The 56,492-nt window shown below is 67.5% G+C and carries 56 protein-coding genes, 1 tRNA gene and 1 pseudogene (1 of these 58 running past the window's edge); 36 read left to right on the plus strand and 22 right to left on the minus strand.

Going from position 1 to position 56,492, the window contains the following annotated elements; genetic code table 11:
- The 3 genes from ON31_RS03430 to ON31_RS03440 all read left to right on the plus strand — a co-directional run.
- On the plus strand, positions 1 to 788 hold a 788-nt coding region (locus ON31_RS03430; RefSeq protein WP_039809183.1), incomplete at its 5' end, for a hypothetical protein.
- A 10-nt stretch (positions 789 to 798) separates the two neighbouring features.
- Positions 799 to 1,317 (plus strand): ImmA/IrrE family metallo-endopeptidase, encoded by a 519-nt coding sequence (locus ON31_RS03435; RefSeq protein WP_039809184.1) that lies wholly within the window; start codon positions 799 to 801, stop codon positions 1,315 to 1,317.
- A gap of 142 nt (positions 1,318 to 1,459) precedes the next feature.
- Positions 1,460 to 2,485: a hypothetical protein gene (locus ON31_RS03440; protein ID WP_039809186.1), complete on the plus strand. Its 1,026-nt coding sequence runs from the start codon at positions 1,460 to 1,462 to the stop codon at positions 2,483 to 2,485.
- Positions 2,486 to 2,970: 485 nt separating this feature from the next.
- On the opposite strand, the pseudogene ON31_RS35395 reads toward ON31_RS03440, so the two are convergent.
- Positions 2,971 to 3,385: pseudogene (locus ON31_RS35395) on the minus strand (helix-turn-helix domain-containing protein).
- 360 nt (positions 3,386 to 3,745) lie between these two features.
- Complete coding sequence (locus ON31_RS03445; RefSeq protein ID WP_039809188.1) at positions 3,746 to 4,912, minus strand: steroid 3-ketoacyl-CoA thiolase; 1,167 nt, start codon at positions 4,910 to 4,912, stop codon at positions 3,746 to 3,748.
- A 149-nt stretch (positions 4,913 to 5,061) separates the two neighbouring features.
- Here ON31_RS03445 and ON31_RS03450 point away from each other — a divergent pair, with 149 nt between their 5' ends.
- Positions 5,062 to 6,303 (plus strand): cytochrome P450, encoded by a 1,242-nt coding sequence (locus ON31_RS03450; RefSeq protein ID WP_039809190.1) that lies wholly within the window; start codon positions 5,062 to 5,064, stop codon positions 6,301 to 6,303.
- An 88-nt stretch (positions 6,304 to 6,391) separates the two neighbouring features.
- Here the strand turns inward: ON31_RS03450 and ON31_RS03455 are convergent, their stop codons facing one another.
- From ON31_RS03455 to ON31_RS03470, 4 genes are read right to left on the minus strand one after another with little or no spacing between them, the layout of a single operon-like run.
- Positions 6,392 to 6,817, minus strand: coding sequence for a nuclear transport factor 2 family protein (locus ON31_RS03455; protein WP_039809192.1), 426 nt, complete (start codon positions 6,815 to 6,817; stop codon positions 6,392 to 6,394).
- Complete coding sequence (locus ON31_RS03460) at positions 6,814 to 7,980, minus strand: thiolase family protein (RefSeq protein ID WP_039809193.1); 1,167 nt, start codon at positions 7,978 to 7,980, stop codon at positions 6,814 to 6,816. The genes ON31_RS03455 and ON31_RS03460 overlap by 4 nt, the downstream gene beginning before the upstream one ends.
- Complete coding sequence (locus tag ON31_RS03465) at positions 7,977 to 9,041, minus strand: thiolase family protein (RefSeq protein WP_039809195.1); 1,065 nt, start codon at positions 9,039 to 9,041, stop codon at positions 7,977 to 7,979. Before ON31_RS03465 ends, ON31_RS03460 begins: the two co-directional genes overlap by 4 nt.
- Positions 9,042 to 9,068: 27 nt before the next feature.
- Positions 9,069 to 10,031: a Zn-ribbon domain-containing OB-fold protein gene (locus tag ON31_RS03470; RefSeq protein ID WP_039809197.1), complete on the minus strand. Its 963-nt coding sequence runs from the start codon at positions 10,029 to 10,031 to the stop codon at positions 9,069 to 9,071.
- A 62-nt stretch (positions 10,032 to 10,093) separates the two neighbouring features.
- Here ON31_RS03470 and ON31_RS03475 point away from each other — a divergent pair, with 62 nt between their 5' ends.
- Entirely contained in the window at positions 10,094 to 11,131 is a 1,038-nt protein-coding gene (locus ON31_RS03475) for an LLM class F420-dependent oxidoreductase (protein WP_039809199.1), read from the plus strand.
- A 22-nt stretch (positions 11,132 to 11,153) separates the two neighbouring features.
- On the opposite strand, the gene ON31_RS03480 is transcribed toward ON31_RS03475, so the two are convergent.
- Positions 11,154 to 11,849, minus strand: a complete 696-nt coding sequence (locus tag ON31_RS03480; protein ID WP_039809201.1) for a maleylpyruvate isomerase family mycothiol-dependent enzyme — start codon at positions 11,847 to 11,849, stop codon at positions 11,154 to 11,156.
- A gap of 130 nt (positions 11,850 to 11,979) precedes the next feature.
- On the opposite strand from ON31_RS03480, the gene ON31_RS03485 reads away from it, so the two are divergent.
- The 3 genes from ON31_RS03485 (at position 11,980) to ON31_RS03495 (ending at position 16,480) form a co-directional block, all read left to right on the plus strand.
- Entirely contained in the window at positions 11,980 to 13,626 is a 1,647-nt protein-coding gene (locus ON31_RS03485; protein WP_039809203.1) for an acyl-CoA synthetase, read from the plus strand.
- Between the two features lie 164 nt (positions 13,627 to 13,790).
- The gene (locus tag ON31_RS03490) at positions 13,791 to 14,807 is read left to right on the plus strand and encodes a sigma-70 family RNA polymerase sigma factor (RefSeq protein ID WP_039809205.1); all 1,017 of its coding nucleotides are present in this window, start codon (positions 13,791 to 13,793) and stop codon (positions 14,805 to 14,807) included.
- A 251-nt stretch (positions 14,808 to 15,058) separates the two neighbouring features.
- On the plus strand, positions 15,059 to 16,480 hold the full coding sequence (locus ON31_RS03495; protein WP_039809308.1) for an MFS transporter: 1,422 nt from the start codon (positions 15,059 to 15,061) through the stop codon (positions 16,478 to 16,480).
- A gap of 120 nt (positions 16,481 to 16,600) precedes the next feature.
- On the opposite strand, the gene ON31_RS03500 is transcribed toward ON31_RS03495, so the two are convergent.
- The 3 genes from ON31_RS03500 to ON31_RS03510 form a co-directional block, all read right to left on the minus strand.
- Complete coding sequence (locus ON31_RS03500) at positions 16,601 to 17,014, minus strand: VOC family protein (protein ID WP_039809207.1); 414 nt, start codon at positions 17,012 to 17,014, stop codon at positions 16,601 to 16,603.
- Between the two features lie 167 nt (positions 17,015 to 17,181).
- Positions 17,182 to 18,303: an acyl-CoA dehydrogenase family protein gene (locus ON31_RS03505; RefSeq protein ID WP_039809209.1), complete on the minus strand. Its 1,122-nt coding sequence runs from the start codon at positions 18,301 to 18,303 to the stop codon at positions 17,182 to 17,184.
- A gap of 23 nt (positions 18,304 to 18,326) precedes the next feature.
- Complete coding sequence (locus ON31_RS03510; RefSeq protein WP_039809211.1) at positions 18,327 to 19,520, minus strand: acyl-CoA dehydrogenase family protein; 1,194 nt, start codon at positions 19,518 to 19,520, stop codon at positions 18,327 to 18,329.
- Between the two features lie 203 nt (positions 19,521 to 19,723).
- Between ON31_RS03510 and ON31_RS03515 the strand changes: the two genes are divergently transcribed.
- The 13 genes from ON31_RS03515 to ON31_RS03575 all read left to right on the plus strand — a co-directional run bounded on the left by ON31_RS03515 (position 19,724) and on the right by ON31_RS03575 (position 32,374).
- Entirely contained in the window at positions 19,724 to 19,912 is a 189-nt protein-coding gene (locus ON31_RS03515; RefSeq protein WP_029925417.1) for a ferredoxin, read from the plus strand.
- 45 nt (positions 19,913 to 19,957) lie between these two features.
- Positions 19,958 to 20,860 carry a 3-oxoacyl-ACP reductase gene (locus tag ON31_RS03520; protein WP_029925418.1) on the plus strand — a complete coding sequence of 301 codons (903 nt, stop codon included), beginning with the start codon at positions 19,958 to 19,960 and terminating at the stop codon, positions 20,858 to 20,860.
- A 291-nt stretch (positions 20,861 to 21,151) separates the two neighbouring features.
- Entirely contained in the window at positions 21,152 to 21,916 is a 765-nt protein-coding gene (locus ON31_RS03525) for an MlaE family ABC transporter permease (protein WP_029925419.1), read from the plus strand.
- Between the two features lie 4 nt (positions 21,917 to 21,920).
- On the plus strand, positions 21,921 to 22,772 hold the full coding sequence (locus ON31_RS03530) for an MlaE family ABC transporter permease (protein ID WP_029925420.1): 852 nt from the start codon (positions 21,921 to 21,923) through the stop codon (positions 22,770 to 22,772).
- A gap of 8 nt (positions 22,773 to 22,780) precedes the next feature.
- Positions 22,781 to 23,980 carry an MCE family protein gene (locus ON31_RS03535; RefSeq protein ID WP_051036776.1) on the plus strand — a complete coding sequence of 400 codons (1,200 nt, stop codon included), beginning with the start codon at positions 22,781 to 22,783 and terminating at the stop codon, positions 23,978 to 23,980.
- Between the two features lie 56 nt (positions 23,981 to 24,036).
- Entirely contained in the window at positions 24,037 to 25,011 is a 975-nt protein-coding gene (locus ON31_RS03540; RefSeq protein WP_051036799.1) for an MCE family protein, read from the plus strand.
- On the plus strand, positions 25,008 to 26,081 hold the full coding sequence (locus tag ON31_RS03545) for an MCE family protein (protein ID WP_039809217.1): 1,074 nt from the start codon (positions 25,008 to 25,010) through the stop codon (positions 26,079 to 26,081). Before ON31_RS03540 ends, ON31_RS03545 begins: the two co-directional genes overlap by 4 nt.
- A complete protein-coding gene (locus tag ON31_RS03550) occupies positions 26,078 to 27,316 on the plus strand; it encodes an MCE family protein (RefSeq protein ID WP_039809219.1) in 1,239 nt (412 codons plus the stop codon). The genes ON31_RS03545 and ON31_RS03550 overlap by 4 nt, the downstream gene beginning before the upstream one ends.
- A complete protein-coding gene (locus tag ON31_RS03555) occupies positions 27,316 to 28,539 on the plus strand; it encodes an MCE family protein (protein ID WP_039809221.1) in 1,224 nt (407 codons plus the stop codon). The genes ON31_RS03550 and ON31_RS03555 overlap by 1 nt, the downstream gene beginning before the upstream one ends.
- On the plus strand, positions 28,536 to 29,981 hold the full coding sequence (locus tag ON31_RS03560) for an MCE family protein (RefSeq protein ID WP_029925426.1): 1,446 nt from the start codon (positions 28,536 to 28,538) through the stop codon (positions 29,979 to 29,981). The genes ON31_RS03555 and ON31_RS03560 overlap by 4 nt, the downstream gene beginning before the upstream one ends.
- Positions 29,978 to 30,859: an Rv1363c family protein gene (locus ON31_RS03565; protein WP_147287032.1), complete on the plus strand. Its 882-nt coding sequence runs from the start codon at positions 29,978 to 29,980 to the stop codon at positions 30,857 to 30,859. The genes ON31_RS03560 and ON31_RS03565 overlap by 4 nt, the downstream gene beginning before the upstream one ends.
- Positions 30,856 to 31,347 carry an Rv1363c family protein gene (locus ON31_RS03570; RefSeq protein WP_039809224.1) on the plus strand — a complete coding sequence of 164 codons (492 nt, stop codon included), beginning with the start codon at positions 30,856 to 30,858 and terminating at the stop codon, positions 31,345 to 31,347. Before ON31_RS03565 ends, ON31_RS03570 begins: the two co-directional genes overlap by 4 nt.
- 43 nt (positions 31,348 to 31,390) lie before the next feature.
- Positions 31,391 to 32,374 (plus strand): oxidoreductase, encoded by a 984-nt coding sequence (locus tag ON31_RS03575; RefSeq protein ID WP_039809226.1) that lies wholly within the window; start codon positions 31,391 to 31,393, stop codon positions 32,372 to 32,374.
- Here the strand turns inward: ON31_RS03575 and ON31_RS03580 are convergent.
- From ON31_RS03580 to ON31_RS03590, 3 genes are read right to left on the minus strand one after another with little or no spacing between them, the layout of a single operon-like run.
- Positions 32,359 to 33,324 carry a glycoside hydrolase family 113 protein gene (locus ON31_RS03580; RefSeq protein WP_218007285.1) on the minus strand — a complete coding sequence of 322 codons (966 nt, stop codon included), beginning with the start codon at positions 33,322 to 33,324 and terminating at the stop codon, positions 32,359 to 32,361. The genes ON31_RS03575 and ON31_RS03580 overlap by 16 nt on opposite strands.
- Before the next feature lie 59 nt (positions 33,325 to 33,383).
- Positions 33,384 to 33,947, minus strand: a complete 564-nt coding sequence (cyaB, locus tag ON31_RS03585; protein ID WP_039809229.1) for a class IV adenylate cyclase — start codon at positions 33,945 to 33,947, stop codon at positions 33,384 to 33,386.
- A 12-nt stretch (positions 33,948 to 33,959) separates the two neighbouring features.
- Positions 33,960 to 34,781, minus strand: a complete 822-nt coding sequence (locus ON31_RS03590; protein ID WP_039809231.1) for a helix-turn-helix domain-containing protein — start codon at positions 34,779 to 34,781, stop codon at positions 33,960 to 33,962.
- Positions 34,782 to 34,944: 163 nt separating this feature from the next.
- On the opposite strand from ON31_RS03590, the gene ON31_RS03595 reads away from it, so the two are divergent.
- The 3 genes from ON31_RS03595 (at position 34,945) to ON31_RS03605 (ending at position 37,204) form a co-directional block, all read left to right on the plus strand.
- Entirely contained in the window at positions 34,945 to 35,412 is a 468-nt protein-coding gene (locus tag ON31_RS03595) for a hypothetical protein (protein WP_147287033.1), read from the plus strand.
- A gap of 139 nt (positions 35,413 to 35,551) precedes the next feature.
- Complete coding sequence (locus ON31_RS03600) at positions 35,552 to 36,700, plus strand: ImmA/IrrE family metallo-endopeptidase (RefSeq protein WP_039809233.1); 1,149 nt, start codon at positions 35,552 to 35,554, stop codon at positions 36,698 to 36,700.
- Entirely contained in the window at positions 36,701 to 37,204 is a 504-nt protein-coding gene (locus tag ON31_RS03605; protein WP_039809235.1) for a DUF4411 family protein, read from the plus strand.
- Between the two features lie 174 nt (positions 37,205 to 37,378).
- On the opposite strand, the gene ON31_RS03610 is transcribed toward ON31_RS03605, so the two are convergent.
- The 3 genes from ON31_RS03610 to ON31_RS03620 all read right to left on the minus strand — a co-directional run bounded on the left by ON31_RS03610 (position 37,379) and on the right by ON31_RS03620 (position 38,880).
- A tRNA-Thr gene (locus ON31_RS03610) sits at positions 37,379 to 37,450 on the minus strand.
- A 213-nt stretch (positions 37,451 to 37,663) separates the two neighbouring features.
- Positions 37,664 to 37,906: an MbtH family protein gene (locus tag ON31_RS03615; RefSeq protein WP_019931522.1), complete on the minus strand. Its 243-nt coding sequence runs from the start codon at positions 37,904 to 37,906 to the stop codon at positions 37,664 to 37,666.
- 140 nt (positions 37,907 to 38,046) lie between these two features.
- Positions 38,047 to 38,880 (minus strand): alpha/beta fold hydrolase, encoded by an 834-nt coding sequence (locus ON31_RS03620; protein ID WP_039809311.1) that lies wholly within the window; start codon positions 38,878 to 38,880, stop codon positions 38,047 to 38,049.
- 199 nt (positions 38,881 to 39,079) lie between these two features.
- On the opposite strand from ON31_RS03620, the gene ON31_RS36460 reads away from it, so the two are divergent.
- Both ON31_RS36460 and ON31_RS03625 read left to right on the plus strand, forming a co-directional pair.
- Positions 39,080 to 39,250 carry a hypothetical protein gene (locus tag ON31_RS36460; protein ID WP_169334996.1) on the plus strand — a complete coding sequence of 57 codons (171 nt, stop codon included), beginning with the start codon at positions 39,080 to 39,082 and terminating at the stop codon, positions 39,248 to 39,250.
- Positions 39,251 to 39,315: 65 nt separating this feature from the next.
- Positions 39,316 to 40,890: an alpha,alpha-trehalose-phosphate synthase (UDP-forming) gene (locus ON31_RS03625; RefSeq protein ID WP_228813233.1), complete on the plus strand. Its 1,575-nt coding sequence runs from the start codon at positions 39,316 to 39,318 to the stop codon at positions 40,888 to 40,890.
- Positions 40,891 to 40,919: 29 nt separating this feature from the next.
- Here the strand turns inward: ON31_RS03625 and ON31_RS03630 are convergent, their stop codons facing one another.
- Positions 40,920 to 41,501: an NADPH-dependent FMN reductase gene (locus ON31_RS03630; protein ID WP_039809238.1), complete on the minus strand. Its 582-nt coding sequence runs from the start codon at positions 41,499 to 41,501 to the stop codon at positions 40,920 to 40,922.
- 149 nt (positions 41,502 to 41,650) lie between these two features.
- On the opposite strand from ON31_RS03630, the gene ON31_RS03635 reads away from it, so the two are divergent.
- Together ON31_RS03635 and ON31_RS03640 are read left to right on the plus strand one after the other, a co-directional pair.
- Entirely contained in the window at positions 41,651 to 42,385 is a 735-nt protein-coding gene (locus ON31_RS03635; protein ID WP_039809240.1) for a response regulator transcription factor, read from the plus strand.
- Positions 42,382 to 43,845, plus strand: coding sequence for a sensor histidine kinase (locus tag ON31_RS03640; protein ID WP_051036783.1), 1,464 nt, complete (start codon positions 42,382 to 42,384; stop codon positions 43,843 to 43,845). The genes ON31_RS03635 and ON31_RS03640 overlap by 4 nt, the downstream gene beginning before the upstream one ends.
- On the opposite strand, the gene ON31_RS03645 is transcribed toward ON31_RS03640, so the two are convergent.
- Positions 43,821 to 44,246, minus strand: coding sequence for an HIT family protein (locus ON31_RS03645; RefSeq protein WP_029926417.1), 426 nt, complete (start codon positions 44,244 to 44,246; stop codon positions 43,821 to 43,823). The two genes, ON31_RS03640 and ON31_RS03645, sit on opposite strands and share 25 nt — an antisense overlap.
- A gap of 92 nt (positions 44,247 to 44,338) precedes the next feature.
- On the opposite strand from ON31_RS03645, the gene ON31_RS03650 reads away from it, so the two are divergent.
- The gene (locus tag ON31_RS03650; protein WP_029926418.1) at positions 44,339 to 44,785 is read left to right on the plus strand and encodes an SRPBCC family protein; all 447 of its coding nucleotides are present in this window, start codon (positions 44,339 to 44,341) and stop codon (positions 44,783 to 44,785) included.
- A gap of 3 nt (positions 44,786 to 44,788) precedes the next feature.
- Here the strand turns inward: ON31_RS03650 and ON31_RS03655 are convergent, their stop codons facing one another.
- Positions 44,789 to 45,166: a PH domain-containing protein gene (locus tag ON31_RS03655; RefSeq protein WP_029926419.1), complete on the minus strand. Its 378-nt coding sequence runs from the start codon at positions 45,164 to 45,166 to the stop codon at positions 44,789 to 44,791.
- Between the two features lie 103 nt (positions 45,167 to 45,269).
- On the opposite strand from ON31_RS03655, the gene purD reads away from it, so the two are divergent.
- Complete coding sequence (gene purD, locus ON31_RS03660; RefSeq protein ID WP_039809243.1) at positions 45,270 to 46,553, plus strand: phosphoribosylamine--glycine ligase; 1,284 nt, start codon at positions 45,270 to 45,272, stop codon at positions 46,551 to 46,553.
- A gap of 22 nt (positions 46,554 to 46,575) precedes the next feature.
- Here the strand turns inward: purD and ON31_RS38495 are convergent, their stop codons facing one another.
- The gene (locus ON31_RS38495) at positions 46,576 to 48,027 is read right to left on the minus strand and encodes a M23 family metallopeptidase (RefSeq protein ID WP_370450385.1); all 1,452 of its coding nucleotides are present in this window, start codon (positions 48,025 to 48,027) and stop codon (positions 46,576 to 46,578) included.
- A gap of 53 nt (positions 48,028 to 48,080) precedes the next feature.
- Here ON31_RS38495 and ON31_RS03675 point away from each other — a divergent pair, with 53 nt between their 5' ends.
- From ON31_RS03675 to ON31_RS03695, 5 genes are all read left to right on the plus strand, one after another.
- Positions 48,081 to 49,238: a pyridoxal phosphate-dependent aminotransferase gene (locus ON31_RS03675; protein ID WP_195144981.1), complete on the plus strand. Its 1,158-nt coding sequence runs from the start codon at positions 48,081 to 48,083 to the stop codon at positions 49,236 to 49,238.
- Between the two features lie 243 nt (positions 49,239 to 49,481).
- Positions 49,482 to 50,093 carry a TetR/AcrR family transcriptional regulator gene (locus ON31_RS03680; RefSeq protein ID WP_039809319.1) on the plus strand — a complete coding sequence of 204 codons (612 nt, stop codon included), beginning with the start codon at positions 49,482 to 49,484 and terminating at the stop codon, positions 50,091 to 50,093.
- 104 nt (positions 50,094 to 50,197) lie between these two features.
- Positions 50,198 to 51,619: an adenylosuccinate lyase gene (gene purB, locus ON31_RS03685; protein WP_039809246.1), complete on the plus strand. Its 1,422-nt coding sequence runs from the start codon at positions 50,198 to 50,200 to the stop codon at positions 51,617 to 51,619.
- A gap of 44 nt (positions 51,620 to 51,663) precedes the next feature.
- Complete coding sequence (locus ON31_RS03690; RefSeq protein ID WP_039809248.1) at positions 51,664 to 52,089, plus strand: HIT family protein; 426 nt, start codon at positions 51,664 to 51,666, stop codon at positions 52,087 to 52,089.
- A 137-nt stretch (positions 52,090 to 52,226) separates the two neighbouring features.
- Positions 52,227 to 53,186 (plus strand): alpha/beta hydrolase, encoded by a 960-nt coding sequence (locus tag ON31_RS03695; protein WP_039809250.1) that lies wholly within the window; start codon positions 52,227 to 52,229, stop codon positions 53,184 to 53,186.
- 12 nt (positions 53,187 to 53,198) lie between these two features.
- Here the strand turns inward: ON31_RS03695 and ON31_RS03700 are convergent, their stop codons facing one another.
- Positions 53,199 to 53,414 carry a DUF397 domain-containing protein gene (locus ON31_RS03700; RefSeq protein ID WP_029926432.1) on the minus strand — a complete coding sequence of 72 codons (216 nt, stop codon included), beginning with the start codon at positions 53,412 to 53,414 and terminating at the stop codon, positions 53,199 to 53,201.
- A 419-nt stretch (positions 53,415 to 53,833) separates the two neighbouring features.
- Between ON31_RS03700 and ON31_RS03705 the strand changes: the two genes are divergently transcribed.
- Entirely contained in the window at positions 53,834 to 55,993 is a 2,160-nt protein-coding gene (locus ON31_RS03705; protein ID WP_051036786.1) for a S9 family peptidase, read from the plus strand.
- A gap of 65 nt (positions 55,994 to 56,058) precedes the next feature.
- Here the strand turns inward: ON31_RS03705 and gad are convergent, their stop codons facing one another.
- A protein-coding gene (gad, locus tag ON31_RS03710) for a glutamate decarboxylase (protein WP_039809252.1) crosses the window boundary here: on the minus strand, positions 56,059 to 56,492 show its 3' end. The gene runs 979 nt beyond the window's last position; the window shows 434 of its 1,413 coding nt (coding positions 980-1,413); its start codon lies beyond the right edge, outside the window; the stop codon is at positions 56,059 to 56,061.

Raw genomic sequence — 56,492 nt, forward strand, 5'->3', positions numbered from 1 at the left:
CCGCGACTCTCGCCACGCTGCTGGGTATCACGGGTTCGGCGGGGCTCGGGACGGGTTCGGCCGCTGTGGGTTCCGCGGCGGTGGGATCGGCCGCTACCGGGTCGGCCGCGCTGGCCGCGCTGTGTACCGGTTCGGCGGCCGTCGGTTCGGCGGGGGTGGGCTCCGCGGGTGCGGGGTCCGCCGCCGGGTCCGCCGCGACGGGTTCGGGTGCCGGGTCGGCCGCGCTCGGCTCGGCCGCGACCGGATCGACCGGGGTCGGTTCGGCGGCCGTCGGTTCCGCCGGGATCGGTTCGGCGGCGGTCGGTTCCGCGGGTGCCGGTTCGGCGGCGACGGGTTCGGGCGCGCTCGGATCGGCCGGGGTCGGCTCGGCCGCCGTCTGCGCCTCCCCGCTGCTGCTTCTGCTGATCCCGCAGCCGACACCCGCACCGGTGCCCCCGCCCGTACCGCTGGAGATTCCGAAACCGCCCGCACCCGCAGCACCCCGGGTACCGCTGCCCGTGGTGGCTCCGCTGGTCGTGCCGCCCGCGGTGGAGGCGGCTCCGGCGCCACCCGCGCCTCCCGCCCCGCCGGCGGCGACCGATCCGGTGCTGGCACAGCCGGATCCGCAGGTGCGGCCCACCTCCGACTCGGGTCTGCTGCCACCGATCAAACTGCTGTCGGTCATCGGCGGACTCATTGCGCTCACGCTCGCGGGCGTGGGTTCCGGTGCGGTGAGCGCGCAGAGCGCGTCCGCGGCGCAGGCGCGGATCGATGCCGCGCGCGCCCAGTTCTTCGGCCCGAGGGCGTGAGGGGGCAGCGATGACCGAGAGTCGAGCGCATAGCAGCGCCAGCAGGTCTTACCGTCGGGTGGCGGCCGCCGTCGACGCGGTGTGCGCGGTCGCCGCCGATTTCGACGCCACCACCCTCGACGAGGTGGTCGACGCCATCTCGCTGGAGCGACGGCGGCCCATCGAGATCGCCAGCGCGCAGTTGGGGCCGGGTGTGTGCGGTCAGCGCCGCAGCTACCCGGACCGCGATGTGATCGTGCTGGCCGCCGCGCTACCCACGCGCGAGCACACGCTCGCGCACGAGCTGGGCCATATCGTGTTCGACCATCCGGGCGAGGCCGCGACCGAGATCACGCTGGAGGCCAGCGAGGACCTCATCGCCTACATGCTCAGCCAGCGCGCGCACCAGCAGATCGTGGATCTCGGCGAGGACGAACTGTGCGAGTGGGAGGCGGAGACCTTCGCGAACATGCTCATGACCCGACTGCGCGTATTCAACAGCCGCGGCGCGGGCGTCTCGGTCCTGCGCTTCGACGAGGCACTCGGATGACCGGGTCAGGGCCGGGAGGAGGCAGCGTGCGTAACCACGGAGGGTCCCCCGGGCATCCGCGCCGGACGCTGCTGACCGGGTCAGGGCCCGGAGGAGGCAGCGTGCGTGATCATGGTCACCCCCTCGAGCGGGAGGACACAGCATGACCTTCTGGTTGACGGCTCTACTGGTCTGGATGGCGGCCGGGGCGCGGGTGGGCCGGGTGCTCGTCAAACCCGCGACGACCGCGCGGGTGGCGATCGTGATCGCGGTGGCGTCCGTCGCGGCGGCCTCCACCGTGGCGATTCCGGATGTGGCGGTCGCGGTCGATCACATCGCGCCGGCCGGGGTGCGCGGAATGTGGTTGTCCGACAGGCTCACTCCCATGCTCTGGACGCTGTTCGTGACGGCGACCTCGGTGGTGGCCGCGGCGGCGTGGCCGGTGGTGTCACGCCGGAATCTGCGCCAGATCTCCTGGATGATCTATGCGGGCGGCCTCATCGCCATGACCATCACCCTGGTGTGGTCCACCACCTTCGGCTGGGTGGTCGCCCTGCTCGGCTGCGTCTTCATCGTCATCACCGGCGTGCGCAACCTGGACTGGACCACCCTGGGCCGCGGCATCGCGCTCTACACCACCGGCACCCTGGTGGTCGGTGTGCTGTCGACGCTGTCGCTGCGACGTGAGATCGATCACGCCGCCATGCCGAAACCGCAGCAGCCGGACTGGTTCTGGCCCGCCTGGCAGATCGCGTCACTGCTGATCGCCATGGGCGCGGTGTGGATCGTGATCGAGCTCTGGCTGCGAGCTCGCCTGCTGCTGCGAGAGATTCGCACCCTGCACCGGGTGCTGGTGGCGCGCTTCCCGGAGGTGGTGACCAAGGATCAGACCGGGTCCACCACCCAGCTCAAGGCGTCCGATCAGGTGGCGCAGATCATGGACGCCCTGTTCCTGCAGTCCGGTGGCGGCGTGGAGTTGGCCGATGCCGGTGCGCCGCCCGAATCGGTGGCCGAACGGGCCGAGCGGGTGGCGTTGTGGGCGCGGAATCCCTTCGGCGAGACCGTGGTCGACGGTCGATGGATCGCCCCGCCCCCCGGCGTGAGCCCACGCGGCTGGGCTCAGGCCATTGCTCGCGCCTTCGACGAGGCGCTGGAAAGTGGGGCCGGTCAGCCGTCCGCGCAGCGCTGAAACGCTCTATTCGACCGGGGTCCACCTTTCGGTGGATTCCGGTCATAAGTGCGCCGGAATGGCGATGGTCCTGACCGTTGTGTGCATCTGAAAGTGCACTGTGCACAGATCGCGTGTGCGGTTTGCACAACTCGATCGGAAATCCAGCAAAACGAAACGACCCCCCGTGGCCGTATCCGGTACATCGCCCGACAATCTGCGCGATGCACACCAGGGGAGGTCGTCTCACCGATATGTGCTCGGACCCCGCGCAGCGATATGCCAGGAGTGCGCATATCTGCTCCGCGCAGGGGTGTACGCCACATGGTCCCTGTGCCCTGAGACCGGTGCAACACCCCACGTGCCAGCCGCACGATGGCGACGCTGCCCTGCAAGCAGCGCCGTATCGTTCGAACGCTCCTCGTGGAACCGGCTGGAAGAGTCCTGTGACAAACCAACACAGTGCGGTTCCGAGTCACCCGCACTGTGTTGCCTTGAGGCAGGGCCTATTCCGTGCCGTCCGGAGGAATTTCGGGCAGCCCCTCTGATGCCCGCAACTTCTCCGCCATGGAGGTGAGGAGGTTCTGATTCTTCGGAGAGGTCGAAGGCCCTACTCGACAACCGACGCAGTCCGTAGCCCTGCAGCTGGGACAGTAGCTCCAGATCATGATCGATCTTGGCAGCGTAGATGTCGTTGAAGAAGTAGTCCGGCTTGACCTTGAAGAACTTCGCCAGCGCAGCCACCGTCTCGTCCGACGGATTCGTGCGCTGTCCCGACCGCAGCTGTGACAGATACGGTTTCGAGATCGGATGGCCGGAGGCCGTCAAGGCCGCCGCCACCTCTGCGTTGGTGTGCGGCTTACGCCCCGGGGGATGCACGGTTTCGAACAGCTTGTTCAGCCGCGCCGCGAAATCAGCCATTGTGAGCCGCCCAATTCCCTTCGCTGTACTAACAGTCGTTATCTCGGATACGTATCATTGATATTAGCGGCTCAGTAACTGAAAACCTACGCCTGATTCGCGATTTCCTTGAACCTTCTCGGCGGTGATCCGGTGAAGCCGCTGTGGCTTGGGCGTTTGCGGGCCACCCTCACGGTTCTTGCGGATGGCTTAAGAGCCCCGGTTCTGGCCCGTCGCGAAGGTCTTCCGTAACAAGCCGCTAGTAGCTATAAGATAGCTGACGAGTCATCATCTTGTCTGTACCGAAGTTTGTGTGGCGTACGCCACGTTTGAGCGGTCGTAGGATGAATGTTCAACCTCATGGCCGAAAATGATTGGGGACTAGACCCGTTCGATGATCGTGCCCGTCGCGAGTGCGCCACCGCAGCACATGAGGATCATGGCGGTGCTCTTGCCCGAGCGCTCCAGCTCGTGCAAAGCCGTTGTGATCAACCGCGATCCGGTGCTGCCGACCGGGTGACCGAGCGCGATGGCCCCGCCGTTGACATTCACCCGGTCGAAGTCGGGCTTGTGCACCGAGGCCCAGGACAGCACCACGGATGCGAAAGCCTCGTTGATTTCGAACAAGTCGATATCGCTCATGCTCATGCCGCTGCGCTCCAGCAGGCGGGCGCACGCCTGCACCGGCCCGTCGAGTTGGTATTCGGGCTCACCGCCGACCAGGCACTGCGCCACGATGCGGGCGCGTGGGCGCAAACCATTGCGCGCGGCGGCCCTTTCGTCCATGAGTAGAACTGCTGCGGCACCGTCGGAAATCTGCGAGGAGGTGCCCGCGGTATGAATACCGCCCTCCTGCACCGGCTTCAGCTTCGCCAGGCCCTCGCGGGTGGTCTCGCGCAGGCCCTGGTCGCGGCTGACGTCCATGGTCTCGCCGGTGAGGTTGCCCTCCTTGTCCACCTGTGGCGCGCCCTTGACGGTCAGCACCTCGCGGTCGAAGCGGCCCTCCGCCCACGCCTGCGCGGCCAGCCGCTGCGAGCGCTCACCCAGGGCGTCGGTGTCGTCGCGAGTTATGCCGCGCCGCTTGGCAATTCGTTCCGCGCCGGTGAACTGGTCGGGCATGTCGATATCCCAGCTGGCCGGACGGCGGGGCCCGGCGTGGGTGCCGACATTGGCGCCCAGCGGCACGTGGCTCATGGACTCGATGCCGCAGGCCAGGCCGACCTCGATGGCCCCGGTCGAGATGAGTCCGGCGACCAGGCCCGCGGCCTGCTGGGCGGAGCCGCACTGGTTGTCGATGGTCACCGCGCCGGTCTGCCAGGGCAGACCCGCGTGCAGCCAGGCGGTGCGGGTGACATTGTTCGACTGCTCGCCGACCTGCATGACGCAGCCGCCGACGACCTGTTCCACCAGCAGGGGGTCCAGGGCCGCTCGTTCGAGCACGCCCCGCTGTGCCGCGCCGAGCAGTTCGGCGGCGTGCAGACCGGCCAGCCAGCCATTGCGCTTGCCGATGGGCGTGCGCGCGGCCTCGACGATGACGGGAGTTCCCATGTCGTTCCTTTCGGGTACAAACTGAAACAGGTTCGGATTCTGTTACAGCTGTTTACTAATTCGTCTTCCTCAGTCGTACCACCTGTGCTTCAATGATGGTAGAACGTGTTTCAGTCGGTCAAAGGAGACTGCTGGTGGTCGACACCTCAATGCGTCCCAATCTTCCGGACGGATTCGATGTCACGGACCCGGACATGTGGGAGAGCCGAGTCCCGGTCGAAGAATTCGCCGAACTGCGGCGAACCGCCCCCATCTGGTGGAACCCCAAATCACCGGACGTGGGCGGCTTCCACGACGACGGCTTCTGGGTGGTCAGCAAGCACGCCGACGTCAAGGAGGTCTCCCGGCGCAGCGACGTGTTCTCCAACTACGAGAACACCGCCATCCCGCGCTTCAACGACGACATCACCCGTGAGCAGATCGAAATGCAGCGGTTCGTGATGTTGAACAAGGACGCGCCCGAGCACACCAAGCTGCGCAAGATCATCGCCAAGGGCTTCACCCCGCGTGTGATCAACGGCCTGCGCGCCGAGCTGACCGCACGGGCCGAGCGGATCGTGCGGGCCGCCGCCGAGTCCGGGCGCGGCGACTTCGTCGAGCAGGTGGCGGCCGAACTGCCGCTGCAGGCCATCGCCGAGCTGATCGGCGTGCCGCAGGAGGACCGCAAGAAGATCTTCCGCTGGTCCAACGAGATGACCGGCTACGACGATCCGGACAGCGATGCCGACCCGCTGGTCGCCTCCACCGAGATCCTCGGCTACTCGTACCAGATGGCCGAGGAACGCAAGCGGTGTCCGGCCAGCGATATCGTCACCGAACTGGTGCAGGCCGAGATCGACGGGGAGTCGCTGTCGTCGGAGGAGTTCGGCTTCTTCGTCATGATGCTCGCCGTGGCGGGCAACGAGACCACCCGCAATGCCACCACGCACGGCATGCTCGCTTTCCTCGAGAATCCGGAGCAGTGGGAGCTGTTCAAGGAGAAGCGGCCCCTGACAGCGGCGGACGAGATCATCCGCTGGGCCACGCCGGTCAGCATGTTCCAGCGCACGGCGTTGGAGGACACGGAGCTGTCGGGCGTCCGGATCGAGAAGGGGCAGCGCTTGGTGTTGCTCTACCGGTCGGCCAACTTCGACGAAGAGGTGTTCGAGGACCCGTTCACCTTCGACATCCTGCGGGACCCCAATCCGCACCTGTCCTTCGGCGGCACCGGCGCGCACTTCTGCATCGGCGCGAACCTGGCCCGCCTCGAGGTGGAGATCATCTTCAATGCCATCGCCGATCACATGCCGGATATCACCGGCATCGGTGATCCGCGGCGACTGCGCTCCGGCTGGCTCAACGGCATCAAGGAGTTCCAGGTCGACTACCAGACCTGCCCCGTGCGGCACTGAGGCGAATCGACAGCGCCGATATGAAAATCGCGGCGGGCGTCCGGAATCCGGACGCCCGCCACGCATTTCGGGTCGCATCGAGCGAGTTCTAGCGTGTTCCAGGCGGTTTCATGGTCGCCATGGCGCGCTCCTGCTCCCAGAAGGCGCGCAGGGCCAGGATCTTCCCGTCCTCGTCCACCTTGTAGGTGAAGACACCCTCGGCGTCGATCACCTGGCCGCCCATGTAGGTGCGGATCTTCCCGGTGAAGGCGATCTCGCGACCGCAGGCGAAGGAGTCCTCGAAGAGGAATTCGATCTGCTCGGTCGGTGCGATCGCCTTGTCCCAGAACGCCGCGATGGCCTCCGCGCCGCGGTGGCCCCTGCCCTCCGGATCGAAGAAGGACGGGCCGACCGGATCCTCCACGATGCCGTCGGCGGCGAAGAGCGCGACCCAGGCCGCCTTGTCACGCGCCCGGACCGCGGCCTGCGAGGCGGTTCCGGCGACCCGCGCCGGATGCTCGGTGGTGGTGGTCACGGCTGCTCACTCCCCACTACCCACATCGAGAAGTACTGCGAGCCACCACCATAGGCGTGCCCGAAGGCCTTGCGGGCGTTTTCCACCTGATAGTCGCCCGCGCGGCCCATGACCTGCTTGGCGGCCTCGGCGAAGCGGATGAGCCCGGAGGCCCCGATCGGATTGGACGACAGCACGCCGCCGGACGGATTGACCGGCAGCTTGCCGCCGATGGCGGTGTCGCCGGAGTCGGTGAGCTTCCAGCCCTCGCCCTCGGGCATGAACCCGAGGTTCTCCAGCCACATGGGCTCGAACCACGAGAACGGCACATAGATCTCGGCCGCGTCGATCTCCTCGAGCGGATTGGTGATACCGGCCTGCTCCCAGAGGGCGCGGGCAGCGTCCTGTCCGGCAAGGGGATTCACCTGATCGCGACCCGCGTAGGCGAGTGGTTCGGTGCGCATGGCGGTGCCGTGCACCCAGGCCACCGTCCGGCCGCGGGCCTCCTGCTCCTTGGCCGAAGACTCGTCGCCGATGACGAGCGCGCACGCACCGTCCGAGGACGGGCAGGTCTCGTCGAAACGAATGGGATCCCAGAGCATTTGGGAGGCCAACACCGAATCCATGGTGATATCGGCCTGCCGCAGGTGGGCGAGCGGATTGCGGGCGCCGTTGCGGCGGTCCTTCACCGCGACCATGGCCCCGATGTGCAGCGGGGCGTTGGCGCGGCGGATGTAGGCGCGCACGTGCGGGGCGAAGTAGCCGCCCGCACCCGCGCCGACCGGTTTGGTGAAGGGCACCGGATTCGACAGCGCCCACATGGCATTGGATTCCGACTGCTTCTCCCAGGCGACGGCGAGTACCTTGCCGTACACGCCCGCCTGCACGTGATTGGCGGCCACGATGCCGGTGGAGCCGCCCACCGAACCGGCGGTGTGCACGCGCAGCAGCGGCTTCCCGGTCGCGCCCAGGGCGTCGGCCATGAACAACTCCGGCATCATGGAGCCCTCGAAGAAGTCGGGGGCCTTGCCGATGACGACCGCGTCGATATCGGCCATGGTGAGCTCGGCGTCGGCGAGGGCGCGGTCGATGGCCTCGCGGCACATACCCGCCATGGACACGTCCGACCGCTTGGTCACATGGTTGGTCTGTCCGGTGCCGAGTACGGCGGCGGGGTGTGTCATCGTGCCTCCAAAGTGGCGACCAGGTTCTGCTGCAACGCCGGACCGCTGCTGGCGTGCGCCAGGGCGCGATTCGCATTGCCGTTGATGATTTCGGTGGCGGCGAAGCCGATGCGCTCCAGACCCGCCGCGAACAGGGGGTTGCCCGCCAGCGGCCCGCCGGAGGGGTTGATGCGGGTCGAACCGTTCAGCCCGATGGCCTGCCGCAGAATGATCTGCTCGTGGCTGTACTGCGCGTTCAGTTCGGCGACATCGAATCCGGCCGGGCCGTCGCCGATGGCGGCGCGGGCCGCGCGGGCCGTGGACTCCGAGACGGTGAGATCGCGCGCGCCCAGCATCGGGGTGTCGATGTAGTGCGCCATACCGGTGAGCCAGGCGGGCCGCTCGCACAGTTCGCGCGCCCGGTCGCCCACGGCCAGCACGATGGCGGCCGCGCCGTCGGTGATGGGCGCGATGTCGTGGGCTCGGAACGGGTCGGCCACGTACGGTGCGGCCAGTAGCTTCTCGATATCGGTTTCGGTCCGGGCGGTCTCGGTCGCCTCGCCGTAGGCCGCCGCGGCGGCGGCACTGTCGGCGGCGACGGCGGCCATGTCCTGTTCGGTCCAGCGGCCGGCGTCCAGTCCGGCTCGCGCCTGCAAACCGGCCATGGACACCGCGTCCGGCCACAGCGGCGCGACGACGTAGGGGTCGGTCTGGAGGGTGAGGACCTGGCGCAGGGTGCCCGCCGAGGGCTTGCCGAAGCCGTACACCAGCGCCGTCTTCGCCTGTCCGGAGCGCAGTTTCACCCACGCCTCGTACAGTGCCCACGCCGCGTCCATCTCCACGTGCGATTCGTTGATCGGCGGCACCGCGCCGATGGAGTCGATGGCGGAGATGAACGAGAAGGCGCGCCCGGCAAGGTAATCCGAGGAGCCGGAGCACCAGAAGTCGATATCGGCGGTTTTGATGCCGAGGTCGTCGTAGAGCCGCGTGAAGCAGGGGTGCAGCATCTCCACGCCGTTGGTGGTGCCGAAGGTCTCCGGCACGTGCGGTGCGTGCGCGAAGCCCACCACCGCGATATCCATTGTGTTGCTCAAGGTTTCAGCGCCTCTCTACAGGTGGTGCGCGAAGGTCTCGTACTCGGCGTCGGGCTCGCCGGTGGGCTCGAAATGGGAGATGTTGTCCAGCCCGTAGTCCCATTCCTCGCGCGGCTTCCACACCGCCTTCACCCGCATGCCCATGCGCACCTCGGCGGCGTCGATACCGAGCACCAGGTGCAGGAAGGGAATGTCCGCGCCGTCCAGCAGGATGTAGGCGGCCACGTACGGCGGCTTGATGCGCTGGCCCTGGAACGGCACGTTGACCACGCAGTAGGTGGTGACGATGCCGGTATCGGGCAGGTCGACGTAGTCCTCGGTGGGTGCGCCGGTGCGCGGGTCCGCCCCGCGCGGCGGGAAGTACACCTTGCCGTCGTTGCCCGCCTTCGCGCCGAGCAGCCTGCCCTCCACGAGGGCCTTCAGGAAGGCGGTCTCCTGCGGTGCGGCGGTGTGCTTGAAGCTCAGGTCGATCGGCGTCACGATGCCGGTGATCGGCTCGGCCTCCTCCGCAGGCGTTGCGGCGACCGAGAATTCGCCTGGTTCGAAGCAGGCGATGTCGTGAATGAAGCCCTTGCGCTCGGTCGCCCAGCGCGCCCGCACCCGCATCCCGGTGCTGATGTCCGCGGGCGAGGCCACGTCCACGGCGTGCAGCAGGGCGGTGTCCGCGCCGTCGAGTTGGATGAGCGCCCAGGCGAACGGGCGGTCGAAGGGCTGGCCCGGCAGCGGCTGCGCCACCCAGCTCCACGACCGCACGGTGCCCACATCGGCGACCTCGACGAACTCGGTCAGCCGTTCGGCGGTGATCGGATCGAATTCCGCTGGCGGCACGATCACGCGCCCGTCGGAACCACGCACACCGACGATCTGCCCGGCGCGCAGGCCGGTCAGGAAGCGGCCGATGGTCGGACCGGTGGAGCGGGTGTAATCGAACTGCATCCGCAGCGGTGCGGCGAGTACTTCGGTGTTCCCCAGAGTCACGAGATCGAGTAGAACAGGTTCTTATTATGGTCGCAAGAGGCCAGTTGGGAAGGGAGTCGATCATGCGGTTCGGGTTGCAGCTCGGATATTGGGGTGCACAGCCGCCCGGCAATGCCCAGGAATTGGTCATCGCGGCCGAGCAGGCCGGGTGGGACGCCGTCTTCACGGCGGAGTCCTGGGGGTCCGACGCGTTCACGCCGCTGGCGTGGTGGGGTTCGAGCACCGACCGGGTGCGACTGGGAACGTCGGTGGTGCAGATGTCGGCGCGCACGCCCACGGGCACGGCCATGGCCGCGCTGACCCTGGATCATCTCAGCGGCGGACGGCACATCCTCGGGCTCGGGGTCTCCGGACCGCAGGTGGTCGAGGGCTGGTACGGGCAGCCGTTCGCCAAGCCGTTGCAGCGGACCCGCGAATATGTGTCGATCGTGCGGCAGGTGCTGGCCCGCGAGGCCAAGGTGACCAGCGACGGACCGCACTATCCGCTGCCCTACACCGGTCCGGGCGCGACCGGCCTGGGTAAGCCGCTCAAGCCCATCACCCATCCGCTGCGCGCGGATCTGCCCATCTGGCTGGGGGCCGAGGGGCCCAAGAACGTGGCGCTGACCGCCGAGATCGCCGACGGCTGGCTGGCCATCTACTACACGCCCCGGCTCGCGGACATGTACAACTCCTGGCTGGACGAGGGCTTCGCACGGGCGGGTGCCCGGCGTTCGCGGGCGGACTTCGAGATCGCCGCCACCGCCCAGGTGATCCTCACCGACGATCCGAAGGCCGAGCTCGATCGGATGCGACCGGTCATGGCGCTCTACATCGGCGGCATGGGCGCGGAGGAGCTGAACTTCCATGCCGAGGTGTACCGGCGGATGGGGTACGGCGAGCAGGTCGAGGAGATCACCCGGTTGTTCCGGAGCGGCCGCAAGGACGAGGCGGCGGCCGCGGTGCCGGATGAGCTCATGCTCGACACCATGATCGTCGGCAATGAGGCGCAGGTGCGCGAGCAGCTGAAGGTGTGGGAGGACGCGGGCGTGACCATGCTGCTCGTCGGGGTTCGCGACACCGAGCAGCTGGACCGCCTCACCCCCCTCGTGCAGTCGTAGAACGAGTTCTATATTCTCGGCGTCACGGCGTGAGCGGCCCGGCCAGCACGCTCTCGCCGGACTCCCGGTCGCCCTGCCAGGCGAAGGCCGGGTCCGAACTCGGTTTGCGCTGCCACAGCAGCAGGAGCAGATCCGCTGCGGGAGCGGCGATCTCGGCGGTCGGTTCACCCTTGCCGTAGGTCCGGATGGTCCCGGTGTCGGTGGACCGCACCTGTACGGCGGCCTCGGGCGGGGTCGCCAGCCCGCGGTCGATCATGCGCTGCGCGAACATGTCGAAGACCTCGGCGATACCGTCGTCGGCCAGCGCGGCGTCGATCGGCGCGGCGGTGCCGAGCGCGAACTGCGCGTCCCACAGGTGCATGACCGTCTCGTGGGTGCGGCGGCGCCGCCAGAATCCGACGGTGCGCGGGGCCAGCCGCGTGAAAGTCCATGCCTGGGTGGCCGGATCGGCCGACAGTGCGGTGACGAGGGCGTCGGAGGTCCGGTCGAACCAGGCTCGCAGTTCGGCCGGATCGTGCGGCGCGGGTTCGCCGTCGTCGTTTCCGCGCAATTCGGCGACCGCCGTCACCACCCATTGATTCCCGCGCCCCATATGCTCGACCAGATCGTGGAGGGTCCAGTCGCCGCAGGTGGGCACCGGTGCGGTGAGATCGACGTCCGCGGTGATGAGCTCACCGAAAGCCGTGAGCCGGTCGCGCAAGATCGCCAAGAAGTCCATGCGCCCACGGTAAACGACGTACTCTGTGGCGGCAGCCACAATGCGCCCTGTGGTGGCAGCCACAATTTCTCGTGGTATGGATTGAGAATCGTGTCTTGTCACACACAGGAACACGTTCTATTTTCATCATGTGAGCCACAACATAGCGGACCTTGTCGAACACGCCATCGACCTCATGCCGGATAACGTCGCCCTGGTCGACGACACTCGCTCGGTTACCTATGCCGAGCTCGAGGGGCGAGCCAATCAACTCGCGCACTACCTGCGGGAACGGGGGGTGCAACCGGGTGACAAGGTGGGTATCTACTCGCGGAACACCATCGAGGCCATCGAGGCCATGGTGGCGGTGTTCAAGGCCCGCGCCGTCATGGTCAACGTGAACTTCCGATATGTCGAGAACGAGTTGCAGTACATCTTCGACAACTCGGATATGGTCGCGCTGGTGGTCGAGCGTCGCTACAGCGACAAGGTCGCCAATGTCCGGCCGAACACCCCGCAGCTGAAATCGGTCCTCGTGGTGGAGGACGGCACCGACCTGCCGCTACCCGAGGGCGCGGTGGAATACGAAGCGGCGCTTGCCGGTTGCTCGCCCGAGCGCGACTTCGAGGACCGCTCGCCCGACGACATCTACATGCTCTACACCGGCGGCACCACCGGTATGCCCAAGGGCGTCATGTGGCGACAGGAGGATGTCTGGCGGGTGCTCGGCGGCGGAATCAACTTCCTCACCGGTGAGTACGTCACCGACGAGTGGGAGCTCGCCAAGCTGGGCGCCGCCAACCCGCAGATGGTGCGGTACCCGGTCGCCCCGATGATCCACGGCGGCTCGCAGTGGGCCACCTTCCAGAGCCTGTTCGGCGGCGGCAAGACGCTCATGCTCGCGGAGTTCAGCGGCCACGGACTGTGGCGCGCCGTCGAGCAGCACAAGATCAACCTGATTTTCATCACCGGTGACGCCATGGCCCGGCCCATGGTGGACGCGCTGCTCGAGGGCAATCCGGAAACCGGTGAGCCCTATGACGCGTCGAGCCTTTACGTCATCGCCAGCAGCGCGGCGCTGTTCTCGCCGACGCTCAAGGACAAGATGCTCGAGCTGCTGCCGAACCGGATGATCAGCGACTCCATCGGCTCCTCGGAGACCGGTTTCGGTGGTCTGTCCGTGGTCACCAAGGGGCAGAACCACACCGGCGGCCCGCGCGTGAAGATCGACGCCTCCACCCAGGTGCTCGACGAGGACGGCAATCCCTGCGAGCCCGGTTCCGGCAAGATCGGCTTCCTGGCCCGCAGCGGACACATCCCGCTCGGCTACTACAAGGATGAGGCCAAGACCAAGGCCACCTTCAAGGAGTTCAACGGCAAGCGGTACTCGATTCCGGGCGATTTCGCCCGCGTCGAGGAAGACGGCACCGTCACCATGCTCGGCCGCGGTTCGGTGAGCATCAACTCCGGAGGCGAGAAGATCTACCCGGAGGAGGTCGAGGGGGCGCTCAAGTGCCACCCCGAGATCTTCGACGCGCTGGTGGTCGGCGTGCCGGACGAGCGCTGGGGGCAGAAGGTGGTGGCGGTCGTGCAGTGTCGCGGCGCGAACCGGCCCACGCTCGAGGAGTTGCGTCCGGTGCTGACGCAGGAGATCTCGTCGTACAAGATGCCGCGTGCGCTGTGGTTCGTGGACCAGATCAAGCGGAATCCGGCGGGTAAGCCCGACTACAAGTGGGCCAAGGCGCAGACCGAGGAGCGTCCCGCCGATGAGGACGCGCCCGCGCCCGCCAGCAAGTAGCGCCCGGTTCCGGAGTCGGTCGCGATCCGTGCCGCGACCGGCTCCGATCCGTTCGACCAGGGAAAACGCCGGATCATCCGAGGATTCGCCCAGAGCCGAAGGATATGGAAGGCAGTCCTTTCCGATCCTCCCAACATGTCGGTGGGGTGTGCCAGAGTGGCCCTATGAGCAAGCAGTCCGGCAGGTCCACCACCTCCCTCGATGAGGTGTTGCAGTCGTTCGAGGGGCACCGCCGTGAGCTGTGTGCCTACGCCTATCGCATGCTGGGGTCCTCCTTCGAGGCCGAGGACGCGGTCCAGGAGGCGTTCACGCGCGCCTGGAAGTCCTACGAGTCCTTCGAAGGGCGCTCCAGTCTGCGCTCCTGGCTCTACAAGATCACCACCAATGTCTGTCTGGACATGCTGGACGGGCCGCAGCGCCGCGCCCGGCCCATGGATCTGAACGGACCGTCCACGCCCGACTCGCCGCTGCCCATGCCGGAGCCGGACTACGTGTGGGTGGAACCCATTCCGAACGCGCTGGCCTTCGGCGCGGATCCGGCCGACCACGCCTCGGTGAAGGACACGCTGCGGCTGGCCTTCGTGGCCGCGGTGCAGCATCTGCCCGCCACCCAGCGCGCCATCCTGATCATGCGCGAGGTGCTGCGCTTCTCCGCGAACGAGACCGCCGACATGCTCATGATGTCCCCGGCCTCGGTGAACAGCGCCCTGCAACGCGCTCGCGCCACCATGTCCAAGGTGCAGCCCGACGAGGGCAAGACCTTCGACGAAACCGACGAGCAGCAGCGCAAACTCGTCGACGATTTCGTCGAGGCGTTCGAGTCCTACAACATGGACGCGCTCACCGCGCTGCTGAAAGAGGATGTGGCACTGTCCATGCCGCCCATCTCACTGTGGGTGTCGGGTCCGGACAATGTGGCGGCCTTCATGCTCGGTCACGGCCACGCCTGCCGCGATTCGCGCATGGTGCCGCTGGCGGGTGCGAATGGTTTGCCCGCCTTCGGTCACTACAAGCCGAGCGACGAACCGGGCCTGTGGCTGCCGTGGTCCATCACCGTGCTCGAACTGGATGGAGATCGTATTTCCGGTCTCAACTTCTTCCTCGACACCGATAAACTGTTCCCGCTCTTCGGTTTGCCGCAGGAGTGGCGCGAAGGGGTGGAGGTTTCGACCACCGCGTAGACCCTGTCGGCGCGCATGGTGGATGACGTCGGGGTGGTCCGACGTCGGCGCGACGACACGCGTGAACGGCCCGCCGGGTGTATACCCGTCGGGCCGTTCGCATTTCAACACCTCGCATACCCCTAGGGGGTATGAAGTAGATCACCGCTCCGAGGACTGTCGGCCTTATACCCCATGGGGGTATACATATCCGGGTCGGAACTGATCGGGACACGAGTACGGGTCCCGCGAGTAGTCAGGGAGTGGTTCCCATGTCGGATCGGATATCGGCCCCGCCCGCGTCGCGGCGCTGGGTTGCCTTGGGGCTCATTGCCCTCGCACAGTTCATGGTCATCATGGACACCTCGATCATCGGTGTCGCGCTGCCGAAGATGCAGGAGGAGTTGGGGTTTTCCCAGGAGAACCTGTCCTGGGTCTTCAACGCCTACGTGGTGGTGTTCGGCGGGCTGCTGCTGCTCGGCGGCAAGCTCTCCGACATCCTGGGGGCGAGAAGGGTTTTCCAGGCCGGATGGGCGGTGCTCGGCGTCGGCTCGCTGGCGGCGGGGCTGGCGTCGAACGCCGCCGTCGAACTCATCGGGCGCGGCGTGCAGGGCGCGGGCGCGGCGCTCATCGCGCCGTCGGCACTGACCCTGCTCATGATGCTGTTCGGGAACAACCCGAAAGAGCTGACCAGGGCGTTCGCCGTCTACGGCGCGGCGGCTCCGGCCGGTGGCACGGCGGGAGTCTTCCTCGGTGGGCTCATCACCGAATACGCCTCGTGGCCTTGGGTCTTCTACATCAATATCCCGCTCGCGGTGGTGGCGCTGCTCGCCGCGCCCGCGCTGGTGCCGGACGGTGCGCTGGCACCGCACGGATCGGTCGACATCCTGGGCGCGCTGACCGCGACCTCGGGACTGGGGGCCGCGGTGTTCGCGGTGGTTCGAGCCGACTGGGCGGCCGTGTCGACCTGGGCGATCCTCGTTGGGGCCACCGCACTGCTGATCGCCTTCGTCGCCATTCAGGCGCGGCGCGCGGAACCGCTGATGCCGCTGGCCATCTTCCGGGCTCCGGATCTCGGTGCGGCCAATCTGGCGCAGGTGCTGCTGGGCGCGGCATGGGTGCCGATGTGGTTCTTCCTCAATCTGTACCTACAGCAGGTGCTCGGCTACTCGGCCTTCCCGTCGGGCGCGGCCCTGCTGCCCATGACGGCACTCATCATGATCGGCATGATCGCGCTGTCTCCGAAGCTGTTCGCCCGCTTCGGTGCTCGCACCATGACCGCCACCGGACTGGTGGTGCTGGCGGTCGGGCTGATCTGGTTGTCCTTCGTCCGGCCCGACGGCAGCTTCTGGGTGGATGTGCTGCCCGGCTCGCTGATCGCCGCGCTCGGCATGTCACTGGCCTTCATCCCCTCCCTGCAGACCGCGATCTCGGCCGCGGCCCCCGAGGAAGGCGGTCTGGCCTCCGGCATCGTCAATACCGGCTACCAGATCGGATCCGCTCTGGGCCTGGCCGTGGCCACCGCGATCGCCGCCGCGGCGGGGGCCGAGGCACTGGGCGACCCGGTCGCGCTGGCCGACGGCTTCTCGGCCGCGTTCGTGACCGCGGCCGTGATCGCCGTGGCCGCCGCCGGAGCGGCGCTGGTGACCTTCCGGTCCCCGGCCCGCCGCGAAGGGGTGAGCACTGGCGTCTGACCTGCGTGTCGACCGGAGCCCCATCGACCGACGGCCCGCCGAGTGCTCGGCGGGCCGTCGTGGTGCCCGTGAAAAGCGAAGGGCCCGCCGGGTTTTCGGCGGGCCCTTCGGCGTCGGGGGTCAGCCCGGGTAGTTCATGTGGAACGGCTCCCACTGGTGGCCGTCCGGATCGATGAAGGTGCGGCCGTACATGCCCGCCCCGGCCTCCTGTTCGCGGCGGCTGTCGTCGGCCTCCTCGGTGCCGCCGGCCTTCAGGGCGGCTTCCACCAGGCTGTCCACCTCGGCGGCGCTGGCCAGCGACAGGGCGTAGGCCGCGCCCACCGTCGCGCTGGTGTCGGCGATGGTGCGCTTGCTGAAGTTGGTGAAGAACTCCTTGGTCAGCAGCATCAGGCAGATGTTGTCGTCCACCACGATGCAGGCGGCGTTGTTGTCGGTGAAGTCCGGATTCACCTTCCAGCCGAGCGCCTCGTAGAACCCCTTGGACCGGTCCAGATCGGAAACGGGGAGATTGATGAAGATCATCTTGCTGGCCATGATGTCGTCCTCTCGGCGCGTACTCGTTGCGTATCACAGGTAAGGACGAAGCGGACATCGGAAACTCATCGGTGCCGCTGCGGTAGGGCCGGATACAGCCCTGGAACAGGCCGGATACAGCGCGGGGCGGCGGCACGGAATCCGTACCGCCGCCCCGTCCGGAGACCTCAGCCGGCGGCCAGGATGCCGCCCAGGGCGCGCAGGTGGTCGCTCGCGCCGCCGAGGGCGAACTCGTTGTGCTTGGCGGCGGTGAAGTACTGGTTCACGATGTGATCGCGGTCGATGCCGACGCCGCCGTGCACGTGCACGACGGTGTGGGCGATGCGGTGGCCCGCGTCGGCCGCCCAGTACTTGGCGGTGTGGATCTCGGCGGCGGCGTCCAGGCCCTCGGCCAGTCGCCAGGCCGCCTGCTGCACGGCCAGGCGCACGCCCTGCACGTCGATGTAGGCGTCGGCGAGCCGCTGCGCCACGGCCTGGAAGCTGCCGATCTTGCGGTTGAACTGTTCGCGCTCGCGGGCGTATTCGGCCACCAGTTCCAGGCCGCGCTCCACCGTCCCGAGCTGCTGGGCGGCCAGGCCCAGCCAAGCGCGTTCCAGCAGCCAGGTCAGGAGCTCCGGCCCCTGCTCCAGCGTGCCCACCAATTCCGCCGGGGCACCGGCCAATTCGACCTCGGCCTCGGGGGAGCGGTCGGTGACCAGCTGGTCGGCCAGGTGCACGGTGGACTCGGCGGGATCGACCAGGAAGACGGCGGCCTGTCCGTTCACGGTGGCGGGCACCAGGATTCGTGCCGCCTGCCGGGCGAAGGGCACCGTGATCTTGACGCCGGACAGCCGCCAGGAGCCGTTCTCGTCGGCGGTGGTGACGGGCGTGGCGGGCTCCCAGTTGCGCTCCTCGCTCAGCGCCACGGTCAAAATGGTCTCGCCGCGTCCGGCGGCCGCGGCCAGCTCGCGCTGCGCCGGGGAGCCGAAGGCGGCCAGGGCGCCCGCACCCAGCACCACCGACCACAGGTACGGCACCGCCGCGACCGACTTGCCGAGCTCACGCAGCACGGCCGTCTGCTCCAGCACACCGAAATCGCTGCCGCCCACCGCTTCCGGCAGGGCCGCGGCCAGCACGCCGGTCTCGGACAGCGACTTCCACAGTGCCGCGTCGAAGCGCACGGTGTCGTTGCCCTCGGCATCGGTGGTGCGGTCGAGTTCGCGCAGCCGGTCGGCGGTGACGAGTTTGCCGGTCACCTCGGCGGTGAGCCGGGCCAGATCCTGCTGCGCTTCGGTCAGGGTGAAATCCATGGAGGGTACCTAGCTTTCCAAAATCAACGCGCGGACGGCGGCTGCCGCAGGGCGGTCATGGCGATGATGTCGCGCTGCACCTCGTTGGTGCCGCCGCCGAAGGTGAGGATCAGGCAGGCGCGGTGCATGCGCTCCAATCGCCCGCGCAGCTGCGCGCCCGGCGAGTCCTGCCGCAGGTACGCCTGCGGTCCGAGCACCTCCATGAGCAGCCGGTACGCCTCGGTGGCCAGTTCGGTGCCGTACACCTTGCAGGTGGAGGCGTCCCACGGGCGCGGCGCGGCATCCCCACCCGCGTCGGCCCGGGAAGCGATCTCCCAGTTGAGCAGCTTCAGGTACTCCACCTTGGCGTGCACGCGCGCCAGGTTGATCCGCACCCATTCCTGGTCGATGACGCGGGATCCGGTGGAGGTCTTGGCCTCCCGCGCCCACTCCACGGTCTGCCGCACGGCCAGCGCCAGCGGCGCGGACGAGGTCAGCGCCACCCGCTCGTGATTGAGCTGGTTGGTGACCAGCGCCCAGCCGCCGTTCTCCGGGCCGACCATATCGCTGTGCTTGACCCGAACGTCCTGGTAGTAGGTGGCGCTGGTGTCCGGACCGGCCATGGTGTGCACCGGGGTCCAGGAGAAGCCCTCGGCCGTGGTCGGCACGATGAACATGGAAATGCCCTTGTGCTTCTTGGCATTCGGGTCGGTGCGCGCGGCCAGCCAGATGTAGTCGGCGTAGGCGATGAGGCTGGTCCACATCTTCTGGCCGTTGATGATCCACTCGTCGCCGTCGCGCACGGCGGTGGTGCGCAGCGAGGCCAGGTCGGTGCCCGCGCCGGGTTCGGAGTAGCCGATGGAGAAGTGCAGTTCGCCCGCGGCGATCTTGGGCAGGAAGAACCTCTTCTGCTCCTCGGTGCCGTAGTGCATGATGGTCGGCGCGACCGAGTTGATGGTCAGGAACGGCACCGGCGCGCCCGCGATGGCGGCCTCGTCGGTGAAGATCAGCTGATCCATGGTGGAGCGGTCCTGCCCGCCGTACTCCTTGGGCCAGCCCAGCGCCAGCCAGCCGTCGCGTCCCATCTCGGCGACGACCTCGCGGTACACGTTGCCGTGGCCGTACTCGCCGGTCTGGGCCGACAGCGCCTCGCGTCGTTCCGGAGTGATCAGTCGAGCGAAGTACTCGCGCAGTTCGGCGCGCAGCTGTTCCTGCTCGGGCGTATACGCAATGCGCATAGTGCGGTGTCCTTTCTGCCGCGCCTGGCGATGCGGCGGGTTCGCGGCCTGGAAGGCTCGCGCCGCGAACCGAGGTGGTGAGGCGATAATTGCACACAAAGTGGAACTTGTTCCAGTATGGGAGCCTGTTCCGGCATTTCCGGGTACCTGGGCCGGGGCTGTCTTGTTAGGCTCGGCCCGTAGCTGTGGCAAAGGAGTTGGCTATGAAGGTCACCGTCGATCTCGACCAGTGCGAGGCGAACGGCATCTGTGTCGGAATCGCCCCCGACGTGTTCGATCTCGATGACGAGGACATCCTGCACATCACCGCCGCCGAGGTGCCCGCCGATCAGGAGGACGATGTCCGCACGGCCGTGGCGCAGTGCCCGAAGGCGGCCCTGAAACTTGTCTGAAACCATCCTTGCTAGCAAGGTGTAACACGTTCTAAAGTCGGCCCGGTGAGCGTTTCTGATGTGAGTCTTGCGGGCCGGGTTGCGATCGTGACCGGCGGCGGTGCCGGATTGGGCCGGGCGGAAGCCCTGGCGCTGGCCGGCGCCGGGGCGTCGGTCGTGGTGAACGATCTCGCCGAGAACGACGCGGTCAACGCTACCCTCGCCGATATCCGGGCACTGGGCGCGAAGGCCGAATTCGTCGCGGGCAGCATCGCCGAGCGTGCCACCGCCGACGCCCTCATCCGCACCGCCGACGAAGCCTTCGGCGGGGTGGACATCGTGGTCAACAACGCGGGCATCACCCGGGACCGCATGCTGTTCAACATGTCCGACGAGGATTTCGACGCCGTCGTCGCGGTGCACCTGCGCGGACACTTCCTGCTGACCCGCAATGCGGGCGCCTACTGGCGCGCCAAATCCAAGGCGGCGGGCGCGCCCGTGTACGGGCGCATCGTCAATACCTCGTCCGAAGCCGGACTGCTCGGTCCGGAGGGGCAGGCGAACTACGGTGCGGCCAAGGCCGGTATCACCGCGCTGACCCTCTCGGCCGCCCGCGCGCTGTCGCGGTTCGGCGTGACGGCCAATGCCATCGCCCCGCGGGCGCGCACCGCCATGACGGAGAACGTCTTCTCGGCCGCGCCGCAGGACGGGCCCGATCCGCTGTCCCCGGATCATGTCGCCCGCCTGGTGGCCTACCTGGCCTCCCCGGCGGCCGAGCGGATCTCCGGCCAGCTGTTCGTGGTGTACGGCCCGATGGTCGCCCTGATGGCCGCACCGGTCGTCGAGCGGCGTTTCGATGCCGAGGGGGAGTGGACCGCGGCGGGACTCGCCGCGACACTCGGCGGGTATTTTGCCGAACGCCCTTCCGGCGCTACCTTTTCGGCATCGTCGCTGATGGATCTCGACTGAGTTTCCCATAGCGAGGGTTACGTCCGGCCTCCGGTTGATCACGCGATCAACTATTGGTAGGAATGGGGTTCAACGGTGTGGGACGCCTCACAAGGGCTGTCTCAGACACAAGAGTGATCCCATGGTGAACAAGTTCTCGAGCGCCTGGCTCTCAGGGAGAAAAAGAGCAGTTCAAAACCTGCGAAAGTCTTACGCAGCGACAGTGAACGTGTTCTAATCATTCAGCGGGGCGTAGATCACATTCAGATCTCGTGCGCTATAAGCAAGGCAGGGGCAGGAGGAAACGCGGGAATGAACGACGTTCTTGCCGTGCCGTTGCGGGCGGTCGGAGGGTTCTTCGAACTCGCCGGAAGCGTCGCTCGCGCCGCGGTACGGCCCCCATTTCAGCGCCGCGAATTCATCGAACAAGCGTGGTTCGTGGCTCGGGTATCGATCATCCCGACCCTGCTGGTGGCGATTCCGTTCACGGTGCTGGTCAGCTTCACGCTCAACATCCTGCTCCGGGAGATCGGCGCGGCCGACCTCTCCGGCGCGGGCGCGGCCTTCGGGTCCATCACCCAGGTCGGCCCGATGGTCACCGTGCTCATCGTGGCCGGCGCGGGCGCCACCGCCATCTGCGCGGATCTCGGCGCACGCACCATCCGCGAGGAGATCGACGCCATGCGGGTGCTCGGCATCGATCCCATCCAACGCCTGGTGGTACCGCGTGTGCTCGCCTCCATGTTCGTGGCGGCACTGCTCAACGGCCTCGTCAGCACCATCGGCATCCTCGGCGGCTTCCTGTTCTCGGTCTTCCTGCAGGACGTCAACCCGGGCGCGTTCGTCAACGGCATCACGCTGCTGACGCACTTCCCGGAACTCGTCATCTCCGAGGTGAAGGCCACCCTGTTCGGACTCGCGGCCGGACTCGTCGCCTGCTACCTGGGGCTGAACGTGAAGGGCGGCCCCAAGAGCGTGGGCGACGCGGTCAACCAGACCGTCGTCTTCTCCTTCATGGTGTTGTTCGTGGTTAACGTGGTGGTCACCGCGGTCGGCATCAAGTTCACGGCGCGGTGATCTGATGGCGTTCGTGATCGAGTCCAGATTCCCGCGAATCACCAAGCGGGTCAGGCGTGTTGGCGAGGGTATCGACTCCGTCGGCAAGCACGCCGTGTTCTACGCGCAGTCGATGGCCTCGGTGCCGCGGGCGCTGGTGCACTACCGCACCGAGACCATTCGGCTCATCGCCGAGATCTCCATGGGCACCGGCGCGCTCGCGGTCATCGGCGGCACCGTCGTGATCGTCGGCTTCCTCACCCTCGCCGCGGGCGGCACCATCGCCGTGCAGGGCTACAGCTCCCTGGGCAATATCGGCGTCGAGGCGCTGACCGGCTTCTTCGCCGCCTTCATCAATGTGCGCATCGCCGCGCCGGTGATCTCGGGCATCGGATTGGCGGCCACCCTGGGCGCGGGTACCACGGCGCAGCTGGGCGCCATGCGCGTCTCCGAGGAGATCGACGCGCTGGAGGTCATGGCGATCCGCCCGGTGCCCTTCCTCGTCGGCACCCGGATGCTCGCGGGCATCATCGCCATCATCCCGCTGTACTCGCTCGCCGTGATCGCCTCCTTCATCGCGAGTCGCTTCGCGACCGTGGTGATCTACGGGCAGTCGGCGGGCGTCTACGACCACTACTTCGAAACCTTCCTGATTCCCAGCGACATTCTGTGGTCGTTCGCGCAGGCGATCTTCATGGCCTTGGCGGTCATGGCGATTCACACCTACTACGGCTTCCATGCCGCGGGTGGACCGGTCGGCGTGGGAGTCGCGGTCGGTAACGCCGTACGGGCCTCGCTGGTCGCGGTCGTCACCGTGACGCTGCTGATCTCGCTGGCCATCTACGGCACCTCCGGCAACTTCCATCTCTCCGGGTAGGGCGGCGAATGGGTACGCAAACACGCAAACCACAATCACGGTTCGAAGAGCCGTGGGTGATCCGGCTGTGCGGGCTCGGCATGGTGCTGGGCGTGGTGGCCGTGGTCACCCTCTGCCTGGTCATGTTCGCGGGCGGATTCGAGAACACCGTCAAGGTCTCCGTCGAATCGCCGCGCAGCGGCCTGGTGCTCGACCCGGACGCCAAGGTCAAGATCCGCGGCGTGGAAATCGGCAAGGTCTCCGGTGTGCACAACACCGCCGACGGTGCGCGCATCGATCTCGAACTCGATCCGGAACAGCTGCGGATGGTGCCCGCCAATGCCGTCGTGGATATTCGGTCCACCACGGTATTCGGCGCGAAATATATCAATTTCGTTGCGCCGCAGAATGCTTCGAAGGAATCGCTGCAACCCGGCGCCGTGGTGCGGGCGAGTTCGGTTACCGTCGAATTCAATACGCTGTTCCAGCATCTCAATGACGTGCTCGCGAAAATCGAGCCGGAGAAGCTGAATGCCACGTTGCAGGCGGTGGGTTCGGCATTGCAGGGCCGCGGCGAGAAGATCAACCAGCTGCTCGTCGACAGCGAGGCGTTCCTGCGCGACATCAACCCCTCGCTGCCCACCCTGCAGGAGGATCTGCGCAAGACCACCCAGGTCACCGGTCTCTACGCCGACACCGTGCCGGATCTGCTGCGCACCACTGACAATCTGGTGGTCACCGGCGGGACGCTGGCCGAGCGGGCCGGGGACCTGGACCTGGTGCTGACCAACATCATCGGATTGGCCGACACCGCCACCCCGATCCTGAACGAGACGGAATCGCCGCTGGTGGAAGCACTTCGGCTGCTGCACCCGGCCACCGACACCCTGTACGAGTACCGCACCGCGGTGTCCTGCGTGGTCAACGGCCTCGGCCCGCTGATGCCGCTCTACGGTGAGATCTTCGGCGGCCGGTATCCGGCGGTCTCCATGAACGCCAGCCTCATGCCCGCCGGCGAGCCCTACAAGTACCCGGAGGATCTGCCCAAGGTGAACGCCACCGGCGGACCACACTGTGAGGACGTCACCGGCTGGGAGACCGGTGACAAGGCCAACTACCTGGTCACCGACACCTCGCAGGGGCACGTCTGGCAGCCGCCGACCCAACCGAGCCTCAACGAGGGCACCGTCTTCGAATTGCTGTTCGCCGGATTGCCGGGGGTGAGGTAGCGGTGCGCTTCACACCACACGCGGTCACGGTCAAGCTCGGTCTGTTCACCCTCGTCATGGTGCTGATCCTGGGCATGCTCGGGATCGTCTTCAGCGAGATGCGGTTCTCCCGCGAGTACGGCTACAAGGCCGTGTTCACCAGCTCGTCGGGCATCCTGCCGGGGGCGAAGGTGCGCATCGCCGGTGTGCCGGTCGGCTCGGTGACCTCGGTGCGGGTCGGCGAGGACAATCTCGCACACCTCGAATTCGACGTGGACCGCAAGTACCGGCTCTACCAGAGCACCACGGCCGCCATCCGCTACGAGAACCTGGTCGGCGACCGGTATCTGGAGCTGCTGGAGGGCCCCGGCACGGCGGAGGTGATGCGGGAGGGCGCGACCATGGGCACCGACCGCACCAAGCCCGCACTGGATCTGGACATGCTGCTGGGCGGGATGAAGCCCCTGCTGCGCGGCCTGGATCCGGCGCAGGTCAACGACCTCACCGAGGCGCTGCTGCAGATCTTCCAGGGGCAGGGCGGCACACTGGTGTCGCTGCTCAACAGCTCCGGCTCCTTCGCCAAGACGCTGTCCGAGCGAGATGCCCTGATCGGCAGTGTGATCGAGAATCTGAAGACGGTGCTGGCCACCATCGACGATCGTGATCAGGAATTCGCGACCACGCTGGACGAATTGCAGCGGTTGGTGAGCGGCCTGGCCGCGGACAAGGACCCCATCGGGGACGCCATCCCCCGGATCTCCGGGGCGACAGGCGATCTCACCGGTCTGCTCACCCAGGCCCGGCCGGATCTGAAGGAGACCATCAACCAGCTGGGTCGTACCGCCACGAGCATCGACGATCAATCCGGCGATATCGAGTGGATCATCCAGAACCTGCCGGACGCCTACAAGAAGCTGGTTCGCATCGGCTCCTACGGATCGTTCCTGAACATCTACGTCTGCGGCACCGATTTCCTGGTCGACGGCCCCGACGGCAAGCCGCTGTTCCTCAAACTGCCCGGCGCGCAGACCACCGGGAGGTGTGCGAAGTGAACGGACAGCGCTCATCGGTGATCAATGTGGGCATCGTCGGCATCGTGCTGGCGGTCACCATCTCACTGGCCTCGCTCCAGTTCGACCGATTGCCGTTCCTGGCCTCCGGTATTCAGTACACCGCCCATTTCGGTGACGCGGGCGGTCTGGTGCCCGGTGACCAGGTTCAGGTGGCGGGCGTGCGGTCCGGCCGGGTGGAGGACGTGCGGCTGGACGGCGCGAAGGTGCTCGTGCGGTTCAGCATCGACGGCGGCATCACGCTGGGCGACCGGACCAGCGCCGCCATCAAGACCAATACGGTGCTCGGCCGCAAATCCCTCGAGGTCACCCCGGCTGGGGACGGCCGCCTGCGACGGGACCAGCCGATTCCGTTGGAGCGCACCACCTCTCCGTACTCGCTCAACGACGCGCTCGGCGACCTCGCCACCACCGTGCACGGCCTGGACATGGAGCAGGTGAACACCACGCTCGACGCGCTGTCGGCCACCTTCGCCGATACGCCCGCGCCGTTGCGGTCGGCCCTGGACGGCATCACCGCCCTGTCGCGCAGCATCAACACCCGCGACCAGGCGCTGACCGAGCTGCTGAGCAAGGCCCAGGGCGTCACCCAGGTGCTGTCCGATCGAGCCGCCAAGATCAGCGCGCTGCTCGTCGACGGCAATCAGCTGCTCGGCGAGCTGGACGCGCGGCGCACCGCGCTCGGCCAGATGATCCAGTACGTCAACGGATTGGCCCAGCAGCTCAGCGGGTTCGTCAACGACAACGAGGCCCAGCTGCAACCCACGCTGGACCGGCTGAACTCGGTACTGGAGATGCTCCAGCGCAATGAGCAGAACCTCTCCGACGCCCTCGACGCCCTCGGCCCGTACGCGGGCGCGCTGGGCGAGCAGGTGGGCGGCGGCCCGTACTTCCAGGCGTACATCTCCAACGCGACCAGCAAGGGGTTGCAGCCGCTGGTCGACGCCCTGGTGTGGCCCGAACATCTGCCCGAGGACCTGCGCTCCTACCTCGACAACAGTCCGCAGCAGCCTCCCGGCCTGTATCCCGCACTGACGGAGCCCGGAAAATGAACGCACTGAAGAACCTCGGACAGCTGCCCCGGTGGACGTGGGCCGTCGCCCTGGTCGCGCTGATCGCGGTGGTCGGTGTGCTCGCGTACCCGGCGGTGAGCCGGATCGGCAAGACCCAGATCACCGCGTACTTCCCGTCCACCAGCGGCCTGTACGCCGGTGACCAGGTGCGGGTGCTCGGCGTGCGGGTCGGCACCATCGACTCCGTGGATCCGGGTGCCGACCGGGTCACGGTGCGGATGACCATCGACCGCGGCGTGGACCTGCCCGCCGACGCCAAGGCCGTCATCGTGTCGCCCTCGCTGGTGTCGGCGCGGTTCGTTCAGCTGGCCCCCGCCTACACCGGCGGCGACAAACTGGCCGACGGCGACACCATCCCGATCGAGCGCACCGCCATTCCGGTGGAGTGGGACGACATCAAGACCGAACTGTCCAAACTGGCGACGACCCTCGGCCCGGTGGGCGATGACGAACAGGGTTCCTTCGGTCGATTCGTCGACACCGCCGCCGACAATCTCGACGGCAACGGTGCGGCGTTCCGCGACACCCTGCGGGAGCTGTCCAGCGCGCTGACCACGCTGTCCGACGGCCGCACCGACCTGTTCGCCACCATTCGCAACCTGCAGCAGTTCGTGGACGTGCTCTCCAAGAGCAACGACCAGATCGTGCAGTTCGGTGGGCGGCTCGCCTCGGTGTCCTCGGTGCTGGCCGGCGTGTCCACCGATCTCGGTGCGGGACTGGAGAATCTGGATATCGCGGTCGCGGATGTGCAGCGCTTCATCGACGCCCGCGGCGGGGCGCTGACCGAGAGCGTGCAGCGGCTCAGCGAGGTCACCCAGCTGCTGGTGGACAAGCGGCCCGAGGTGGAGCGGGTGCTGCACTCCGGCCCCACCGCCCTGGTGAACTTCTATCAGATCTACAAGCCCGCCCAGGGGTCGCTGACCGGCTATCCGGTGCTCACCAACTTCGCCGACCCGATCAGCTTCCTCTGCGGGTCGGTCGAGGCGCTGGAAGCCAACGACTCCGACAAGAGCGCGGACCTGTGTGCCACCATGCTCGGCCCGGTGCTGAACAGCATGGCCATGAACTATCCGCCGCTCATGCTCAGCACGCCGACCAATGCGACCGCCTATCCGGAGCAGTTGGTGTACAGCACACCGGAGGTCGCGGCCGCGGCCGGCGGCGTCACGGTGCCGGGCAGCATCGCCGAACTGGCCGTTCCGGGAGGCAACTGATGACCAGCATCTTCGGCCGCACCCGGGTGGCGGGCATGGCGATCGGCATCGCAATCGCCTTGGGCGCCACCGGATGCCAGTGGGACGGACTGAACTCGCTGCCGATGCCGGGTGCGGAGGGCACCGGCGCGGGGGCGTGGGAAGTCAAGATCCAGATGCCGAATGTCACGACGCTGACCCGCAATTCGCCGGTCCGCGTCCATGACGTCGCGGTCGGCTCGGTGACCGGTATCGAGGTGGAGGGCTGGCACGCGCTGGTCACCGTGAGCCTCGAACCGGATGTGCGGCTGCCCGCCAACGCCACCGCCAAGATCGGCCAGACCAGCCTGCTCGGCAGCAACCATCTCGAACTGGCCGCGCCCACCGATGTTCCGGCACAGGGCGAATTGCGGCCCGGCGATGTCATCCCGCTGGAGCGGGCGGGTGCGTACCCGACCACCGAGCAGACGCTGTCCTCCCTCTCGGTGGTGCTCAACGGCGGCGGCATCAGCCAGTTGGAGACCATCACCAAGGAACTGAACACCGCGCTGAGCACCGACACCGAGGCCATCCGCGAACTGCTGCCGCAGCTGAACACCCTCGTCACCACGCTCGACGCGCAGACCGACGACATCATCGCGGCTATGGGCGGACTGGATCGGTTCTCCGGAATCCTGGCGCAGCAACAGGATCAGGTGGTCGCGGCCATCGAGAACATCCATCCGGCGCTGACCGTGCTCGCCGACCGCAGGGAGAACATCACCCGTGCGTTGACCGCGCTGGGCGGGCTCAGCGACGTGGTGTCGCGCATCGTGGACAACGGCGGCGATCACCTCACCGCCGAACTGGCCAACCTCTGGCCGCTGCTGCAGGAGATCGCCAATACCGGAACGAATCTCAGTGCGGCGCTGGATATGCTGCTCACCTTCCCGTTCTCGCTGAAAAACCTGGACGGCGCGGTGCGCGGCGACTACCTCAACGTGAAGATCACCTACGATCTCACCGCCGCGCGCCTGAGCAAGAACTTCCTCACCGGAACGCCGCTCGGTCCGCGCTTCGGCGGCGTCGAGGGAGCGCTCGGCCAGCTGGGCGGCACCCCCGGTGAGCCGGTCGATCCGCGGACCGCGCCACTGAACCCCCGGCCGGAGTCGCAGGCACCCGAGCCGAGTATTCCCGGGCTGCCGCCGATTCCGGGGCTGCCCGCGATTCCGGGACTCACCGTGCCGCAGGGGAGTGGACAGTGAAACTCACGCGCTTCGTCAAGATCCAGCTGGTCATCTTCTCGGTGCTGACGGTTATCGGCATCACCGTGATGAGCGGTACGTACGTGCAGCTGCCCGCCATGTTCGGGATCGGCCGCTACGACGTCACGGTGCGACTGGCCGCCACCGGTGGACTGTACGAGAACGCCAATGTCACCTATCGCGGTACCACCGTCGGCAAGGTGACGGCGGTGCGGCTGACGCCGGAAGGTGTCGACGCCGAACTCTCCATCGACAGCGACTACAAGATCCCCTCCGATGTGGACGCCTGGGTGCGCAGTGTGTCGGCGGTCGGCGAGCAGTATGTGGACCTGCTCCCGGTCGACAACGGCACGGGCGGCAACCTCTCCGACGGTTCGGTCATCCCGGTGGAGCGGACCAAACTGCCGCAGGATGTCGGCACCCTGCTCGAACAGACCGACCGGCTGCTGAACAGTGTCGCGGACACCAAGCTGCGGCAGGTCATCGACGACGCCTTCCTGGCATTCGACGGTGCCGGTCCGGATCTGCAGCGCTTCCTCGACTCCGCGTCCCTGCTCGTCCAGGAGGCGCGGAACAACTCCGAGGCCACCAAGGCCCTGATCGATCAGATCGGGCCGCTGCTGGACACCCAGATCGAATCCGATGCGGCGATCCGGTCGTGGACCGCGGATCTGGCCACGCTGACCGATCAACTGCGTGAACACGATCCGGCGCTGCGCAATGTGCTCAGCAAGACGCCGGGCGCCGCCGGCAGCGCCACCCGGCTGTTCCAGGACCTGAATCCGACGCTGCCGCTGCTCGCACGCAATCTGGCCAGCGTCGGCCAGGTCAGCTACGTCTACGATCCGGGCATCGAACAGCTGCTGGTCGTCTTCCCGCCGCTGGTCGGAGCGCTGCTGACGATCGCGCTCAACGGTCCGCTCGAGTACGGGGCCATGGTCGACTTCATGGTCAGCGTCAACGATCCGCAGGGCTGTACCACCGGCTTCCTGCCCGCCGATCAGCGGCGTTCGGCCGCACTGCGGGATGTGCCGGACACACCGGGCGGCCTGTACTGCAAGGTCTCGCAGGACGCGCCGTTCGCGGTGCGCGGTATTCGCAATACGCCCTGTATGGAGGTGCCGGGCAAGCGCGCGCCCACGCCGGAACTCTGCCGGGATCCGCAGGGGTTCGTGCCGCTGGGCGACAATCCGCCCTTCGGACCGCCGAATCCGGTGGCGCCGTCCGGCGATACCGGCGGTGAGCAGCCGCAGGGCGGTGCGCCCGGCGCTCCGGCCGGTGCGACCCAACCGGCGTCGGTCGAGACGCGGTCCTACGATCCGCGGACCGGGACCGTGCTCGGACCCGACGGCCGCATGTACCGTCAGGCCAATATCGGTCCCGACGGCTCCGGGGTGATCCCGACGAGTCTGACAGCGATGGTGCAGGAGCAGATGCGATGAGTGATACCGGTGGGGTGACGAACCGAAACCGGCGGCGCGCGGTGCGCTCGGAGGGGCCGCCGCCGGAAGCGGGGGCCGACACCGCACGGGTGCACCCGGCCACCGCTTCGACAGCGGAGGGGGCCGACGACGTGGCGGCCACACCGCCCCCCGTCGAACTCGGCAAGCATGAGGAGACCGCACCCGCCGAGCCGGTCGCGCATGGCGAGCAGACCGAGCCGGGCGAGCTCGGTGAACCGACGTCCGCTGAGCCGGTGCTGCTCGACAAGGTCGCGGAAAGTGATGGGGCCGAGCAGATTCCGCAGCCGTCCGCCGCAGCGGACACGGTTCCCCCGGTTCCACCCGCGCCGCCGTCCGTCGCGTCCGAGGGGCCCGCAGCTCCTTCGGCCGCAGGGATCGGTTGGCAGCGGATCGTGGCGGTGGCCGCGGTGCTGCTGGCGGTGGCGCTCATGGGCGGCACCGGCTACCTGGTGCACCTGCGCGCTGAGATCGCCGCGGAGAACACCCTGCGCGCCGACTACGTGCAGACGGCCAAGCAGGCCATGCTCAACATCACCAATATCAGCGCCGAGACCGCGTCCGACGACATCAAGCGGGTGCTCGAGGTGACCTCGGGTGAGCTGGCCGCCGAATACGAGCAGCGCAAGGACGATTACGCCGGAATCGTGCAGAAGGCGGAGGTGCGCGCCAAGGGCGAGGTCATCGACGCCGCCATCGAAAGCTCCGACGACCACTCCGCGATCGTGCTGGTGGCCGTCAAGCAGACCCTCACCAACGCCGGTGCGGAAGGTCCGCAGCAGCGGCAGTTCCGGTTCCGGGTGACCATCACCCACACCGAGCGAGGTTTGGCCGCGACGCAGATGGAGATGGTGATATGACCGCGCGATCACGTGACCGCTACCTGTTGATCGGCGCTTGCCTGCTGCTCGTCGCCGCCGTGGCGGTCGGCTCGTGGGTTGGTTACGGCTATCGGCAGGATCAGCGGGCCGAACAGGCCCGGGAGGATTCGCTGGTCGTTGCCCGCCGCGCCGTGGAGGGCATGTTCGGCTACAACTTCAACACCATCGACACCCAGATGGCCAAGGTCAGCGAGGATATGACCGAGGACTTCAAGGCCGACTGGAAGAACGTGACCGAAACCGTCCTCGCGCCCGGCGCGAAGGAGAAGGAACTCGTGGTGCAGGCCACCGTGACCGGCAGCGGCGTGATCAGTGCCGAGGCCGATCACACCGAGGTCATGATCTTCCTGAACCAGCGCAGCACCGGCAAGGACCCCGCCAAGGGCACCTACGACGCCAGCCGCCTGAAGGTGCAACTGGACCGCGAGGGGGGTCGCTGGCTGGTGGCCGACGTCGACCCGATCTAGAGTGCTGAGGTCAACGAAAGACCTTAGGACCCAGGAAGATCGCGTGGGCAAGACACAACAGCCGCAGTGGACCGCGGCCGATATACCGGATCTGCACGGCCGCGTCGCCGTGGTCACCGGAGCCAGTGCCGGTCTCGGCGTGGCCACGGCCTTCCTGCTCGCCGACAGCGGGGCGCACGTGGTACTGGCCTGCCGCAACCTCGAAAAAGCGGAATTGGTGGCCGATTCCATTCGCGTCGGCGCTCCCGAGGCCGAATTGTCACTGGTCGAACTGGATCTCGCCGTACAGGCATCGGTACACGCGGCGGCGCAGCAGCTCCGCGACCGGTTCGCGCACATCGATCTCCTGATCAACAACGCGGGCACCGCGGTCATGCGCCCGGAGCGCACCGAGGACGACTTCGAAACCACCATCGCCACCAACCATCTCGGCCACTTCGCGCTCACCGGCCTGCTGCTCGATCGCCTGCTGGCCGCACCCGCCGCCCGGGTCGTCTCGGTCACCAGCGGCGCGTTCGGCAAGACCATGGACACCGTGGACGTCGACGACCTGTTCTTCGAGCGCCGCGACTACCGGGGCCTGCACGCCTACGCCCAGTCCAAACTGGCGGTGCAGCTCTTCATCGCCGAGCTGCAGCGCCGCCTCAACGGCACCGACGCCAGGCTGGTCGCGACCATGGCCAATCCCGGTGTCGCCCAATCCGATTTCGAACAGAACCTGGGCCCGGTCGTCCGCTTCCTGTCCCGCCCGGCCTTCAAGTGGTTCTTCGACTCGCTGAAGCAGACTCCCGAAATGGGCGCGCTGCCCACCGTGCGCGCGGCCGTCGACCCGAGCGTGCGCGGCGGTGAGTTCTTCGGTCCCACAGGGCGTTTCAAAGGCTATCCGGTCCGCAAGGCACCGACCCCCGGAGCCGACGACCCGGAACTCGCGGCGCGGCTGTGGGAGAAGTCCGAGCAACTCACCGGCGTCAGCTTCCGCTTCACCGAGCCGGTCGGCGATCTGGAGGCAGGTCACTCCCTCCGGTAGTGGCGCTCCACCTCATGGAACGCCTGCTTGGGTGTCCAGCCGCCGACCGCGCCGTCGGCGAATTTCACGACGCCGAATCCCGCTCGGTCGAGATCGAAGCGGGGATCGGTGCTGTGTGGGAAGTCGGGCATGGCGAACGTGAACACGAAACAGCCGTGCACACCGCTGGTTTCGTACAGGCCGATCAGATCGCCCAGATAGCCTGCCTGTATATGTTCGTCGCGCGGATGCTCGCCGCGGATATGCGGTCGATCGCTGAACCAGCGGACGATCCGGAACGATCCCGCGCCCCGGCGGTCCGCACCTTCGAAAGCGCCGCAACCGAACTCGGTGATGACAACCGGCTTCTCGTTGTCGGTCACCAGTTCTCGGACGCGCCGCGCGTATCGGTCGGGATCGTGCCCGGATCGGTAGAGATTGACGCCGACCACATCGAATCGCGACCAGTCCAGGTCCTCCCACCCCGCCGCCGCGTACCCGACCGGCCCCTCGAACCGCTCCCGAGCCGTCCGCACGGCCCGTTCCAACAGTGCGTCCAGCCGCCTTGTCGCCCGCCGCCGAAACACCCCGTACGCGCGCACGATCAGCATGAGCCGCGCGTACGACCACCATCCGGGCACCATCCCCGGCACGGTATGGGTGAATTCACTGCCCACCAGCAGTGTCACCCGCCCCGGATACCGCCCCCGTAGTTCTTCGGCTCCCGTCGCGAGCTCACCCAGCCGTCCGCACACCTCCCGCCACGGCCGGTCGCTCACCTGCGGGCGTATCCACACCTCGAGTCCGATCTTGAGTGCGTCCTCCGCCGCCCCGAGCATCCGCACCCGATCGGCACCGATCAGCATCACCGCCGTGCAGTGCAGTTCCGCGTGGATCACCTCCAAATCCGCTCGTGCGGCCTCCGCCGGAACGCCGTCGACCAGGTACGAGATGCCACGAATGGTCAGCACGCGACCCATTGTCGTGGAAGTGGACCGCGTCTGGCAGACATAGTGGTCGCGCCGGACGACTACCGCTGCCGTCGGCTGTCCGCGACGGCGCTCGTGTACAGCTCGGTGGTCAGTTGGTCCTCGCCCACACCGAGATTCGCGAGTACTACACGCAGATCCGCCAGCGCCTGCGGCAGCTCGTCCTGACCGGACACCTGTGTTTCCAACTCCAGGAAGACGCCGGCTATCTCGGGGACCGTCACCACGGTCGCGACCATCGTCCGTCCCGCCATTGTGAAGGTGTAGTTCTCGCAGTCTTTCGTGAAGGCGATGGTGGGGTGGTACCCGAGGCGGACGATGATCGACTCGGCCGCGTCGCGGTTTTCGATCACGGTCTCGTGCTCGGGTTTCGAGCCGGTTTCCGGGTCGACCGTCGCGTCTTTGAACGTCAGCAAGTGCTTCGAGCCGCGAGCGCCGACGATCGTTCGGACTCGTAGCTCTCTGTCGGACTTGGACAACGACTCATCGGGTTGGTCGAAGTAGACATCGTGATAGCGGACCACATCGGGTGTCGCGAGGCGCGCGAGCCGCCGACGAACGGAACCGACGTCGGATAGGCGCGCCTTGTATTCGGCTTCGATCACAGCGGTTCCTGACTACGGGGCGAGGCGTGTCGCATCGGCGAAGGACTGTTCCAAAACCCGCACGAAGGCATGATGCAGGATGCCGCGTCGGTTGGGGTCGATTCGGTGCGTGGATGACGAATGCCCCTCGCCGTAGGCGGTGAACGCCGAAACGAACAGCACCTCATCGAGTTTGAGGATCCGCCACACCGGAATCCGGTCATAGGTGTACAGCTCGACCGGGTGGTTCGATCGGGCGAGCTCCCGCACGCGGGCGATGCACAGGCTGATGCCCACCGAGAAGCACTCGGGTGACTCGCCGATTTCCTCGGCGCGGAATCGCGCAGCTTCACAATCAGGGTCCAGGAGTAGGACACGAAGTCTCACATCCGACGACAAAGCCTCCCGAAGCAGCGAATCATTCAAGCCGAGTATGCCGAGCCCGCGTACCGCCATGACATCGATGGCGGTGGCCTGCGCGGCGAGTTCGCGAATATCCGCGCTGGCATCTGCCTGTGAGCGGTACGTGACGCTGATTTCGGTGAGATCGGGTATGACGGGCATTCTCGGGGCCAGCCCGAGTGCGATTCGCGCGCTGTCGGGCATCTGCAAGCCGTCTGCCAACCGCTCGAAAGACGTGAGGCTGGTCAGGTTCCGCCGTCTGTTGATCAGCTCGTTCACACGTCCTTGCGACATTCCCAAGGCCATCGCCAGGCGATGTTGGCTCGCACCCGTGTGCTGTTGGACCGTGTGGAGAAGTGCCGCGATATCTCGTTGGCACAGCATCGTCCTGGTCTGTTCACGATCCCACACCGCCCGTGGAACGGTGATCGAAGCGAGAACGTGCCCTGCCATCGTTCACTCCCATGCTGCCCATAGGAAGCCGCCGACTATCTCACGATGAGATTACCAGGTCGGCAGCTGAGATCACCCGCGTGTAATTGCCTGTTCATCAGCTGATTTGGCCTACTTCAGGGGTTCCTGACAGTTCGATCGCTGGAGACGCGGAGAGGTGACCATGGGGCGTTCACGGTTCTATCTGTTCCCGGGCGGCGTACTGGAGTTGCGCGGCATCGGAACCGAGCAGGACGACACGCGAGGGATCTACCTGGAGTTCAGTGGAGCCCAGGGCTGCGCGGACCACTACGAGCAGAGGCAGGCGATGGGCTACAAGCCAACGGCATTGGGGTACTCGCGGACTGATGTATCCGGCGGTCGCCTGCTCTCGGACCACAGTCGGATTCGGCAGCTCGCAGCCCGCCTCGGCTACGACTTCGCCGACATGATCGTCTACGACCCGAAGTTCGGCCGGCCGCCACTGGCGCGGTTGAAGGCGCAGGTGACCCGATTGGACGCGGAGGCGGTCATAGTCCCGGGACCGGAGCACTTCGAGGGTGGGTGCATACCCGACTCACTGGTCGAACGGGTTGACGTGGTTACCGTGACGCCCGAGGAGACCCATGGGCGCCGCAGTTGCCGGACGTAGGCCCACAGCCCACCGTGACATTCTGTGCCAACCGTGGCGGGAGAAAACGTCAAGCACTGGCGTGTACTGCCCGATTCCTGATAGGCATCAGTGCGGTCAGGATAATGGAGATGTGTGACCTACTGAGGAGGTGATTCGGGTGACCCGTGTCGACGTAGCACCCGACCTCCTTCGTTGGGCAGTCGAGCGCGCAGGTTGGTCCGACGAGACAGTCGATCAGCGCGCACCGCGACTGGAAGCGTGGCTGACCGGCACTCGGCCCACGCTGAAGCAGCTTGAGAAGTTCGCGCACGATACACACACGCCGCTCGGCCTGCTGTTCTTGCGTGAGCCCCCTGATGAGCAAATACCGATCCCTGATCTACGAACGATGGGCAATGCCAGACTCAGACGCCCTTCGGCAGACTTGCTTGACACCATCTACCAATGCCAGAGCCGCCAGGACTGGTACCAGGATTACACCGTTGAGCACGGGTACGCAGAACTGGAATTTGTAGGTTCTGCATCGGTCGAGACACCGCCCGAATTGGTCGCTGACGAGGTCCGAGGACGACTTGAGTTTGGCTTGGGCGAGCGCGGAGTATTCGCAAGCTGGGAAGACGCCCGGCGTCGGCTCATCGACCGAATCGAAGCGATCGGCGTCCTGGTCATGGTCAACGGAGTCGTCGGCAGCAACACCCATCGCCGGCTCCGCCCCGAAGAATTCCGTGGCTTCGCACTGGCCGACCGGCATGCGCCCCTGATTTTTGTCAACGGCGCCGACACGAAGGCCGCTCAGATCTTCACGCTCGTGCACGAGCTCGGCCATGTCTGGCTTGGCGAGAGCGCGTTGTCCGATGCTGCGATGAACAGTCGTAACGGGCACCGCGCCGAACTCTGGTGTAACAAGGTTGCCGCCGAGGTGCTCGTACCTATCGCCGCACTTCGACGCGACTATCGAGGCGAGCCGATAGTCGAGGAGTTCGAGCGCCTGGCTCGCCGCTACCGAGTAAGCACCCTTGTGGTTGTCAAACGCCTCTATGACGCAGGTTTTCTGCAATGGGACCACTTTGACCGCCTCTATGCCGACGAGCAGGCGCGAGTCGTCGAGATCATCGCTGCCCGCGGGCAGGCGCCCGGCGGGAACTACTACTACACCCAACCACTTCGCCTGAGTCGGCAGTTTGCGTCGGCGGTTATCGCCAGCACCTTCGAAGGTGGAACCAGCTTCCGAGAAGCGTATCGACTGCTCGGGACCAAGAAGCACGATACGTTCATCAACCTCGCAGCCGAGCTGGGGATGTCCTGAATGTACTTGATCGACGCAAATGTCTTGATCGAGGCGAAGAATCGCTACTACGCATTCGACATCGCCCCTGGGTTCTGGGCGTGGCTGGATCACGCCTACATGAGCCGGTCGATCTGCAGCATTGATGCAGTCCGAGATGAGCTCCTTGAAGGCAACGACGAACTCGCTGTGTGGGCCGACCAGCATCGTGCTCTCTTCTTGCCGATGGACGCACAATCCACTGCGCACTTCCCCACGCTGGCAGGATGGGCCAACTCACGGCAGTATACCGCCGCCGCGATCGAGGAGTTCACCAGCAACACCGCCGACTTCTATCTCATTGCGTTCGCGAAGGCCAATGGGCATGTCGTGGTCACCCATGAGCAACCGAAGCCGGACGCACGGAAACGAGTGCTCATACCCGATGCATGCATAGCTATGAATGTCGAATTCGTCGATACCTTCACGATGCTTCGCAAGACCGGCGCAAAGCTGCACTTCACGCCACCATCGGCTTCCGGTTGACCTTCTAGCACCATATTGCAGCGAAAGGCACAGCCGACCTTACCGGCCTCATTCGCGCCGTCAATCCCTATACAGCTCAGACGAGGATGTCGAGCGGGTATTCAACGGCCTTCGGCTACGTGAACCTTGGCTTGCAGGAACCCCCACCCTTCGATCGAGGGTGAGGGCTCGACGAGCCCCCTGTCGGGATTGAACCGACGACCTTTCGCTTACAAGGCGAGTGCTCTACCACTGAGCTAAGGAGGCGGGAAAGCGGGGACATCATAACTGGATGGACCGGCTGCGCGGAAACCGGTTCCAGCTGGGATAGCCCAAGGGCGAGAACGACTACCGAACCGGCCGCATGCCACCCGAAGTGTCATGCGGCCGCATCCGGTTCAACCGTTTCTGCGCGGGTAACCCTGTATCCCTCATGGTGCGGCGCTCGGTGCGAGCGCCGCCGTGGCTGTTCGCCGACTGTCAGGACTGAGCGGCCTGACGGGCCGCGTCATCGGCCGCCATGGCGTCGCGCAGGCTCTTCGGACGCATATCCGTCCAGTTCTTCTCGACATACTCGACGCAGGCGGCGCGGCTGTCCTCGCCGAACACGACTCGCCACCCGGCCGGGACCTCGGCGAAAGCCGGCCACAGGGAGTGCTGTTCCTCGTCGTTGACCAGGACGAAGAACCGGCCGTCTTCGTCGTCGAAGGGATTGGTGCTCATTTCACCTCACTGGATACTGGCGCTGTGTACGGGAACGCTGGTGGAACGCGCTCCGCTCGGTTGTCAGCCACGAGCGTCGAACGAACCCCCGACGTTGATTCGACCCTAGCAAGGCGAGCGTTACGCGTTGGCGGTTACCTTCATGCCGCGAAGAAATCGAGCAGGATCTTGTTCACGGCCTCCGGACGCTCCAGGTAGCCGAAGTGCCCGGCATCGGGAACTTCCTGGTAGCGCGCGCCCGGGATGGCCTCGGCGACCTCGCGGGACAGGTACGGGGGGATCATTCGGTCATCGGCGAAACCGATGGACAGGCACGGCACCGTAATGGCCCGGTAGGCGGCCAGGCGGTCGAAGTCGTGGTCCATCCGGCGCTGCGCGCGCACGCCGGGCGACACCGGGCCGCCGGTGAACTCGAACAGGTCCAGCCAGTCACGGGCGGCGTTCGGGTCCGCCATGGTGGCCGGGGAGAGGTTCATGACGGCGGTGAGGGCGGCGTCGTACTTGGCGGGCAGTGTGACCCCGCTGGCGTCGAGTTCGTGCTCACCCAGCGACAGCGTCTTCTGGAACTGGTCGAGCCGACCGTGCCCGGCCATGAACACCGCTTTACGCACCAGATCGGGCCGGGCGAGCGCGAGCTCCTGGGCGACCCGCGCACCCATGGAGGTGCCCGCCACCAGCGCCGGACCCTCGTCCAGGAATTCGATGAGCCCTGCGGTGTCGCGCACCAGATCGTCGACGGTCATGCCGTCGGCGGCCTCGAACGACGGGGCGATACCGCGATTGTCGAAGGTGCACACCCGGTACCCGGCGGCCACCAGCGCGGGCGTCTGATGCAGTTCCCACACCCGCCCCGGGCTGCCGGTGCCCATGATCATGACGACCAGCGGGCCCCCGCCCTTGACGTCGGTGCCCTTGGCGCGGTCGCCCTTGACCTGGTAGTTCAGCGAAATTCCGTTCACCGTGGCCAACGGCATGGACATCGACCCCTTCATCACATTGATCTCGTGCATTCGCCTGTCGTCTGCACCTCCACCGTATAGCCCGCGAGGCGCGCGACGTTTCTCACCACCGGCCGTCGGAGGCCCATCTGCACCGAGCGGACGGTTCACCTCCGAGGTGCGGATACCATGGACACCTCATAACCTGTGCACAGACATCCGAGAGGACACGATGATGGCCGCGAAGAGCAGCGCCAACGACATCGCGGACGACGATCTCGAACCGCTCGCCGACGAAACCGCCCGCCAGGCCCAGCGCGTCGTGGCCGCCTACGCCGCGGACGCCGACGAATGCCGCATGCTGCTGTCGATGCTCGGCATCGGCCCGAGCAACCGGGCCGACTGAGGCGGGTTCGACCACCGACAACTACAACGGGCTCCCTGCGACGGGCAAAGGAATCGAGTGGACCGATGAACCAGACCGACGACTCCCAGCACGATCCGGACACCGAGCCCGACGAGTTCGACGGTGTCCCCGCGGCCTACCGCGGCCCGGGGGCACTCATTCCCGATGAGGGTGCCGGTTCCGGATTCGTGGTCGTCGCGAATCGGCTGCCGGTCGACCTGGAACGCCTTCCGGACGGCAGCACCCGCTGGAAGCGCAGTCCGGGCGGTCTGGTGACGGCGCTGGAGCCCGTGCTGCGCAACAACAAGGGCGCCTGGGTCGGCTGGGCCGGTGTTCCGGACGTGGAGGTGGACCCGATCACCGAGGACGGGTTGGACCTGTTCCCGGTGCCGCTGTCGGCCGAGGAGGTGGCCGACTACTACGAGGGCTTCTCCAATGCCACGCTGTGGCCGCTGTACCACGACGTGATCGTGCGGCCGGTGTACGACCGCCAGTGGTGGCAGGCCTACGTCCAGGTGAACCGCCGCTTCGCCGAGCACACCGCGAAGGTGGCGGCGGAGGGCGCGACGGTGTGGGTGCAGGACTACCAGCTGCAACTGGTGCCGAAGATGCTGCGCATGCTGCGTCCGGATCTGACCATCGGCTTCTTCCTGCACATTCCGTTCCCGCCGGTGGAACTGTTCATGCAGATGCCGTGGCGCACCGAGATCGTGGAGGGGCTGCTCGGCGCGGACCTCATCGGCTTCCATCTGCCCGGTGGCGCGCAGAACTTCCTGTATCTGGCGCGCCGTCTCGCGGGCCAGCCGACGTCCCGCGGCACCGTCGGCGTGCGCTCGAAAATGGGTGTGGTGCAGGTGGGTTTCCGCACCGTGCGGGTCGGCGCCTTCCCCATCTCCATCGCCTCGGCCGAGCTGGACGAGCACTCGCGTCGGCGCTCGGTACGCGAACGGGCCGCGAAGATCCGTGCGGAACTGGGCGATCCGAAGACCGTCCTGCTCGGCGTGGACCGCCTGGACTACACCAAGGGCATCGATATCCGTCTCGCCGCGCTGGAGGAGCTGCTGCACGAGGGGAAGATCGACCCCGCCGAGCTGGTCATGGTGCAGCTGGCCACCCCGAGCCGGGAGCGGGTGGAGTCCTACATCCAGATGCGCGGCGATATCGAACGCCAGGTGGGTCGCATCAACGGCGAGTTCGCCCGGGTGGGTCACCCGGTGGTGCACTATCTGCACCGCCCGATTCCGCGCGAGGAGCTGATCTCGTTCTTCGTGGCCGCCGACGTCATGGTGGTGACACCGCTGCGTGACGGCATGAATTTGGTGGCCAAGGAGTACGTGGCCTGCCAGGGCGGCCTGAACGGCGCGCTGGTGCTGAGCGAGTTCACCGGTGCGGCAGCCGAATTGCGCCAGGCGTACCTGTGCAACCCGCACGATCTGGAAAGCGTCAAGGAGGCCATCCTCGCCGCGGTGAACGACGACCGCGACGCCCGTCGCCGCCGGATGCGCTCCATGCGCCGCCAGGTCCTCACCCACGATGTCGACCGCTGGGCCCGCGCCTTCCTCGACGCCCTGGCCCAGGACCGCGTGGCGGGCAGCGCCCTGCTGTCCGACGACGACGTGGACCCGGCACCGCGCCGCTGAGCGCGGCGGCGGCTCGGTTCCCGATGGACTCAGCCCACCGGCTGCGGGCGGTGGGCGCGGTCGATCTTGTCGGCCAGCGCCGTCAGCAGGTTCGCGAGCAGATCCACCGTGGTCCGATCGGTCGGGTTGCCGTCGTCGTCGAAGCGCTCGTGGGCATTGTCGATGATCACCTGTGGCTTGACCACGACATCGCTGCGCGTCTGAAGCAGCACTTGGCGCAGGGCGAGCTGGGCGCGCACGGAACCGAAGCGGCTCGGTGACGCGCCCATGATGGCGATCGGTTTGCGCAGCAGCGGGCGGCCCTCGACCTCGGCCCAGTCGGTGCTGACCCAGTCGATGGCGTTCTTGAGCACCCCGGGCATCGAATGATTGAACTCCGGTGTGGCGATGAGGAGTCCGTCCGCCTCGGTGATCCGGCGGCGCAGTTCGGTCACCACCGCCGGACGCCGGTACGGGTCGTCGAAATCCAGATCGTAGGGCGGGATGTCGCGCAGGCCCTCGTAGATCTCGATATCCAGGTCGGTGCCGAGCCGCTGCGCCGTGCGCAGCAGCGCCGTATTGTGCGAGCCCACGCTCAGGCTGCCGGAGATGGCGAGGATGCTGTACGTCACGCACTGGAGCCTATGACCGTGGGTGACGGTTTCCGGAGGGTCCGGCACGCCGCGTTCCGGACCCGATACGCCAAATCGGCCGGATCGTTCCCAGGAAACTCCCAGCCGACGTCCAGGGAGTTCCGGGGTGGGCGGCGGACGATGATCACATGACAGGTGTGCCCGCGCAGCGTGAACCCGAGGCTCGGATTCTCGTCGTCGACGATGAGCCGATGATCGTCGAGCTGTTGACGGTGAGTCTGCGGTTTCAGGGGTTCGAGGTGGCGAGTGCGGGCAGTGGCAGCGCGGGGCTGGATCGGGCCAGGACGTTTCGGCCGGATGCGCTGATCGTGGATGTGATGATGCCGGGGATGGATGGGTTCGGGCTGCTGCGGCGGCTGCGGGCCGACGGGATCGAGGCGCCGGTGCTGTTCCTGACCGCGCGCGACGATATCGAGGACAAGCTCACCGGGCTGACGCTCGGTGCCGACGACTACGTCACCAAGCCGTTCAGCCTCGAAGAGGTGGTGGCGCGGCTGCGGGTGATCCTGCGCCGCGCGGGGCGCACCGCGCCGGAGCGGACGTCCGCGCGGATTCGGTTCGCCGATATCGAACTCGACGACGACACCCACGAGGTGTGGAAGGCGGGGGAGCCGGTCGCCCTGTCGCCCACCGAATTCACGCTGCTGCGCTATTTCATGGTCAATGCGGGAACCGTGCTCAGCAAGCCACGCATTCTGGATCACGTGTGGCGCTACGACTTCGGCGGTGAGGTCGGGGTGGTGGAGACGTATGTGTCCTACCTGCGCAAGAAGGTGGACAACGGGCCGGAGCGGCTCATTCACACGCTGCGCGGCGTCGGCTACGTGATGCGGGAATCGCGCAGCCGGTCGGGTGCGCGATGAACGCTGTGCGGCAGCGGGTTTCGCACCGGCTCGCCGCGGTGCCGCTGCGCACCACGCTCACCCTGGCACTGGTGCTGGTGGCGGCACTCGGATTGCTGATCTCAGGGGTGGCGGTCACCTCGGCCATGCGCGGGGTGCTCGTCGAACGGCTCGACCGGCAGTTGGACGAGGCGGTGCACACCTGGGCGCGGCCCGGTGCACCGCGACCGGATACCCCGCCGCCGGTGCGACCGGACCAGAATTCGCCGCCGCAGCTGTTCTATGTGCGGGTCTACGATCCGCACGGAAATCTGCTGCTGCACGGCGATTCCGGATCCTACGAGCCCGATGTGCCCGCGGATATGGGCCGCGGACCGATCACCGTCGGCTCGGTGGGCGACGCCGCGGTGACGTGGCGGGTGCTGCGGTGGTCGGGGCCGTCGGGCACCAGCACCGTCGCGGTGCCGCTGGAACAGACCGAGACCTTCATCGATCGGCTCATCGTGCTCCAGGCCGTGATCGGTGTGCTGGTGCTGGCGGTGCTGGCGGTGGTCGCGCGACTGGTCATCCGGCGCAGTCTCCGCCCGCTGCGCGGGGTGGAGGAGACCGCCGCCGCCATCGCCGACGGCGACCTGCACCGCCGAGTTCCGGTGCGCGGCACCGACACCGAGGTCGATCACCTCTCGCGATCACTGAACGGCATGCTCACCCAGATCCAGCAGGCGTTCGCGGCCACCGAGGCGTCGGAGGAGGCGGCGCGGCGCTCGGAGGCCAAGATGCGCCGGTTCGTGGCCGACGCCAGCCATGAGCTGCGCACGCCGCTCACCACCATCCAGGGCTTCTCGGAGCTGTATCGGCAAGGGGCCGTGACTGATCCGGCGGTGTTCATGGACCGCATCGAACACGAGTCCAAGCGGATGGGGCTGCTGGTGGAGGACCTGCTGATGCTGGCGCGTCTGGACGCGCAGCGCCCGGTGGAGCGGCGGCCGGTGGATCTGCTGACGCTGGCCAGCGATGCCGTGCACGCCGCGCGGACGGTGGACGCCGCGCGGCGGCCGGACGGTCCGGCCCGGCCGATCGAACTCGAGGTCGCCGACGGCACCGGCACCGTGGAGGTTTCCGGGGACGAGGCGCGGCTACGGCAGGTGTTCACGAATCTGGTGCACAACGCACTGGTGCACACCCCGCCGGAGGCGGCGGTGACCGTGCGCCTCACCCCCGCCGCGGACGCGGTGCTGCTGGAGGTGGCCGACACCGGTCCCGGGCTGGAACCGGAGCAGGCCGAGCGGGTGTTCGAGCGGTTCTATCGCGCCGACGCCTCCCGCAGCAGGGAGAGCGGCGGCAGCGGGCTGGGGCTGTCCATCGTGCAGGCGCTGGTGGCCGCGCACGGCGGCACCGTCGCGGTGACGAGCACGCCCGGTGTCGGGACCACGTTCACGGTGCGGCTGCCGCGCACCTACTCCGGGACGTTGGCCCCGTAACCCAGGTCGCGCAGCGCCTGCTTGATCTTGGCCTGGGCCTCGTCGAGGGATTCCTTGCTCGGGTCGGTGTCGGCTCCGGAGATGTCGAAATCACCGAGCTCGAAGGCGGGGAAGACGTGCATGTGCAGGTGCGGCACCTCCAGACCGGCGATGAGCAGGCCCGCGCGGGGCGCGTCCCAGGCCGCCCGCACCGCCTTGCCGATCCGCTGCGCCACCGCGCTCATGCGCGCGAAGGTCTCCGGGTCCAGGTCCTGCCACTGGTCGATCTCCTTGCGCGGCACCACCAGCGTGTGCCCCTGAGTGACGGGGGCGATGGTCAGGAATGCGACGAATTCGTCGTCCTCCCACACGAACCGGCCGGGAAGCTGGCCGGAGATGATTGCGGAGAAAACAGAAGCCATAGCGGCAGCGTACGCGCGGCGGCCACGGGTCGTCGGTGCGCGCGCCTACACTCGCCTCGAGCATCCCGCCACCGCGCCGAGGAGACCAGGCCATGCCGACCATCAGCGTTACCCGGGAAATCGCCGCGCCGCCCGAACGGGTCTGGGCCGTGGTCACCGATATCGACCGTGCCGCCGAGGTGATGAAGGGCATCGACAAGGTCGAGCGGGTCGGCGGCGGCACCGGATTCGAGGTCGGTACCACGTGGCGGGAGACCCGGACCATGTTCGGCAGGCAGAGCACCGAGACCATGGCGGTGACGGCCATCGAGCCCGGCCGCTCCTACACCGTCGAAGCCGATTCCCACGGCACCCATGTCACCTCGGTCATCACCGTCACGGCGCAGGGCGACGGCACGCTGCTGGCCATGACCTTCGGCGGGGAGGCCCGAGGGCTCGCGGGCAAGCTGGCCGGGGTGCTCGGCAAGCTGTTCGAGGGCGCGACCCGCAAGCTGGTGCAGCGCGACCTCGACGACATCGCCGCCGCCGCCGAAGCCTGACGGTCAGACCGCCACGAAGTGCGAGAGGATGCTCTGCACCTCGTAGATGTCCACCTGGCGGTTGAAGCGCTTCTGCACCGGCTCCGGGGAGCCACCGATCCAGATGCACAGTTCGGCGTCCAGATCGAAGGTACCCGCGGTCTCCACCGAGAAATGCGTGATGGCCCGGTACGGGATGCTGTGATAACTCACCTTGCGGCCCGTCATGCCCTGTTTGTCGACGATGATCAATCGCCGATTCGTGAACAGGATGGCGTCGCGCACCAGCAGGTACGCGGCGTACACCTGTTCCCCCTGACCGAACAGCTTCGCGTACTCCTGCTGTGCGGAGTTCGGATCGATGCGTCCGGCATTGCCCATCAGTCCGTCGATCAAGCCCATCGGCCTGCACATCCTTCGCGCGATCGCGGTGGCGGCTGTCACCCCCATCATCCCTGCCGGAGGGCTGATCCGCACCGAACCGACGTCACCTAAGCTGTTGCCCGTGCGCGTACTCGTCATCGGCTCCGGAGCCCGTGAACATGCCCTCGTCCTGGCCTTGCGGCGGGACCCGGCGGTGACCGCGGTGAACGCGGCGCCCGGCAACGCGGGCATCGCCCAGCACGCCGAGATCCGGTCGGTCGACCCCTGCTCCGGCGACGAGGTGGTGGCGCTGGCGCGCGACGTCGAAGCCGATCTGGTGGTGATCGGACCGGAGGTGCCGCTGGTGCTCGGCGTCGCCGACGCGGTGCGTGCGGCCGGGATCGCCTGCTTCGGACCGTCCGCCGAGGCCGCGCGGATCGAAGGATCCAAGGCGTTCGCCAAGGACGTCATGAACGCCGCCGGGGTGCGGACCGCGCACAGCGAGGTCGTGGACAGCCCGGGTGAACTCGACGCGGCGCTGGACCGCTTCGGGCCGACCTGGGTGGTCAAGGACGACGGGCTGGCCGCCGGCAAGGGCGTGGTGGTCACCGCGGATCGGATGGCCGCGCGCGACCACGCCGCCGAATGCCTGGAGATGGGGCATCCGGTGCTGCTGGAGTCGTTCCTGGACGGGCCCGAGGTGTCGCTGTTCTGCCTGGTCGACGGGGAGACGGTGGTGCCGCTGCTGCCCGCGCAGGACCACAAGCGGGTGGGCGACGGGGACACCGGGCCCAATACCGGCGGGATGGGCGCGTACACGCCGCTGCCGTGGCTGCCGGAGCAGACCGTCACCGCCATCGTCGACGAGGTGGTGAAACCCGTTGCGGCCGAGATGGTTCGCCGGGGGACGCCGTTCTCCGGGCTGCTGTACGCCGGGCTCGCCATCGGTCAGGCCGGTCCGGCGGTGGTCGAATTCAACTGCCGCTTCGGCGATCCCGAGACCCAGGCGGTGCTGGCCATGCTCGACAGCCCGCTCGGCGAACTGCTGCACGCCACCGCCACCGGCACCCTGGACCGGGTCGCCGCACCGCGCTGGAAGGACGGTGCCGCGGTCACCGTCGTGCTGGCCGCCGAGAACTACCCGGGGCGGCCGCGCACCGGCGATGTCATCAGCGGAGCCGAATCCGCCGGTACCGGAACCGAATCCGAGGTGCTGCACGCGGGCACCGCGCAGCGCGCCGACGGGGCGCTGGTCTCGGCGGGCGGCCGGGTGCTGTCGATCGTCGGCCACGGCGCCGATCTCGAGGCGGCGCGCGAGAACGCCTACGCCCGCCTGGCCGGAATCAAGCTGCCGGGCAGCCACTTCCGCACCGATATCGCACTGGCGGCCACCGAGAACCGAATCACGGTGCCCACCACCGTCTGAGGACGCCCGGAAACCTTCCGGCTCAGTTCAGGGACAGGCCGTGCAGGGCGAGCCAGCGCTGCGGGTCCACGTGCCGGCCGTTCTGGATGACCTCGAAGTGCAGGTGCGGGCCGGTGGAGTCGCCGCGGTTGCCGATGCGGGCGATCTGCATTCCGGCCGGGACGCGCTCGCCCACCGAGACGATGAAGTCGTACATGTGCCCGTAGACGGTGATGGTGCCGTCGTCGTGGCGGATGCGCACCCACAGGCCGAATCCGGCGGCGGGGCCCGCGTCGACGACCGTGCCCGCGGCCACGGCGTAGATGGGGGAGCCCAGCGGCGCGGCGATGTCGATGCCGTTGTGGAAGGTGCCCCAGCGCTGGCCGAACGCCGAGGTGAACAGACCCTTGGCCGGGAGCGCGAAGCCGCCGATGCTGGGCAGCACGAACCCGGGCGGCAGCGCGCCGCCGGGATCGGCGCCGGAATTCAGCCACGGCTGCGTCTCACCGGCCACCGCCGCGGCCGCCTCGGCCTTGGCCCGCTCCAGCGTGGCCCGCGCGGCCGCCGCCACCACGGCCGCCTCGCGCAGCTTCTCCCCGTGGTCGATGGCGTCCAGGTAACGCTTGGTCGACGCCGCCGGCGCCGCCACCTGCAGCGGATATGCCGTGGGCACCCGCAGCGCCACCCCGGGCTCTGCCGGTGCGTCCACCGGAATGATCGCCAGCGGACTGTCCGCCCCCGCGAACACCAGCACCGCCGCCATCCCCGCCAGCAGATACCGATGCGCCCCCGCCCACGCCCGCACCACCGGCGCCTGCCGCCGCACCCGGGGCCCCAACTCCCGCACGTCCTCGCGGTTCTTCGGTACCTCCCGCCACACCCGCGCGCTCGCCCCTCGCACCCGCGCACCGACGGGTTCGACCACCCGTCCGACCTCGTCCCGCGCCGCCGCCATCCGTGCGACGCCCGCCGCCACCCGATCCGCCGCCCGCCGTCGCACCGCCGCACCGCGGCCACCCGCACGATCCCCCGGCGCCCGCCGCCCCACCTCCGCCCGCAGCCCCGGCACGAACCGGCCGCCCCCGAACTCCCGGATCCGCCCGCCCGCCGCGAGTTCGCCGTCAACCGCCGCGTCGCCGTCAACCGCCGCGTCGCCGTCAACCGCCGCGTCGCCGTCAACCGCCGCGTCGCCGTCAACCGCCGCGTCGCCGTCAACCGCCGCGTCGCCGTCAACCGTCGCGTGGTTGTCGGCTGTCGCGTGGTTGTCGGCCGCTGCGTCGTTGTCGGCCACGGCGCTGTCGTCGACGGCTGCGCTGCCCGCGTCCTCGGATTCAGGCCGGTCGGCGTGGTTCGTCGCCGTGGTGCGTTCGGTGCCGACCACGGAGTCGCCCCGCCCGGGGTGCGGTTCGCCGGGTTCGGTGGTGTCGGCTGCGACGGGCGTTATGACCTCCTGGTCGATGTGGTGTCCCCCCGACACGGTGTTCTGCTCAGTCATTCCGGCGGGGATTGCGGGACCGACGGGGGAGCGGGTGCTCTACCGTCTGTCGAGTGCGTATCGAATCTCGCCGGTCGACCATTCCACCTTTCTACGTGATGGACGTCTGGAAAGCAGCAGCGGAGCGGGCCCGGACACACGGGGATGTGCTGGTGCTGGCGGCGGGGCAGCCGTCCACTCCGGCGCCGCGACCGGTGCTGCGGGCCACCAGGGCGGCCATGGAACGTGAGTTGCTCGGCTACACCGAGACATTCGGAATCCTGCCGCTGCGCGAGGCCATCGCGGGCCATCACCGGGACACCTACGGGGTGGCGGCGACGGCCGACGACGTGGTGGTGACGACCGGATCGTCGGGCGCGTTCACGCTCATCTTCCTGGCCGCCTTCGACGCCGGGGACACCGTGGTGGTGGCGCGGCCGGGCTATCCGGCCTACCGCAACACCCTCACCGCGCTGGGCTGCGACGTGGTGGAGCTGGACTGCGGCCCGGAAACCCGATTCCAGCCCACCGTCGCCATGCTGGAGGCGCTGCCGCAGCCCCCGGCGGGCCTGATCGTGGCCAGTCCGGCCAATCCCACCGGCACCATGATCGATCCGGCGGAGCTGGCCGCCCTGGCCCGCTGGTGCGACGAGCACGGCACGCTGCTCATCTCCGACGAGATCTACCACGGCATCGTCTACGCCGACACCGAGCCGACCGCCTCGGCCTGGGAGACCTCCCGGAATTCGGTGGTCATCGGCTCGGTGTCGAAGTACTTCTCCATGACCGGCTGGCGGCTGGGCTGGATGCTCGCGCCCGCGCACCTGCGCCCGGCGCTGCAGCGGCTGGCCTCGAATATGACCGTCTGCCCACCCGCCATCTCCCAGTACGCGGCGATGCACGCCTTCGGCGCGGAGGCCAAGGCCGAACTCGACGGGCATGTCCGCCGCTATGCGGAGAATCGTCGGCTACTGCTGGAGGGGCTGCCGAAACTCGGCATCACCGACCTGGCTCCGGCCGACGGCGCGTTCTACGCCTACGCCGATATCGCGCACCTCACCGACGACTCCATGGCGTGGTGCACCGAGGTGCTGAACCGCACCGGCGTGGCCCTCGCCCCGGGAATCGATTTCGACACCCGTCACGGTCGGCACACGGTGCGATTCTCCTTCGCCGGAGCCACGGCCGATATCGAAGAGGCGTTGGCGCGACTGGAAACCCATCTGAGCTGACGCGCGGCCCGGCGGAGTGATGCCGTGAGTTTGCCGGAGCGATCCCGACCGGTCCGGCGAGCGGAGCCGAGCGGCGATGTCCCGCAAAGACTTTCCGGACTCGCCCCCCATCCTTCGCCGATGCGGTACAACCGTTGTAATGCGAATTCCGCACGGCTCGTCGGCAGCCCATCCGAACTGGAAAACACACAGATCGCACCCATTTGGCACAGATGAACCGATGATGACTGGCACGATGACGTGGTGATCACCGCGACGACTCCGAAAGGCGAACGGCGTCGCCAAGCGCTGGTTGCAGCTGCCGCCGAGTTGCTACTCGAGGGTGGGTTCGAAGCGGTACGACACCGCTCGGTTGCGACGCGCGCGGATCTGCCGCTCGCCTCGACGACGTATTACTTCGAATCCCTCGAGGATCTGATCGCGCGCGCGGTCGAGTTCTCCGGCAATGCCGAACTCGAGAACATGCGCCGTCGCGTCGGTGAGGTGACCCACCGCCGCCGCGGCGCGGAGGCCACCGTCGAACTGATCCTCGACCTGCTGGTGTGCCCGGACGGGCAGGACCAGGACACGGAATCGCGCGGCCAGCTGATCGCCCGCTACGAGCGATCGGTCGCCTCCGCCCGCCACCCGGAGCTACGCGAGGTACAGCTCCGACTACGCGCGCAGCTCGACGAGCTGCTCGCCGACGTACTGCGGCGGTCCGATCGGGTGGTGCGGGCCGAACAGATACGACGGCTGGTGTCGGTGGTCGACGGCGCGGTGGTGACCGCGCTCGGCGAACTCGATCCGCAACCCCGGCGGGCGGCCCGGGGAGCGCTGCTGGAACTCATCGACATCGTCGCGCCGCCGGTGTGACGCGAGCCCGGGATCGGCGCGCGCATCCCTGAGATCGCGGGGCCGGAGTGCGCGGGTGAGCCGGGGTACGGAGGCCGTCGCCGAGCTAACTAGACTCACTCGACGTGAGTCTTGTCCCGAACGTCCTCGCCACCCGTTACGCCAGCCCCGAGTTGGTGCACCTGTGGTCGCCCGAGAACAAGATCGTGCTCGAGCGGCGGCTCTGGCTGGAGGTGCTGCGCGCCCAGGCCGAACTGGGCGTGGACGTTCCGGCCGGAGTGGTCGAGGACTACGAGCGGGTCGTCGACCAGGTCGACCTGTCGTCCATCGCCGAGCGGGAGCGCGTCACCCGCCACGACGTGAAGGCCCGCATCGAGGAGTTCAACGCCCTCGCCGGGCATGAGCACGTGCACAAGGGCATGACCTCGCGCGACCTCACCGAGAATGTCGAGCAGTTGCAGATCCGCCTGTCGCTCGAGCACGTGTACGCGCACGGCGTGGCCGTCGCGGCGCGGCTGGCCGAGCGGGCCACGCAGTACCAGCCGCTGGTGATGGCGGGCCGCTCGCACAATGTGGCGGCCCAGGCCACCACCCTCGGCAAGCGCTTCGCCTCCGCCGCCGACGAACTGCTCATCGCGCTCACCCGCCTGCGCGAGCTGATCGCCCGCTACCCGCTGCGCGGTATCAAGGGCCCGATGGGCACCGCCCAGGACATGCTTGACCTGCTCGGCGGCGATGCCGCGAAACTGGCGCAGCTGGAGCAGAAGGTGGCGCGGCACCTCGGTTTCGCCACCGTGTTCACCAGTGTCGGTCAGATCTATCCGCGCTCGCTCGACCACGATGTGCTCTCGGCGCTGGTGCAGGTGGGCGCGGGCCCGTCGTCCTTCGCGCACACCATTCGCCTGATGGCCGGGCACGAGCTGGTCACCGAGGGCTTCCAGCCCGGTCAGGTCGGCTCGTCGGCCATGCCGCACAAGATGAACACCCGCTCCTGCGAGCGCGTCAACGGCCTGCAGGTGGTGCTGCGCGGCTACGGCTCCATGGCGGCCGAGATGGCGGGCGCGCAGTGGAACGAGGGCGATGTGTTCTGCTCGGTCATCCGCCGGGTCGCGCTGCCGGACGCCTTCTTCGCCATCGACGGCATGATGGAGACCTTCCTGACGGTGCTGGCCGAATTCGGCGCGTACCCGGCGGTCGTCGAACGTGAACTCGAGCGCTACCTGCCGTTCCTGGCCACCACCCGCATTCTGATGGCGGCGGTGCGGGCCGGGGTGGGCCGGGAGGCCGCGCACGAGGTCATCAAGGAGCACGCCGTCGCGGTGGCGCTGGCCATGCGCGAGCAGGGCCGCGAACCCGACCTGCTGGATCGCCTGGCCGCGGACGACCGGATGCCCCTGGACCGTGCCGCCCTGGACGCGGCGCTGGCGGACCGCACCGCCTTCATCGGTGCGGCCGAGGCGCAGACGGCGGACGTCATCGCCCAGGTGCAGAAGCTGGTGGACGCCAACCCCGAGGCGGCGCGCTACACGCCGTCGCCGATTCTCTAAGCGAGAGAACGTATTCGGTAGGCAATGGTTCTAGGCTGCCGGGCATGAATCCGTACACGATCTTCTCCGATATCGTCGCCGGCCGCGCACCCTCGTCCAAGGTGTACTCCGACGATGATGTGTTGGCGTTCATGGATATTCGGCCGTTCACCCCCGGGCATCTGCTGGTGATCCCGAAGGTTCCGGCCAAGAGTCTGGCGGAGCTGGATCCGGTCGTCGGCGGGAAGCTGTTTCAGGTCGGCCAGCGCCTCGCCGCGGCGCTGCGGGAGTCGGAGGTCGGCTGCGACGGGGTGAATTTCTTCCTCGCGGACGGCGTGACGGCGGGGCAGGAGGTGTTCCATGTGCATCTGCATGTGATTCCCCGCACGCCGGGCGACGGCTTCGGATTGCGGGGGCGGCCGACGACGCCGCAGCGTGCGGATCTGGACTACCTGGCGGGCTCGATCCGGGGTGCGCTGGATCGGCTGTAATTCATAGCGGCACGGCATTACCATATGCGTACCACATGGTTTGCCAAAGACACGCCGTATGACTGTTTCCGCCCCTCCGTGCATCCGTGTGGGTAACGTGTAACCCCTCTTGTGGTGGGCTTGATGGAGGTGGGGATATGTATCGTAGAGCCGTTGCGGCGGCCGTTCTTTCGATCGCTGTCGGTTTGCTCAGCCCGGTGCTGGCCGAACCGGCAACCGCGAGCGCGGCGCAGGTCGTCCGGATCGACGACCTCGCTCCCACCCGCTCGGCGATCTTCATCCACTCCGCCGCCATGAACCGCACGATTCAGGTGCAGGTGCTGCACCCGGCGGGCGGCGGCGCGCGGCCCTCCTACTACCTGCTCGACGGCCTGGATCCCGGTGCGGGGCAGAGCACCTGGACCAATGCCACCGACGCCGAACCGTTCTTCCGCGGCAAGAACGTCAATGTCGTGCTGCCGATGGGCGGACAGGCCAGCTACTACACCGACTGGATCGCCGACGACCCGAAGTTCGGCCGGTACCGCTGGGAAACCTTCCTCACCGAGGAACTGCCGCCGATCATCGACAGCCATTTCGCGGGCAACGGCGTGAACGCCATCGGCGGCCTGTCCATGGGCGGCAACGCGGCCTTCATGCTGGCGACGCGGCGGCCGGACCTGTATCGCGCGGTGGCGGGCTACAGCGCTTGCCCGGACACCTCCATCGCCCAGGGTGCGATGCTGTTCTCCATCGCCAATCGCGGTGGCAATCCGTTCAATATGTGGGGTCCGGTCTCGAGTCCCGCGTGGGCCGAACACAATCCGGCACTGCTGGCGGACCGGTTGCGGGGCAAGACCATTTACCTGTCCACCGGCACCGGGCTGCCCGGTCCGCACGAACTCGAGATCAAACCCCAGCTGCCGGAGAACATCTTCTTCGGCGGTCCCATCGAATTCGGCGTGAACGCCTGCGTGACCGCGTTCGAGAGTCGCCTGCGGGAGCTCGGTATTCCGGCCCGCGTCGACTACAGCCCGGTCGGGACGCACTCCTGGTCGTACTGGAAGGACACGCTGCACTCCTCGTGGCCGACCATCGCCGGGGCGATCGGGGCCTGATCCGCCCGGAAATCAGTTTCGGGGGCGGTTGAATTCACCGTCCTTGGCACCGGCCACGAAGGCCGCCCACTCGCCCGGGGTGAAGATCAGCACGGGCCCGTCCGGGTCGGCGGAATTGCGCAATCCGATATTTCCGCTGGCCAGGAAGGCGACCTCGACACCGTCGCCGGTGTCGGTGCTGCGCCGCCATACGGCATCGGGCTCGATCTCGCGGTTCTTGGCTTCCACTCGAACTCCTGTGCGTGGTGGTACCGGACGGTGATTTGGGTCGCACTCATACTGCCAGGGTTTGCCGGTTGCCCGGATCGGATATTCCATCTTGTGTCAGCAGGAAGGAGGTATGGTGCGCACGCCATGGTCCCCTCAGCGAGCAGCCCCCATCTCCGATAGTTGTGAGGTAGTGCCCGGTCGCTTCACCATCGAATTGGCACAGAGCATTCTGCGAATCCACCGAAGTTGTCCGACCGATCAGTGCGCACGACGCAAGGCGGCAGTCTTCTACCTCTACGAGCAGAATCGCCATCTGGCCGGTAACGGCCGTCGTCGGCTGCGCTAGCCGTCGGCACTCCGGGTCCGAGCCGTCGTAGCCTGAGCGCGACGGCCGGGTGCGCGCCGGGCGGGCGGAGTTGCGCACTACGGTGGATCGCATGGCTCTGGACAGTGGTAGCGCAGCGACGACCTCCGAATCCGTGGTGACCGCGCCGATCGCGAAGCGGGTTCCGGCGGAGCGCGTCCATCACGGTGATGTGTTCACCGACGAGTACGAATGGTTGCGGGACAAGGAGAATCCCGAGGTCATCGCGTATCTGGAGGCGGAGAACGCCTATACCGACGCGCAGACGGCGCAGTTGGGGCCGCTGCGGGAGAAGATCTTCGACGAGATCAAGTCGCGTACCCAGGAGACCGATCTGTCGGTGCCGACGCGCATGGGCGACTGGTGGTACTACTCGCGCAGTTTCGAGGGCAAACAGTACGGCGTGCACTGCCGCTGCCCGATCGGCGACCGGGACGACTGGACCCCGCCGCAACTCGAGGTCGATACCGAGGTCCCCGGCGAGCAGGTGCTGCTGGACAGCAATGAACTGGCCGAGGGGCACGACTTCTTCGCCCTCGGCGCGTTCTCCATCAGCCACGCGGGCGATCTGCTGGCCTACTCCGTCGACACCGTCGGCGACGAGCGCTACGTGCTGCGCTTCAAGAATCTGGAGACCGGCGAGGCGCTGGCCGACGAGATCCCGGGCACCGCGCCCGGCGCGACCTGGTCGCTGGACGGCACCCACGTCTTCTACCAGACCGTCGACGAGTCCTGGCGGCCCGACACCGTGTGGCGGCACCGCCTGGGCACCGCCCAGGACGCCGATGTCAAGGTCTTCCACGAGCCCGACGAGCGCTACTGGGTCAGCATCGGCGCCACCCGATCGGAGAAGTACCTCGTCATCTGGGTCGGCTCCAAGATCACCACCGAGGGCTGGATCCTGGAGTCCGACCAGCCCGAGGGCGAGTTCCGGGTGCTCATGCCGCGCCGCGAAGGCGTGGAGTACTCGGCCGAGCACGCCGTCATCGGCGGCGCGGACCGGCTGCTCATCCTGCACAACGATGTCGTCGACGGCGTGAAGGCGGAGAACTTCGTACTCGCCGAGGCCCCGGTCGACGATCCCGCGAATCAGCGCGTCCTCATCGGTCACCGCGACGATGTGCGGCTCGAGGATGTCGACGCCTTCTCCGACAAACTGGTGCTGTCCTACCGCCGTGAGGCGCTGCCGCGCGTCGCGGTCTGGCCGCTGACCGCCGACGGCTACGGCGAACTCGCCGAGATCCAGTTCGGCCTGGAGCTGTTCGCCGCCGGGCTGGGCTCCAATCCGGAGTGGGAGCAGCCGACCCTGCGCATGGGGGTCACCTCCTTCATCACGCCGATGCGGATCTTCGACTACGTGCCGGCCACCGGCGAGATGCTGCTGCGCAAGGAACAGCCGGTGCTCGGCGACTTCCAGGCCGACGACTACGAGCAGCATCGGGTGTGGGCGGTGGCGTCGGACGGCACCCGCATTCCGGTGTCCATCGTCAAGCGCAAGGATCTCGGCGACGGCCCGAAGCCGCTGCTGCTCTACGGTTACGGCTCCTACGAGGCCAGTATCGATCCGGGCTTCTCGGTGGCGCGACTGTCGCTGCTGGATCGCGGCATGGTGTTCGCGGTCGCGCATGTGCGCGGCGGCGGTGAGATGGGCCGCCTGTGGTACGAGCACGGCAAGACGCTCACCAAGAAGAACACCTTCACCGATTTCGTCTCCTGCGCACGGCATCTCGTGGACACCGGTGTCACCGCGCCCGACCGCATGATCGCCGACGGCGGCAGTGCGGGCGGCCTGCTGGTGGGCGCGGTGGCCAATCTCGCGCCGGAGCTGTTCGCGGGCATCCTGGCCAACGTGCCTTTCGTGGACCCGCTGACCTCCATCCTCGACCCGTCGCTCCCGCTCACCGTGATCGAATGGGACGAATGGGGGAATCCCCTGGCGGACAAGGAAGTCTACGAGTACATGAAGTCGTACTCGCCGTACGAGAACGTGGCGGCGGTGGACTATCCGGCCATCCTGGCCATCACCAGCCTCAACGACACCCGTGTGCTCTACGTGGAACCGGCCAAGTGGGTCGCGAAACTGCGTGCCACCAAGACCGGCGACAGCCAACTGCTGCTCAAGACCGAGATGACCGCCGGGCACGGCGGCGTCTCCGGCCGCTACGAGAAGTGGAAGGAAGTCGCGTTCGAATTCGCCTGGGTGCTGGAGAAGGTCGGCCTGGCCGACCGCTGAGCCGTCGCACCGGGACACGGCGGTCGCCCGGACCGCCGTGCCCCCCTTGGCGACAACACGTTCCGCTATCGCCGCGAGCCGGACCCGCGGGCATTCGACGTCGGCACCGCCGCCGTGGCCGAGTGGGTGAAGCCGCCCACGTCCGCCCGGGTGAGCGGGGCGGATCGGGGATTCTCGCGCAGTTGGGCGATACCGCGCCCCATATCGGCGAGCAGCAGGTCGATCATGTCGACGCTGAAGCCGTGGCGCAGCACCGCGCGCATGATGGTCTCGTGCTCGCGGTCGGCGGGCAGCGGGTAGGCGGCGATCAGCCAGCCGCGGGTGCGCAGGCGATCGGACAGGTCGTAGAGGTTGAAACCGGGATCGCCGTCCCGCAGCGTCCAGGACACGGCGGTGATGCCGCGCCGCGGATCGCCGTCGTGGATCAGCTCGAAGGGGCCGAGGTGGCGCACCCCCGCCGCCAGGTGTCGCGCGACCCGGTAGATCTGCTGCTGGACCC

The organism is Nocardia otitidiscaviarum NBRC 14405 (assembly GCF_000308635.1).
In the GTDB taxonomy this organism is placed as follows: Bacteria; Actinomycetota; Actinomycetes; order Mycobacteriales; family Mycobacteriaceae; genus Nocardia; species Nocardia otitidiscaviarum.

Coding starts and splice junctions, on each gene's coding strand:
- ON31_RS03435 (WP_039809184.1), top strand. CDS start 799: ATGACCGAGAGTCGAGCGCATAGCAGCGCCAGCAGGTCTTACCGTCGG.
- ON31_RS03440 (WP_039809186.1), top strand. CDS start 1,460: ATGACCTTCTGGTTGACGGCTCTACTGGTCTGGATGGCGGCCGGGGCG.
- ON31_RS03445 (WP_039809188.1), bottom strand. CDS start 4,912: ATGGGAACTCCCGTCATCGTCGAGGCCGCGCGCACGCCCATCGGCAAG.
- ON31_RS03450 (WP_039809190.1), top strand. CDS start 5,062: ATGCGTCCCAATCTTCCGGACGGATTCGATGTCACGGACCCGGACATG.
- ON31_RS03460 (WP_039809193.1), bottom strand. CDS start 7,980: ATGACACACCCCGCCGCCGTACTCGGCACCGGACAGACCAACCATGTG.
- ON31_RS03465 (WP_039809195.1), bottom strand. CDS start 9,041: ATGGATATCGCGGTGGTGGGCTTCGCGCACGCACCGCACGTGCCGGAG.
- ON31_RS03475 (WP_039809199.1), top strand. CDS start 10,094: ATGCGGTTCGGGTTGCAGCTCGGATATTGGGGTGCACAGCCGCCCGGC.
- ON31_RS03480 (WP_039809201.1), bottom strand. CDS start 11,849: ATGGACTTCTTGGCGATCTTGCGCGACCGGCTCACGGCTTTCGGTGAG.
- ON31_RS03490 (WP_039809205.1), top strand. CDS start 13,791: ATGAGCAAGCAGTCCGGCAGGTCCACCACCTCCCTCGATGAGGTGTTG.
- ON31_RS03495 (WP_039809308.1), top strand. CDS start 15,059: ATGTCGGATCGGATATCGGCCCCGCCCGCGTCGCGGCGCTGGGTTGCC.
- ON31_RS03500 (WP_039809207.1), bottom strand. CDS start 17,014: ATGGCCAGCAAGATGATCTTCATCAATCTCCCCGTTTCCGATCTGGAC.
- ON31_RS03505 (WP_039809209.1), bottom strand. CDS start 18,303: ATGGATTTCACCCTGACCGAAGCGCAGCAGGATCTGGCCCGGCTCACC.
- ON31_RS03510 (WP_039809211.1), bottom strand. CDS start 19,520: ATGCGCATTGCGTATACGCCCGAGCAGGAACAGCTGCGCGCCGAACTG.
- ON31_RS03515 (WP_029925417.1), top strand. CDS start 19,724: ATGAAGGTCACCGTCGATCTCGACCAGTGCGAGGCGAACGGCATCTGT.
- ON31_RS03525 (WP_029925419.1), top strand. CDS start 21,152: ATGAACGACGTTCTTGCCGTGCCGTTGCGGGCGGTCGGAGGGTTCTTC.
- ON31_RS03530 (WP_029925420.1), top strand. CDS start 21,921: ATGGCGTTCGTGATCGAGTCCAGATTCCCGCGAATCACCAAGCGGGTC.
- ON31_RS03535 (WP_051036776.1), top strand. CDS start 22,781: ATGGGTACGCAAACACGCAAACCACAATCACGGTTCGAAGAGCCGTGG.
- ON31_RS03540 (WP_051036799.1), top strand. CDS start 24,037: ATGGTGCTGATCCTGGGCATGCTCGGGATCGTCTTCAGCGAGATGCGG.
- ON31_RS03550 (WP_039809219.1), top strand. CDS start 26,078: ATGAACGCACTGAAGAACCTCGGACAGCTGCCCCGGTGGACGTGGGCC.
- ON31_RS03555 (WP_039809221.1), top strand. CDS start 27,316: ATGACCAGCATCTTCGGCCGCACCCGGGTGGCGGGCATGGCGATCGGC.
- ON31_RS03565 (WP_147287032.1), top strand. CDS start 29,978: ATGAGTGATACCGGTGGGGTGACGAACCGAAACCGGCGGCGCGCGGTG.
- ON31_RS03570 (WP_039809224.1), top strand. CDS start 30,856: ATGACCGCGCGATCACGTGACCGCTACCTGTTGATCGGCGCTTGCCTG.
- ON31_RS03590 (WP_039809231.1), bottom strand. CDS start 34,781: ATGGCAGGGCACGTTCTCGCTTCGATCACCGTTCCACGGGCGGTGTGG.
- ON31_RS03595 (WP_147287033.1), top strand. CDS start 34,945: ATGGGGCGTTCACGGTTCTATCTGTTCCCGGGCGGCGTACTGGAGTTG.
- ON31_RS03605 (WP_039809235.1), top strand. CDS start 36,701: ATGTACTTGATCGACGCAAATGTCTTGATCGAGGCGAAGAATCGCTAC.
- ON31_RS03615 (WP_019931522.1), bottom strand. CDS start 37,906: ATGAGCACCAATCCCTTCGACGACGAAGACGGCCGGTTCTTCGTCCTG.
- ON31_RS03620 (WP_039809311.1), bottom strand. CDS start 38,880: ATGCCGTTGGCCACGGTGAACGGAATTTCGCTGAACTACCAGGTCAAG.
- ON31_RS36460 (WP_169334996.1), top strand. CDS start 39,080: ATGGCCGCGAAGAGCAGCGCCAACGACATCGCGGACGACGATCTCGAA.
- ON31_RS03625 (WP_228813233.1), top strand. CDS start 39,316: ATGAACCAGACCGACGACTCCCAGCACGATCCGGACACCGAGCCCGAC.
- ON31_RS03635 (WP_039809240.1), top strand. CDS start 41,651: ATGACAGGTGTGCCCGCGCAGCGTGAACCCGAGGCTCGGATTCTCGTC.
- ON31_RS03640 (WP_051036783.1), top strand. CDS start 42,382: ATGAACGCTGTGCGGCAGCGGGTTTCGCACCGGCTCGCCGCGGTGCCG.
- ON31_RS03645 (WP_029926417.1), bottom strand. CDS start 44,246: ATGGCTTCTGTTTTCTCCGCAATCATCTCCGGCCAGCTTCCCGGCCGG.
- ON31_RS03650 (WP_029926418.1), top strand. CDS start 44,339: ATGCCGACCATCAGCGTTACCCGGGAAATCGCCGCGCCGCCCGAACGG.
- ON31_RS03655 (WP_029926419.1), bottom strand. CDS start 45,166: ATGGGCTTGATCGACGGACTGATGGGCAATGCCGGACGCATCGATCCG.
- ON31_RS38495 (WP_370450385.1), bottom strand. CDS start 48,027: ATGACTGAGCAGAACACCGTGTCGGGGGGACACCACATCGACCAGGAG.
- ON31_RS03690 (WP_039809248.1), top strand. CDS start 51,664: ATGAATCCGTACACGATCTTCTCCGATATCGTCGCCGGCCGCGCACCC.
- ON31_RS03695 (WP_039809250.1), top strand. CDS start 52,227: ATGTATCGTAGAGCCGTTGCGGCGGCCGTTCTTTCGATCGCTGTCGGT.
- ON31_RS03705 (WP_051036786.1), top strand. CDS start 53,834: ATGGCTCTGGACAGTGGTAGCGCAGCGACGACCTCCGAATCCGTGGTG.